General features: G+C 58.5%; 43 protein-coding genes and 2 tRNA genes (1 of these 45 running past the window's edge). 20 read left to right on the top strand and 25 right to left on the bottom strand.

Going from position 1 to position 48,112, the window contains the following annotated elements; all coding sequences use genetic code 11:
- Positions 1 to 782, top strand: a 782-nt coding sequence (locus tag KGB14_RS14125; RefSeq protein ID WP_223487428.1) for a LysR substrate-binding domain-containing protein, incomplete at its 5' end; no start/stop codon positions are given.
- A 407-nt stretch (positions 783 to 1,189) separates the two neighbouring features.
- Here KGB14_RS14125 and KGB14_RS14120 read toward each other — a convergent pair.
- Complete coding sequence (locus KGB14_RS14120) at positions 1,190 to 2,617, bottom strand: ATP-dependent nuclease (RefSeq protein WP_223487427.1); 1,428 nt, start codon at positions 2,615 to 2,617, stop codon at positions 1,190 to 1,192.
- A gap of 662 nt (positions 2,618 to 3,279) precedes the next feature.
- On the opposite strand from KGB14_RS14120, the gene KGB14_RS14115 reads away from it, so the two are divergent.
- On the top strand, positions 3,280 to 6,294 hold the full coding sequence (locus KGB14_RS14115; RefSeq protein WP_223487426.1) for an RNA-directed DNA polymerase: 3,015 nt from the start codon (positions 3,280 to 3,282) through the stop codon (positions 6,292 to 6,294).
- A gap of 181 nt (positions 6,295 to 6,475) precedes the next feature.
- Complete coding sequence (locus tag KGB14_RS14110) at positions 6,476 to 7,705, top strand: abortive infection family protein (RefSeq protein WP_175387906.1); 1,230 nt, start codon at positions 6,476 to 6,478, stop codon at positions 7,703 to 7,705.
- A 131-nt stretch (positions 7,706 to 7,836) separates the two neighbouring features.
- On the opposite strand, the gene KGB14_RS14105 is transcribed toward KGB14_RS14110, so the two are convergent.
- The 9 genes from KGB14_RS14105 to KGB14_RS14065 all read right to left on the bottom strand — a co-directional run bounded on the left by KGB14_RS14105 (position 7,837) and on the right by KGB14_RS14065 (position 15,364).
- A complete protein-coding gene (locus tag KGB14_RS14105) occupies positions 7,837 to 8,190 on the bottom strand; it encodes an HNH endonuclease (RefSeq protein WP_223487425.1) in 354 nt (117 codons plus the stop codon).
- A 257-nt stretch (positions 8,191 to 8,447) separates the two neighbouring features.
- Complete coding sequence (locus KGB14_RS14100) at positions 8,448 to 8,738, bottom strand: hypothetical protein (protein WP_223487424.1); 291 nt, start codon at positions 8,736 to 8,738, stop codon at positions 8,448 to 8,450.
- Positions 8,738 to 11,212 (bottom strand): toprim domain-containing protein, encoded by a 2,475-nt coding sequence (locus KGB14_RS14095; protein ID WP_223487423.1) that lies wholly within the window; start codon positions 11,210 to 11,212, stop codon positions 8,738 to 8,740. The genes KGB14_RS14100 and KGB14_RS14095 overlap by 1 nt, the downstream gene beginning before the upstream one ends.
- 122 nt (positions 11,213 to 11,334) lie before the next feature.
- The gene (locus tag KGB14_RS14090; RefSeq protein ID WP_007899974.1) at positions 11,335 to 11,556 is read right to left on the bottom strand and encodes a helix-turn-helix transcriptional regulator; all 222 of its coding nucleotides are present in this window, start codon (positions 11,554 to 11,556) and stop codon (positions 11,335 to 11,337) included.
- 72 nt (positions 11,557 to 11,628) lie between these two features.
- The gene (locus KGB14_RS14085; RefSeq protein ID WP_223487422.1) at positions 11,629 to 12,294 is read right to left on the bottom strand and encodes a hypothetical protein; all 666 of its coding nucleotides are present in this window, start codon (positions 12,292 to 12,294) and stop codon (positions 11,629 to 11,631) included.
- Positions 12,285 to 13,604: a tyrosine-type recombinase/integrase gene (locus tag KGB14_RS14080; RefSeq protein WP_223487421.1), complete on the bottom strand. Its 1,320-nt coding sequence runs from the start codon at positions 13,602 to 13,604 to the stop codon at positions 12,285 to 12,287. The genes KGB14_RS14085 and KGB14_RS14080 overlap by 10 nt, the downstream gene beginning before the upstream one ends.
- Positions 13,605 to 13,764: 160 nt before the next feature.
- Positions 13,765 to 13,851 (bottom strand) — tRNA-Leu (locus KGB14_RS14075).
- Between the two features lie 194 nt (positions 13,852 to 14,045).
- Positions 14,046 to 14,119, bottom strand: a tRNA-Cys gene (locus KGB14_RS14070).
- A gap of 339 nt (positions 14,120 to 14,458) precedes the next feature.
- Complete coding sequence (locus KGB14_RS14065) at positions 14,459 to 15,364, bottom strand: helix-turn-helix domain-containing protein (protein ID WP_223487420.1); 906 nt, start codon at positions 15,362 to 15,364, stop codon at positions 14,459 to 14,461.
- 324 nt (positions 15,365 to 15,688) lie between these two features.
- Here KGB14_RS14065 and KGB14_RS14060 point away from each other — a divergent pair, with 324 nt between their 5' ends.
- On the top strand, positions 15,689 to 16,999 hold the full coding sequence (locus KGB14_RS14060) for an ABC transporter substrate-binding protein (RefSeq protein ID WP_223487419.1): 1,311 nt from the start codon (positions 15,689 to 15,691) through the stop codon (positions 16,997 to 16,999).
- Positions 17,000 to 17,181: 182 nt separating this feature from the next.
- Positions 17,182 to 17,955, top strand: coding sequence for an L-iditol 2-dehydrogenase (locus KGB14_RS14055; RefSeq protein ID WP_223487418.1), 774 nt, complete (start codon positions 17,182 to 17,184; stop codon positions 17,953 to 17,955).
- A 152-nt stretch (positions 17,956 to 18,107) separates the two neighbouring features.
- Here KGB14_RS14055 and KGB14_RS14050 read toward each other — a convergent pair whose 3' ends face one another.
- Both KGB14_RS14050 and KGB14_RS14045 read right to left on the bottom strand, forming a co-directional pair.
- Positions 18,108 to 18,449 (bottom strand): hypothetical protein, encoded by a 342-nt coding sequence (locus tag KGB14_RS14050; RefSeq protein ID WP_223487417.1) that lies wholly within the window; start codon positions 18,447 to 18,449, stop codon positions 18,108 to 18,110.
- A gap of 81 nt (positions 18,450 to 18,530) precedes the next feature.
- Positions 18,531 to 19,175: an ATPase gene (locus KGB14_RS14045; protein WP_223487416.1), complete on the bottom strand. Its 645-nt coding sequence runs from the start codon at positions 19,173 to 19,175 to the stop codon at positions 18,531 to 18,533.
- Positions 19,176 to 19,342: 167 nt separating this feature from the next.
- Here KGB14_RS14045 and KGB14_RS14040 point away from each other — a divergent pair, with 167 nt between their 5' ends.
- Positions 19,343 to 19,525 (top strand): hypothetical protein, encoded by a 183-nt coding sequence (locus tag KGB14_RS14040; RefSeq protein WP_223487415.1) that lies wholly within the window; start codon positions 19,343 to 19,345, stop codon positions 19,523 to 19,525.
- 42 nt (positions 19,526 to 19,567) lie between these two features.
- Here KGB14_RS14040 and KGB14_RS14035 read toward each other — a convergent pair whose 3' ends face one another.
- From KGB14_RS14035 to nirB, 3 genes are read right to left on the bottom strand one after another with little or no spacing between them, the layout of a single operon-like run.
- Positions 19,568 to 20,008, bottom strand: a complete 441-nt coding sequence (locus tag KGB14_RS14035; RefSeq protein ID WP_223487414.1) for a CBS domain-containing protein — start codon at positions 20,006 to 20,008, stop codon at positions 19,568 to 19,570.
- 31 nt (positions 20,009 to 20,039) lie between these two features.
- Positions 20,040 to 20,426, bottom strand: a complete 387-nt coding sequence (nirD, locus tag KGB14_RS14030; protein WP_223487413.1) for a nitrite reductase small subunit NirD — start codon at positions 20,424 to 20,426, stop codon at positions 20,040 to 20,042.
- A complete protein-coding gene (gene nirB / locus KGB14_RS14025) occupies positions 20,426 to 22,987 on the bottom strand; it encodes a nitrite reductase large subunit NirB (RefSeq protein ID WP_223487412.1) in 2,562 nt (853 codons plus the stop codon). Before nirB ends, nirD begins: the two co-directional genes overlap by 1 nt.
- Positions 22,988 to 23,842: 855 nt before the next feature.
- Between nirB and KGB14_RS14020 the strand changes: the two genes are divergently transcribed.
- Positions 23,843 to 24,208: a DUF6124 family protein gene (locus KGB14_RS14020; protein ID WP_223487411.1), complete on the top strand. Its 366-nt coding sequence runs from the start codon at positions 23,843 to 23,845 to the stop codon at positions 24,206 to 24,208.
- Positions 24,209 to 24,433: 225 nt separating this feature from the next.
- A complete protein-coding gene (locus tag KGB14_RS14015; RefSeq protein ID WP_223487410.1) occupies positions 24,434 to 25,402 on the top strand; it encodes a bifunctional 5,10-methylenetetrahydrofolate dehydrogenase/5,10-methenyltetrahydrofolate cyclohydrolase in 969 nt (322 codons plus the stop codon).
- 70 nt (positions 25,403 to 25,472) lie between these two features.
- Here the strand turns inward: KGB14_RS14015 and KGB14_RS14010 are convergent, their stop codons facing one another.
- Entirely contained in the window at positions 25,473 to 26,390 is a 918-nt protein-coding gene (locus KGB14_RS14010; RefSeq protein ID WP_223487409.1) for an alpha/beta fold hydrolase, read from the bottom strand.
- A gap of 306 nt (positions 26,391 to 26,696) precedes the next feature.
- On the opposite strand from KGB14_RS14010, the gene KGB14_RS14005 reads away from it, so the two are divergent.
- Together KGB14_RS14005 and KGB14_RS14000 are read left to right on the top strand one after the other, a co-directional pair.
- A complete protein-coding gene (locus KGB14_RS14005; protein WP_223487408.1) occupies positions 26,697 to 27,374 on the top strand; it encodes a glutathione S-transferase family protein in 678 nt (225 codons plus the stop codon).
- An 81-nt stretch (positions 27,375 to 27,455) separates the two neighbouring features.
- The gene (locus KGB14_RS14000) at positions 27,456 to 27,644 is read left to right on the top strand and encodes a hypothetical protein (RefSeq protein ID WP_223487407.1); all 189 of its coding nucleotides are present in this window, start codon (positions 27,456 to 27,458) and stop codon (positions 27,642 to 27,644) included.
- Positions 27,645 to 28,230: 586 nt separating this feature from the next.
- On the opposite strand, the gene KGB14_RS13995 is transcribed toward KGB14_RS14000, so the two are convergent.
- From KGB14_RS13995 to KGB14_RS13985, 3 genes are all read right to left on the bottom strand, one after another.
- Positions 28,231 to 28,560: a hypothetical protein gene (locus tag KGB14_RS13995; protein ID WP_223487406.1), complete on the bottom strand. Its 330-nt coding sequence runs from the start codon at positions 28,558 to 28,560 to the stop codon at positions 28,231 to 28,233.
- Between the two features lie 75 nt (positions 28,561 to 28,635).
- Positions 28,636 to 29,313: a phosphoribosyltransferase gene (locus KGB14_RS13990; RefSeq protein WP_223487405.1), complete on the bottom strand. Its 678-nt coding sequence runs from the start codon at positions 29,311 to 29,313 to the stop codon at positions 28,636 to 28,638.
- Positions 29,314 to 29,394: 81 nt separating this feature from the next.
- On the bottom strand, positions 29,395 to 30,282 hold the full coding sequence (locus tag KGB14_RS13985) for a universal stress protein (RefSeq protein WP_223487404.1): 888 nt from the start codon (positions 30,280 to 30,282) through the stop codon (positions 29,395 to 29,397).
- A gap of 354 nt (positions 30,283 to 30,636) precedes the next feature.
- Between KGB14_RS13985 and KGB14_RS13980 the strand changes: the two genes are divergently transcribed.
- Together KGB14_RS13980 and KGB14_RS13975 are read left to right on the top strand one after the other, a co-directional pair.
- A complete protein-coding gene (locus tag KGB14_RS13980; protein WP_223487403.1) occupies positions 30,637 to 31,860 on the top strand; it encodes a DUF3422 domain-containing protein in 1,224 nt (407 codons plus the stop codon).
- Between the two features lie 88 nt (positions 31,861 to 31,948).
- A complete protein-coding gene (locus tag KGB14_RS13975; RefSeq protein WP_223487402.1) occupies positions 31,949 to 32,767 on the top strand; it encodes a DeoR/GlpR family DNA-binding transcription regulator in 819 nt (272 codons plus the stop codon).
- Positions 32,768 to 32,771: 4 nt separating this feature from the next.
- Here the strand turns inward: KGB14_RS13975 and otnI are convergent, their stop codons facing one another.
- From otnI to KGB14_RS13945, 6 genes are all read right to left on the bottom strand, one after another.
- Positions 32,772 to 33,554, bottom strand: coding sequence for a 2-oxo-tetronate isomerase (gene otnI, locus KGB14_RS13970; RefSeq protein ID WP_223487401.1), 783 nt, complete (start codon positions 33,552 to 33,554; stop codon positions 32,772 to 32,774).
- Positions 33,555 to 33,671: 117 nt separating this feature from the next.
- Positions 33,672 to 35,132 carry an SLC13 family permease gene (locus KGB14_RS13965; protein WP_223487400.1) on the bottom strand — a complete coding sequence of 487 codons (1,461 nt, stop codon included), beginning with the start codon at positions 35,130 to 35,132 and terminating at the stop codon, positions 33,672 to 33,674.
- Positions 35,133 to 35,326: 194 nt separating this feature from the next.
- Positions 35,327 to 35,965, bottom strand: a complete 639-nt coding sequence (locus KGB14_RS13960) for an aldolase (protein WP_223487399.1) — start codon at positions 35,963 to 35,965, stop codon at positions 35,327 to 35,329.
- An 8-nt stretch (positions 35,966 to 35,973) separates the two neighbouring features.
- Entirely contained in the window at positions 35,974 to 37,266 is a 1,293-nt protein-coding gene (otnK, locus tag KGB14_RS13955) for a 3-oxo-tetronate kinase (RefSeq protein WP_223487398.1), read from the bottom strand.
- A gap of 10 nt (positions 37,267 to 37,276) precedes the next feature.
- Positions 37,277 to 38,182 (bottom strand): L-threonate dehydrogenase, encoded by a 906-nt coding sequence (gene ltnD, locus KGB14_RS13950; protein ID WP_223487397.1) that lies wholly within the window; start codon positions 38,180 to 38,182, stop codon positions 37,277 to 37,279.
- A gap of 42 nt (positions 38,183 to 38,224) precedes the next feature.
- Positions 38,225 to 38,929, bottom strand: a complete 705-nt coding sequence (locus tag KGB14_RS13945; RefSeq protein WP_223487396.1) for a FadR/GntR family transcriptional regulator — start codon at positions 38,927 to 38,929, stop codon at positions 38,225 to 38,227.
- A 468-nt stretch (positions 38,930 to 39,397) separates the two neighbouring features.
- Here KGB14_RS13945 and KGB14_RS13940 point away from each other — a divergent pair, with 468 nt between their 5' ends.
- The 8 genes in view from KGB14_RS13940 to KGB14_RS13905 are tightly spaced (at most 41 nt apart) and all read left to right on the top strand, a layout consistent with a single transcriptional unit that may run on beyond the window.
- Positions 39,398 to 41,284 (top strand): 3-dehydroquinate synthase, encoded by a 1,887-nt coding sequence (locus KGB14_RS13940; protein ID WP_223487395.1) that lies wholly within the window; start codon positions 39,398 to 39,400, stop codon positions 41,282 to 41,284.
- On the top strand, positions 41,281 to 42,171 hold the full coding sequence (locus tag KGB14_RS13935; RefSeq protein ID WP_223487394.1) for a UbiA family prenyltransferase: 891 nt from the start codon (positions 41,281 to 41,283) through the stop codon (positions 42,169 to 42,171). The genes KGB14_RS13940 and KGB14_RS13935 overlap by 4 nt, the downstream gene beginning before the upstream one ends.
- Entirely contained in the window at positions 42,168 to 42,935 is a 768-nt protein-coding gene (locus KGB14_RS13930; protein WP_223487393.1) for an EboA domain-containing protein, read from the top strand. The genes KGB14_RS13935 and KGB14_RS13930 overlap by 4 nt, the downstream gene beginning before the upstream one ends.
- A gap of 41 nt (positions 42,936 to 42,976) precedes the next feature.
- Positions 42,977 to 43,861 carry a TatD family hydrolase gene (locus KGB14_RS13925; RefSeq protein WP_223487392.1) on the top strand — a complete coding sequence of 295 codons (885 nt, stop codon included), beginning with the start codon at positions 42,977 to 42,979 and terminating at the stop codon, positions 43,859 to 43,861.
- Positions 43,858 to 45,090: a metabolite traffic protein EboE gene (gene eboE, locus KGB14_RS13920; RefSeq protein ID WP_223487391.1), complete on the top strand. Its 1,233-nt coding sequence runs from the start codon at positions 43,858 to 43,860 to the stop codon at positions 45,088 to 45,090. The genes KGB14_RS13925 and eboE overlap by 4 nt, the downstream gene beginning before the upstream one ends.
- Positions 45,080 to 46,525, top strand: a complete 1,446-nt coding sequence (locus KGB14_RS13915; RefSeq protein WP_223487390.1) for an alkaline phosphatase family protein — start codon at positions 45,080 to 45,082, stop codon at positions 46,523 to 46,525. Before eboE ends, KGB14_RS13915 begins: the two co-directional genes overlap by 11 nt.
- Positions 46,504 to 47,643, top strand: coding sequence for a hypothetical protein (locus tag KGB14_RS13910; protein WP_223487389.1), 1,140 nt, complete (start codon positions 46,504 to 46,506; stop codon positions 47,641 to 47,643). Before KGB14_RS13915 ends, KGB14_RS13910 begins: the two co-directional genes overlap by 22 nt.
- Before the next feature lie 10 nt (positions 47,644 to 47,653).
- A protein-coding gene (locus tag KGB14_RS13905) for a hypothetical protein (protein ID WP_223487388.1) crosses the window boundary here: on the top strand, positions 47,654 to 48,112 show its 5' portion. Its footprint extends 1,932 nt past the window's final position; 459 of the gene's 2,391 nt are visible here — the first part of the coding sequence; its start codon is at positions 47,654 to 47,656; the stop codon falls past the right edge of the window.

The following is a 48,112-nucleotide window of genomic DNA, read 5'->3' as shown; positions in this document are numbered from 1 at the left end:
TATTGCACCGCAGCACCCGCAAAGTCAGCCTGACTGCGGAGGGACAGTTGTTCTATGAACGCTGCCGCAAGATCCTCGACGATCTTCAAGATGCCCGGGCGATGCTTTCCCATGCAACACAGGAACCTCGTGGAAAGTTACGCGTCAGCTTGCCCACCATCGGTTATCGCTTTCTCTTGCCCCATATGGCGCGGTTTCGCAAAGCCTACCCGGAGATTGAACTGGAATTGGACTTCAACGACCAATTGGTGGATGTGATCGATGAAGGCTTTGACGTGGTGATTCGCAGCGGTGGGCAGGCCGACTCCAAGCTGATGGCCCGAAAGTTGGGGCCTTTTAAGTTTGTCCTGTGCGCATCGCCTGACTATCTGCGGCGTAAGGGACGGCCCGTCACTATCAGTGACCTCGAGCATCACGAGTGCTTGCGTTACCGATTTGTCACGACGGGTAAAATAATGGACTGGAGTATGTCTTCAGCCCCCCAGTTCACGCAGTTGCGCCTGCCAACCGCTCTGACATTGAACAATATGGAAGCCATGCTGATGGCCGTGGTGGATGGGCACGGTATCGCATTTGTCCCGGACTTCCTGGCGCGCGAAGCTATCGCCCAAGGGCGCCTGGAAACGGTGCTCGACGGTCACAGCGAAGATCAAGGGCAGTTCTGGGCATTGTGGCCGTCCAGTCGCCATCTTTCACCGAAAATCCGCGTATTCGTGGACTTTGCCGCAGAGCATCTGTTTGCCATCCCTTCCGTCGACAGACCAGCTGTAACGCGCTCATGAAGGCGGTAATCGCTGACCGTCCGTTGTGGGTCGATTGCGGGCCTTCGCGACAGGCAGAAATCGGCCGATTGTGTTGAAAAAGTCGATCCTTCCAGACTGCCCACCTACTGACTGCTGAAAACACCTTTTTTTCGCGCAGCTATGCGAAATCTGAGCCCGGAATCCTCTGCTCAAAGTAAAGATTTCAATCTCAAGCGCGTACTTTTCTGCCGTGGAAACCATGGCCGACTTTTTCAACACAATCGGCCAATAGCGGACATTCAAGCTAGAACAGCTTCCGACCGAAAGCTGCTGGGCACAAAGGGTGGGGGTCTATTCGAAACTGGCGACCAACGTCGATAGCAGTCGTCCATAAACACTCTTTAATGCCAGCAACTGTTGCCAGTTTGGACTATCTACGCATCCACCTACCCTATCGAATTACTTGTGGGCCGGGCTAGAAAGTCTAAAACTTGTCCAACGAACATCTGTAGTTCCTGTGGGCAGGTATTGGTATGGAGCGCTTGTAACGCGGCCTGATTCCACTTACTACCTTTGGACAGACCTAAGTTCATCCATGACTCCAATTCACCACATGGAACAACGAACAACCCGAGCGAAGCCAGTCGCGCTATGAGCTCACCTGCCTTGGCTGCATCAGATGGTGTCAAAAGCGAAACGCCGTTCTTCTTGGCCTGATCCCACTTATTCGAGCCAGCTCTTGCGAACGACACTAGACTCTTTCGTGCTCGTCTAAGATCATCACCAACCTGATCGAACCACGCAGTGACGTTAACCTTCAGTTCTTCTATGGATTGCGTCTGACTTTTGGTTTCAATCACAGAAGAGACTTCATCCCGGAGTTGCTTAATATCCTTATCAAGGCAAATGCCCTGAAGTCCCGTAAGGATGTCACTGAGCGTCGCTTCAGAGTTCAGGATGTCGAAGTCGGCAATCACACAGACTGCGGTCCCAGACTCCCTGAGCAGCTTAGCTGGAAATTTTGCTGCATCTTTACCGTTGCTGTGGATGAAGAGGAACTCCTCTCCATGCTGATCCGCATAGAAACGCTGGGCTACCGTCTGATACACAGCTCGATCTGGATCACCCTCACAGATAATCACGCCCCGATGAAACAACGAATCTAAAACGGGCTGACTAGATAGCAGTGGTGATTCAATAAGTCCTGTGGTAACCGCCCGTGGTATTTCATGAAAGCGAGTGGACATTTCGATTCGATTAAGCCGCAGGATTGTTGCGTCTTCACTCCCTGCGATAAGACCGGCCAAAAAGTCCGCACTATGTGTCGCTATTATGACTTGGGCTGGCCGCCTAGAGGCTTGTGCTCCAACCCATCGGCCCAGAACTCGTGCTTGAGCAGGATGAAGGAATGCTTCAGGCTCATCCAGTAGCAACACTCGGTTTGGGTATGTCAGCATCGCGAGTGCCACGCCAGCAAATGATCGAAAACCATCTCCTTGTTTCTCGAGCTCCTGTGCATCCGCCATAAGTGCATCTAGCGCATCACGGCTATCTGGAATAGAGCCAAAGTCATCCGCAACCCGCAAGTACAGTTGTGTCATTGCCGCCCAATCTAGGGCAATGTCCATTTTAAAAGCCGCCTTGAATGCGCTACGAAGCTCAGTCTGCACGCTCATTTCTGACGCAAATAGCGACTGGAGCGCGTTTGATGGGGATTCGACTCTAGGATTGAATGCCGCGCTACTGGTGGTGAGTTTGAAACGTGCTTCAGCTCCCAGATAGGCGATGAGACATGTTCCTAGATGTGGAAGTATTGCACGGTGTTGAGAGTCATCATCGGAAGCCCGCGCATAGACTTGATCAAACCACGACATCGGTTGCCCGATGTTCACTTGCGTTAGCAGATCATCCTTTACGCCCAAAATTGATATGTGATCCGTGGCACTCGGGTGTGGTCGAATGCGTACCGCGTCTCGAAGTTCATACTCTGTAGGCAACGTCACGCTAATTGCGTCAAGAACCACCAAGCGCTCACGCCCCCCCGTGCTGGAGAACTGTCGTATGTCCTTGAGTGTCTGGGACTTCCCGCAGTTATTGGGGCCGACCAAAACTGTCAATTGGCCAAGTTCGATCGGTACGGCGCCTTTGGGTTGGAAGGATTGAATTCGATACGGCAATGCCTAGACCTCAGTCTGTCGGTTTGAGAAGAGAGTTAGCGACGAGCGCGACTCAGCACATTTGGAACTGAGTATGCTGCGTAAGCTAAATCGGATCGAACCTTATTATGCGTGTCGACAGTCCACTCAGGGCTGAAACCGCATCTTGCGAAAGACCGCTTAGGGCCGTTTTCTGCCTATCGCGAAGGGCGGCAACCGGCCAAAAGCGGCCCGTTAAAGCGCCTACTAAACTAGGGGCGGCTCAGTGGTCCAGTCATGACAATCGGTGAGTAGAGATAGAGCGCCTTGCAATGCTTTAGCCCACTCACGCTTGCTTTCGGTAATATCCGGGATATCTCAGGATTGCCGAAGGTTAAGAAATGGACGTCATCCAGATGTCGTTATCGCTGCACGACCTTGGCCTCGCCTATCGCAAGGCCAAGGTTGACCTCTACTACTCAACCAACCCGTCGCTGTTCGACATTGCCAACTATGAAGACGACCTGAGCAAAAACCTCGCTCGCCTGAAAGAGCAGATCGAAGCGATGAACGAGGATTGGGTGAAAGACCCCGCATTTCTCGGCGCTTGGACGCTGGCACCAAAAGAAATCCAGATTGTGAAAGGAAAGCAGGATCAAAGTCTGATCTTCGCCTCACCGGAAGCCGAGTGGCTAAGCGCGACTGAGGTCGGCAACCATCCCACTGCCGTATTCCGCCTCATGGCCCGCTGCAGCATCGACTTTCACGTGCTGTCATCACTATGGATGATGGAAGTCGGCGATCTCTTCGACAGGCAGCTCAGCAGCAACGTCTTTGGCAGCCGCCTACGCCGTAACCGGCACGATGAGATCAACACGTGGGCCCTTGGATCATTCAAGCCCTATCTCAGACCCTTCCGTGAATGGCGCGACGGTGGCATCAAGGCGATGCGCACAGCCCTGAGCGAGAAGAAAAAAGTATTGGCACTCACAGCCGATGTAAGCAGTTTCTATCACGAGCTAAGCCCCGGCTTTATGCTCGATGATAGCTTCCTCAAGTTAGCCAAAATTGAACTGAGCGAATCGCAGTCAAAACTGAACCGCCTGTTCATTTCCGCCTTGTTGGCCTGGGCACAAGAAACGCCACTAGGAAAAGGTTTACCTGTAGGTTTGCCTGCGTCTGCCGTGGTCGCAAACGCGGCGCTAATCAGGCTCGACCAGTTCATCGAGCAACAAGTAGTGCCACTGTATTACGGTCGTTATGTGGACGACATTCTGCTGGTTATGGAAAACGCCAGCGATATCAAAACCACTGAGCAGTTTTGGGAGTGGATCTTCAGTCGTGACGGCGGCAAGGACCTGCTCAAAAAAGATAACGGCAGCATCTTGTTCAAACCTGGATACCTCAAAGAAGACCGCATCGCTTTTGAAAACAGCAAAAACAAGCTGTTCATCCTTGCAGGGTCTGCAGGTACCGCTCTGGTCAACGCCATTTCCGAACAGATCAACCAACGTGCAAGCGAATGGCGCGCGTTACCCGACCTGCCGAATTCGCCCAACACCGTGGCTACGGACTTGCTCAAAGCTACCAACCTTGCCGGAGAGCAAGCAGACAATCTGCGAAAGACCGATGCACTGACGCTGCACCGCGCCGGCTTTGCCCTAAGCCTTCGCAACTACGAAGCCTTCGAACGCGATATCCCCCCGGAGGATTGGCAAGCACACCGCCATGCCTTTTTCGCCGCAGTCATCGAGCATTTGCTCACCCCAGTTAAGTTTTTCGAACTGGCTCAATACCTCCCACGCATCATCCGCATGGCAACCGCCTGTGAAGATTTTGAGTACCTAGACAAAATCATCAATGCACTGGGTGGCCTGATCAATAAAGTAGAGAGCGACTGCACTCTAGCGATCAAAAGCCTGGCTGCTGCCAACGTGCCAGCCGAAGCCCGACATTTATGGAAGCGATCCATCTGGGAAGTGACAGCGCAGAGCATCGTCTCTGCGTTTCCGCCCCGCCTAAGCAAATCGGGGACTACCGCCTGGAAGAACCAAATGACCGGCCATATGGAGAGCCTTGCCTTCTCCATCTGGAATAACTTCCTTGACAGGCCAACGAACATCACCAGCCAGCACATACAGAAGCTGCAAGCTCGGCTGTTCAGCTTCGATCTCGCCCATATCCCCTTGCGCTTTACAGGCCTGCCTCAGGAAATGGTAAGCCAGCGCGGTATTCCACTCCGTAAAAACCTCTCAACTTTTGACGCAGAAGAGCTATTGCCTGACGAGATGACCGACGGCATCGCCACACTGGCGAACTGGCTCAGGCTTAAACGCGGTACCCCGCCTGGACTAACCTTCACCACTCGCCCATTCAGTCTCAATGAGCTCTACCTCATAGCCCCCACCCCTTTTGCCGCCTCCAGCCGCAAGACACTGGGGTTGGTGGTGCAAGCACTGCGCGGTTTTGAGCTGACCGAGCACAAGATGCCCCACCTCGACAAAAAGCAGGTTTTGCATATCCCGGACGGAGAACCCAAAGCAAAACAGACCATCGCTGTGGCCAGTTTGGAAACCAAAGATGAAAGCTTTACCGCCGCCATCATGGGGTGGCCCGATCCGGACGGCCTGCACCGTTACCAACGCATCAATCGCCTGATTAACGAACTGATCTCTCGGCCTGACGGCGCTGGGTACTTGATCCTCCCGGAAGTGTCTTTACCACCCCAATGGTTTATGCGTATCGCCGACAAGCTCAAGGGCCGTGGCATATCTTTGATCACCGGGGTGGAGTACCTCCATGCACCGAGAAAGTATGTGCGCCACCAGGTTTGGGCTTCGCTAACCCACGACGGTCTTGGGTACCCTTCGCTGATGCTCTATCGCCAGGATAAACAGCGTCCAGCATTTCATGAGGAGCAAGAACTCTTTCGCCTAGCAGGCCTGCAGATGCAGCCCACTCAAGAGCAACAGTGGCAAAAGCCTCCAGTCATCCAGCATGGTGATTTCCGCTTTGCCATCATGATCTGCAGCGAGCTGACCAATATTCGTTACCGCGCAGACCTACGCGGCCAGGTCGATGCGCTGTTTGTTCCAGAGTGGAACAGCGACACCGACACATTCAACGCACTGGTGGAGTCTGCCGCCCTGGATATTCATGCCTACATCATCCAATGCAACAATCGCCGCTTCGGTGATAGTCGTATCCGCGCACCTTATAAGGAGCGCTGGAAGCGCGACATATTACGAGTCAAGGGAGGTAACCACGACTACTGCATTACAGGTGAAATCGACGTACTGAGCCTGCGCCAGTTCCAGTCCAGCCACCGCTCGCCAGCCTCAGGTTTCAAGCCCGTGCCAGATGGCTTCAACGAGGACATGGCATCGGATCGGAGAGTATTACCCAAAGGTGCCTAGACCTGACTCGATCAAGCAGGGTTTATTGTTTTTCATCCGTGCTGATCCAGAATCGCGCCTAGTCCGGTTTTGAGTACCTGTCGCGCTCAAAAACGTTTTTACACAGCCTCGGCCGAGCACAGACATCGCTATGCTTGGGTACATAGATTCGCAATCACCAGCAAGGATAGGAGCAGGTGCGATGGAACAGACAGAACAGATACTTGCAACGGTCCACGCGCTCCTACGTGCAGAGGGCATGAGCGAAGCGGCTGCCATCGTACGCGAGTATCCGGCGCATATTGAGCAGACGGGTTACGACAATTGGAATGGTGGTACAAACATCTGTGATGTGCAGTTCAAGCTGCCCGCTCAGGATTACGCCCGGCTAGGAGCGAAACGCAGCCAATTAGAAGAGCAAATTACAGCTCGACTGAGGACTGCTATTGAGCCTGAAACACAGGATTGGTACTCAGCCAAGATCGTGCCGGCAAGAGAACAGCGTACTGACTGGCGATCTGACTCATCAGATCTCCCCCGGCAAGTCCGCGTTAACATCTTGGATGGCCTACGTTTGGAAGATGTGGCTTGGTATGGTCAGCTCGACGACGTCGAGTTCTTGAGTCGTCTCTTCGACCTTCAGCAACTTCCGTCCACAGACAGTAGGTTCAAGGATGCGGCAGGTGATATCTGGCAGCATCGTTATAACAATGATGATTGGGAAAATGACTGGGTCTACACAGATTCTCGCTTTCAGCTGATTGACGGCCCGGTGGAACAGTTCCTACGGTTTCTCTGTGAGGTCGTGCATCCAATTGTCCGTCCCGATCGCGATGAGGCACTTAAATTAGTGCTCCATTTCAACGACCAACTTCGATCTGCTGGTTGGGAGATCTATGAAGAGGAGCGCATTGCCGGTCGACCACGCTTTTCCTTCCGGCAGCGCAGCAGCTCGTCCCGAGCAGTTCTAAGAGCTAAGACCGTCGCAGAGGCCCTCGACGCAGGCTGGATGGCGAAGGAAATCGAGCGCCTGGAACATTCTATTGATCGAGACCCTGCCTTAGCGATTGGTACAGCAAAAGAGCTCATTGAAACATGCTGCAAATCCATTCTGACAAAGCGGGCTATTCCATTTACCAAATCCGAGGATCTCGGCGATCTCACAAAGAAAGTCGCGAAGGAGCTGCAGCTCGTCCCAGAGGGCATTACGGATGCTACGAAGGGGGCGGATAACATTCGTTTGATTCTTCGGAATCTTACCCAACTCACGAACAACCTTGCTCAGTTGCGTGGACTATACGGCACAGGACATGGGAGAGACGGTCAACATCGCGGACTTCAGCCGCGGCATGCTCGGCTTGCTGTAGCTTCCGCGGTTGCCTTCATCGACTTTGTATCGGAAACCTTCCGCCATAGAGAAGGCTTGAACTGAATCGCCACTAATTTCGTAGACGCATCGGAATGACTGCTTTTGGCCGATTTCTGTCGGTCATCACCATAGCTTTGGGTCGGGTGATCGGCTCCCGATAGACGCGCTCCAGAGCAGCAAGGCCACCTTGGTGATCAGAACAAATAGGTACCTGCTGGGAGCGGATGCCAGCCACCTTTGCTCAGCCGCTTTTCCACTAGAGCCTTGTACTCCTGCGGCTCAGGCGCGTCCTTGCGCTTATGACGGCGCTGATTGCACAGTAGGCAGGCGGCAGCAATATTGGACTGGGTATTTCTTCCGCCATCCTGCCTGGCTACTAGATGCTCGGCTGTGCACTGGAAGTGCCTAGCCTGCCGAAGGGAAAGGCCATGGCGGCTGGCGAAGGCCTCAGGAGTATCGCGCCACATCTGGAAGCCGCAGTAATAGCAGCGGCCACCTTGGCGATCGAACGCAGCGAAACGATGTTTGATAACAGATTTATGGGCCATGGCGGCCTCCTGTATGAAAATGGAGGTCCGCTGCGCCTAATAAGGCAAGAAACGGTACCAGTCGAGTCACTCGAACCGGCCCAACATCGCCCCCTTAAGGGAACGACAAGAGGAAATCTATGCCAAAACAAAAGCAGTGATCAAGTAGTCTGGAGGCAACCTGAACTGGTCAAGTATCCCCGGATACCCATGCAGGCGAAATCATCACCAATCAACTGTGTAAAAGTATAAAGCCCGGTAGTTATCCGGGCTAAACGTCACTCTATCTTCGCGTTAGGCCATCGCGTTCGGGCTTCAACCAAGGCTTCGGTATGAGTCATCGGCTCGCCGATCATTGTGAAGGAGCAGTACCCTGTCACGACCACTGTCCAGTGACTGCGGCGGGCCTCACCATCGTTGGCCGCAATTTCGACCATCAGCTCCAAACGGTGCAACTTGATATAGCGGCGCTCCTCCTGAGTCAGCCTGCTAGATGGTGAGACGCTTAAGCGGTTGCCCGCCACCTTGGCACTGAACCCACGATCATGGAGATAGTCGATAACCCTCATCAGAAGGCCTCCGCGTCGGATTCATCGAAGGCCATGTCCGGCAAAGTACTGGTGGTGTCGGGGGATAGTTGCCGACTCGAAGTCCTGCAAGTCCCAATGTCCTGCTCGGGGTGATCGTCTGGCAGGACATCAGGACTTGCAGGACATTGCTTCGATAACTTTCTCCCGATACCCCATTTCACCGTCCCCCCAGATTTACCCAGAGACTTGCACTCGATGCCTATCTGCCGAAGAGCGGGAGCAGCACGTCGCAGGGCGTCCCCTAGCCCCTTAGCGGAACGGGGCCACGAATCGCAGCCGGTTGGACGGTACTGTTCCAGGGTACGCAGAATATCCTTTGCCGGGGCGGTCACGTCGTGCGGACGCGCCTCGACCAGTTCCACTACGGCGGCAGCTACCGGGCTAGCGTCAATGGTGCGAGCCAGACTTTCCTGCCGACTGGCGTTGAACTCGCGCAGGAAGTCCTTGGGCTCATGTCCTGCTGCGGCGGCGACAGCCATACCGAGGCGAGCGAACTCAACCAGACGCGGACGCTCGTCGGCGGGGATGTGCATCTGCGGCAATAACTCCAGCGCCTTGGCGAAAATATCCAGCAGCGCCCCCAGCAAACACGGACACTTGGCTTCGTACTCCCGCCAAAGGTCTGTAACTTCTAGCCGTTCGCTGATAACCGGAGTCTCGATGGTGATCGTTCTGTCCACCAAATCTTGCGCCGTGACTGCTGCAGATATGCCGTTGAGCATGACCGGACGCTTCACGCTGATAACGCTTTCGTCGGCATCAGAGTACAACTTGCGCTTGGCAAAGCCGCCTCCGGTTGCCAATACACACATGGCATCCTGAGTTGCTGCGGGCAAGTGCGAGACGTTCTCCAGGCTCACTACCGCACACACACCAGCAGAAACGAATAGGTCCTCCGGCGACTTCGGTGCACTGCGCAATGGGCAGGAATTCGGATCAATGAGCTGGCGCAGCGCTGTTTGTGTCGTGCTCTTCGCACTACCCTGCTCGCCCAGCAGCTCCAGCACTGGATAAGGCGTATCAGGACGCAGGCATTCGATCAGCCAAGACAGGGCCAGCAGACGGGAGCCGTGCGGGATGTTCGCCACGTGCCAAAGTTGCTCGATCGATCCACCTGGAACTGGAGCTGGAATCGGCTGCATGGATTCAGGTCGAACGAACATGGCCTCGGGTGACTCGGCGATCTCCCACTTACCCGGCCGAATGCGAACCGCTCGGCTACTGCCTGGTACAGCCAGGTCGAGAAAGTAATCACCAGCGGCACCAGCAGTGCGCAGGTGTACCTCCTGACAGTCTCCATGGAATCGGCCGAGGCCGCTCAGGGTGCCCAGCGCCTCCCGGACCGATTGATCTCGGGGCGCCTTTCCACTGTCCGAGTAAAATCCGGCGACCAGTGCATCTCGGAACTGGCGTGCGGCTAGATTACGCACTTCGCCCGTCGTACGATCCCGGGCGAAGACGTCCTTGTTTTCATCGTGGAACAGCTCGAAGCGTTGCTCCACGAACTTCACCAGTAGAGACGCCTGGCTCTGCTTTTCCTCGGCATCATCACCGGGCTCGAAGTGCTCCTCGACTGGCTGCTGATCGTCGTCTTCGAACTGGTGATTGCAGGGAGCATCCACCATTTTCAGCAGTTGCTCGACGGTGCCGCCCGCGTCCAGCCAGTCGGATACGTCGCCCTTCGGCAGCAGCCCTGGGAGGCTCAGTACGCGAACTTCTGCCTCGGCCTGACTCAGTGCCCGACAAACCTTGTCGGCGTGTTGACGTCCCGGCTCGTCGTTATCCGCCAGAATCACTACGTGGCGGCGCGCGAAATGTTTGTTGAGCGCATTAGGCCACTTGCCAGCGCCGCCGGCGTTGCAGGTTGCGACCAACCCCAGTGACTCCAGGCGCAATACGTCCTTCTCGCCCTCCACGACAAACACTGGCGTATCCCACGGCGTGTCCAGCAATTGCGGCAGACGGTAGGGAACCTGACGCACCCCCTTCACTGACCACATCCAGCCGCCTTTTCCGTCCGGGCGGCGCTGGCGAAAGGCCTTTGGTTCGTAGCGGACAACTTGAAACAGATCGTTGCCGTCTTCGTCTGTGTAGTCATACCAAGCCGACATGCGACGGCTGGCCGGTAGGACATCAGGACTTCCAGGACATGGTGCCGGCTGCTTTTCTTTTAAGCCTTGCTGCTCAAGCCAGCCCATTTGCTCGGCCCGACTTGTGATGCCGGTTTGCCAGGCTATCAAATCCAATACGCCTCCACCGCGCCCGTCTTCGTGCGAGTGCCATACCCCCTTTTCCAGATCAACGGATAAAGAGCCATGCGCTCCGAATCGAAGCTCGGTCGGCTTGCTCATTGCGGGATTTGGCTCGCCAAGAAGGTACCGGGCTACTGGCCCAATCATGGATTTCAGCCAAGCCGATCCCGTCGGCGCATTGGCGCCGTTTTGACTTTTCATGGGTTACACCCCGAGCTGCTTGGCTTTGCGCCAGGACCAGAGAGAAGAAGACTGGGAGGAATCAGCGTGCAGGGCGGCCATTACGCGAAACTTCCAGGACGCTGTAAGCGATGATGAATGGCTCATACTGCATCCCTCGCTTCGATCTTGGCGCGCAGCCATGCATCCACCTCAGCCACGACGTAATACGCAGCAGCCTGGCGGGTGTCGCCGTCTTTGATCGGCTTCGGGAAGGTCGGGTCTTTCTTGCGGAGTTTGTCTAGGCCGGAGCGGGACAGGTCCAGCCATTGACAGAGCGCTGGCTGACGGATAAGAGCTTTCGGGGGAATTGTTACTGGTTGCATTTGTGCGCCTCCGTATCGGTACGGAGCCATTTTTGTTGAACCCCCGATTGCTGTCGCAGTGCTCAAAAGAGATTAGTTAGAGGCTTTTTTCCCCCCTTTTTTTGCACGTCGGATCAATTTTTCATATTCAACAACGTCCTCTGGCACCTCGACTCCTGCGGCAACGAGAAGCTCTCGGGCGAGCGCCGCAGCTCTGCGTTTGGTCATCTTCACTAAGGACGACTGCCGCAGCTTGTCCGCGGTATCAGCCAAAAAATCATCTCGCGGATACTTCGGCTTCACGCCACGAATAGTTGGAGCCTGCTCCAGTTTTTGCTCGGTAATGCTCAGAGCATCGGATACCGCGGCGGCCTTCGTCGTAAAGTCAGAAAGTAAACCGCCGCTGAAAAAGCACCCATGGTTACGCCAGCAGGCATCGTTGATGTAACCCTCGGCGAAAGGAGGGAGACTGTTTAGCCACCGGACCGCTTCCTGAAGATAAATTTGCGCCTGCTGTACATGTCGAATTTCTTCGTGGCGCGCCGGTCCTTTTTCCGTTTCGCTGATGACCGCTCTGTAGGACCCAAGCCTTTGCTTGAACCATTCCTGAAGATCGACGTCGTGATGTTCGGCCAAGTCAGCGATAATTGCCTGCGCAGCATCAGACAGGCTTTCATCGACCAAATCACCTGTACCCCACTCGGGTTTATTGTCGAATACTGGAAGTGCCTTTGATCGCTTGCCCCTTTTTATTGCCATGCTTGTAGCCCCCTCTCGACGCTCACCACATCGGTGTTCTGGTGCGCAAAATCATAGGGCGTGATGTGCTTTTTCCGGTTGGCGTCCAAGTAGTCAGCCCACCACGTCATCATCCGTCGGCGCTCTTCCAAGTGCTCAGCCTTGTGGATGTAGGCCGCGCGCACACCGTTGCGCTCTTGGTGGCTCATTTGCCGCTCAACCGCGTCACGCGACCATAGGCCGGACTCGACCAACGCGGAACAGGCCATAGTGCGGAAACCGTGCCCGCAAACCTCTATCTTGGTGTCGTATCCCATGCGGCGCAGTGACTTGTTTACGGTGTTCTCCGACATTGGCCGCCAGTGGTAGTGATCTCCTGGCAGCACCAGCTCAAAACGACCGCTCAGCCGACGTATCTGTTCCAGCACCTCAAGCGTCTGGCGTGACAACGGGACAAGGTGCGGAGTCCCCATCTTGGCTCCTCGGTGCGACCTCTTGACACCCTCGATTGGTGCCCGTTCGCCGGGAATCGTCCACATGCTCCGGGTAAAGTCGAACTCAGACCAGCGGGCAAAGCGCAGCTCACTAGATCGAATGAACACCAGTAGAGCGAGGCTTACAGCAAGACAGGTAAGCGGTCGTCCGGTGTCAGCCTCGCAGCGTTGCAACAACTCCGGCAACCGCTCAAGGGGCAAGGCCGGGCGGTGTTTGGTCTTGCGGGTGGCAGTCCCCCCCACCAGATCAAGCGCCGGGTTGTATTCGATGAATTCGCGCTGAACGGCGATTCGCATGATTCCGGCGATGCGCTGGCGCAGTCGCCCAACCACATCAAGCGCGCCGCGCTTCTCTACCGCCTTCAGACAGGCCAGCAGGTCGCGGGTTTTCAAGTCGGATACGGGGCGTTTGCCCAGCATGGGGAAAAGATCGACCTCGATCTCTTTCAACACCCTGACCGCGTGATCCTTCGACCATTTTCCGGACATGCTGGCGTGCCATTCCAGGGCCAGCACCTCAAAGGTGTTCCCCGCCTCATTGGCCGCCTCGATCTTTGCTTGCTTAGCGCTCTCGATGGGGTCTTGGCCATGCGCCAGCAACTCGAGTGCATCGGCTCGACGCGCGCGGGCGGCTTTCAGGGTGAGGGCCGGGTAGTTGCCGAACGTAGCCAGACCGGGTTTACCACTTGACTTTTTATACTTGAAGCGCCAGACCTTGGTGCCGGTAGCCCTTACAAGCAAAAAAAGCCCTTGCCCGTCGAACAGGGTGTAGTCCTTTGCGCGGGGCTTGGCGGCCTCGCATTTGGGGTCGGTAAGGGGGGTTACGGTGCGCGCCATAGGTATACGCCTCGATATCGAACCGATATATACCTAAACGTATACCTAAATCTTGGGGCTGTACAGGAACATACGGGGATATTCAGACACAAAAAAACCGGCTATAAGGCCGGTTTCTCTAGGTTTCAGGTGTTTACGGGAACATCTGAAATCATACTATTGGTGCCCGAAGCCGGAATCGAACCGGCACGCCCTTACGAGCGGGGGATTTTAAGTCCCATGCGTCTACCAGTTTCGCCATTCGGGCGGTAGCGCGGTAAGCAGTCTGAAGACTAACCAATAACGATCTGGCAGTTCTGACGCTTGTGCAACAGAGGTGGAAATATATACATCCCGCCCCGGTGAAGCAAGTTCGCAAAGATCCTTTTCAAGACTAAATCTTGCAGGACTGCGAAAATAAAAAAGCTCCGTAGATCATGGATCTACGGAGCTCGTTTAAAGTGGAGGCCGAAGTCGGAATCGAACCGGCGTAGGTGGATTTGCAATCCACTGCATAACCATTTTGCTATTCGGCCTCAAACATCTGATGTTCAGTAGTGCAACACCAAACGTGTAAACTTGCATCTGGAAACAAGATTCTAGTCTAGCTTCCAACCCTTTGAAATCTAAGGGGTTTTCGTCTTCCTGAATCAGGAATGGACGCAATTCTGGACTGGATCGAAAGGCATGTCAAGAACTGGAGAAAAATAATTCAAGGTCGCCAAAGTTCTGCCAGCTCACGCCTGGCGCAACAAGATCAAAAGATCGCAGCCTTCGGCAGTTTCTACAGATTCGATGTACGCCGCAATATCGCGGATCGAACACAATCCGGGGTAGGAGCTGCCGAAGGCTGCGATCTTTTGATCTTGTACCCTTTAATGACTGGCCACCACCGCCCGTTGCAACCGCTGTCGATACTGGCTGGGTGTCTCTTGCATCTCATGGCGGAAATGCCGATTGAAATTCGACAGGTTGGCATAACCCACTTCAAAGCAGATATCCGCAACGCTGAAGCTGCTTTGCGCCAGTAAACGGCAGGCGCGCTGGACGCGCAATTTGCGCGTCAGGTCGACGAAAGTATGGCCAGTGGCGCGTTTGAAGAATTTCGAGAAAGCCGGTTCGTTCATGTCCAGGCGCTGGGCGATGACGGACATCCGCAACTCATCTGCGAGGTCGTTGAGGATGTAGTCGAAGACGATACTCATGCGCTGGGCCGTCAACGCGTCGAGCATCGGCGCATATTGCAGGCTGGCCAGTGTCTGCCTTTCACTTTCGGGGGCCGATGCCAGCAACTGCAGCAATGACAGAAACAAGCACAGCCGCTGCAACCCGTGACACTGGCCCATGTCTTCCAGCAGTCGGGCCGCTTTCTTGCGGGTAACGCCGTGAAATTCGATGCCCTGCGCCGCCTGGCGAAACAGGCTTTGCAACTCGCTGAGTTCAGGGACCTTGTCGCGCAACTGCATCAGCATCTGACCATCGAATTGCAACACGACGTCACGACCCGCAATCACCTCCCCTTTGCCCAGATCACTGATCCAGTCGTGAGGCAGACCAGGGCCGATCAGGGCGACGTGACCGGCCTCGAACAGGCCGATGTAGTCACCGGCCAACAGCCGTCCGCTGCCTTCACGGATCAGGTGGATCTCGAATTCCGGGTGATGGTTCCAGCGCGCAAGGTCGAAGGGATAGTCATGCTCATACCAACGAAAGCTGTGCTGGGGCTCGTTCAGAATGACTTCAAGCGCTGGCGACTTGTCTGCGGTTACGTGATGGTTCATCACCCTGGCGATTCCATTTTTGTTGGTTTTATCAAGGCTACCGCGAAGCCCGGGACGAGTCGAAGCTGATTCGAAACTCCACGGCGCGGTCATCAGATTCACATTAAGCAGGCAGCAAGCCTAGCGCGCTCTATGGCGGCCACTGATACTTTTTTTCCATGGTCCTGCGTGGTTAAAAAAGTATCAGTGGCGCGTATGCCGTTCATTTGTTCAGCGCTTGAGTTGCTGTAATCCTGTGGTCATCCCGTTGCGGCTATGACTCGCACCGTGGACTACAACAACAATAAGAGCTTCTGCCGCCCAAGGCGCAGAGCGGAGAACACGATGAAGATCATTCCAAGCGCGCTTTTTCTGTCCGCCGGCCTGTCCTCTGCCCTGCTCTGCCAGGCTGCCGAAACGGTGACCATCGCCACCGTGAACAACAGCGACATGATCCGCATGCAGCGGCTGTCCAAAACGTTCGAACAGCAGCACCCGGACCTGAAACTCAACTGGGTGGTACTCGAAGAGAACGTGTTGCGTCAGCGCCTGACCACCGACATTGCCACTCAGGGCGGCCAATTCGATGTGCTGACCATCGGCACCTACGAAACTCCATTGTGGGGCGCCAAGCATTGGCTGGAGCCGATGAAAGACCTGCCCGCCAGCTATGACCTTGAGGATATTTTCCCCTCGGTTCGTCAGGGACTGTCAGTCAACGACACCCTCTACGCCCTGCCGTTTTATGGCGAAAGCACAATCACCTATTACCGTACCGACCTGTTCAAGAACGCCGGCCTGACCATGCCCGAGCACCCGACCTGGACGCAGCTCGGCGAGTTCGCCGGCAAGCTGCATCAGCCGGACAAAGAGCAGTATGGAATGTGCCTGCGTGGCAAGGCCGGCTGGGGTGAAAACATGGCCCTGCTGACCACCATGTCCAACGCTTTTGGCGCACGCTGGTTCGACGAACAGTGGCAGCCGCAACTCACCGGACCGCAATGGACTGCCGCCGCCAACTTCTACGTCAACACCCTCAAGCAGTACGGCCCGCCGGGTGTTTCAAGCAATGGCTTCAACGAGACGCTGGCCCTGTTCAACAGCGGCAAATGCGCGATCTGGGTCGATGCCAGCGTCGCCGGTTCCTTCATCACCGACAAAGCGCAAAGCAAAGTGGCCGACAGCGTCGGCTTCGTCGCCGCGCCCACGCAAGTCACTGACAAGGGCTCGTCCTGGCTCTATGCCTGGTCGCTGGCCATCCCCGCGACGTCCAAACACAAGGACGCCGCCAAAGCCTTTGTGACTTGGGCGACCTCCAAGGAATACATCCAATTGGTCACCGAGAAGGATGGCATCACCAACGTACCGCCAGGCACCCGTATGTCCACCTACAGCGACGCCTACTTGCAGGCCGCGCCCTTCGCCAGTGTCACGCTGAAAATGATGCAGCACGCCAACCCTGCGCAGCCGTCTGTCCAACCCGTGCCTTACGTCGGTATCCAGTACGTGACCATTCCTGAGTTTCAGGCCATCGGCACCTCGGTCGGCAAGCTGTTGTCCGCGGCGCTCACCGGGCAGATGCCGGTGGAGCAGGCCCTGGCCTCCGCCCAGCAAACCACCGAGCGCGAGATGAAACGCGCTGGTTATCCCAAATAGCTGCAGAACCTGTAGGAGCGAGGCTTGCCCGCGAAGAGGGCGGCACATTCAACATCCATGTCGCCTGACATACCGCTTTCGCGGGCAAGCCTCGCTCCTACAGGGAATCTTCGCAGTCTTACGACCGTTTTTAATGCCCTCGATGGGGGCGTCTCTATAGCTCTTACGAATGGATGGGAAAAATGAAACGTCTGGAAGGAAAAAGCGCGCTTATCACCGGCTCTGCCAGAGGCATCGGGAGAACCTTCGCGCAAGCTTATATCCGCGAAGGCGCTACGGTCGCGATCGCAGACATCAACCTGGAACGGGCGCAAGTCACCGCGGCCGAGCTGGGGCCGAATGCCTATGCGGTCGAGATGGACGTGACCGATCAACAATCCATCGACGGTGCTATCGCGGCGGTCATCGCCACCGCAGGCACGCTCGATATCCTGATCAACAACGCGGCCCTGTTTGATCTCGCACCGATCACGGAGATTTCTCGCGACAGCTACGAACGGCTGTTCTCGATCAACGTGTCCGGCACTCTGTTCACACTGCAGGCCGCGGCCGAACAGATGATCCGTCAGGGCCACGGCGGCAAGATCATCAATATGGCCAGTCAGGCCGGTCGCCGGGGTGAAGCGCTTGTCGCGGTGTATTGCGCGACCAAAGCGGCGGTAATCAGCCTGACGCAATCGGCCGGCCTCAATCTCATTCCCCATAAGATCAACGTGAATGCCATCGCGCCGGGCGTGGTGGATGGTGAGCATTGGGATGGCGTCGACGCGCTGTTCGCCAACTATGAAAACCGACCGATCGGGGAAAAGAAAAGGCTGGCGGGCCAGGAAGTGCCGTACGGACGCATGGGCACGGCAGACGATCTTGTCGGCATGGCGATCTTCCTGGCATCAAACGAGAGCGATTACATCGTGGCGCAGACCTACAACGTCGATGGCGGCAACTGGATGAGCTGACGGCCCTGGAAACAGGGCCAGACAATGCCTCTGTCGCGTTAGATCTTGTCATTCGGACGGTTCAGCTTAAAAAAAACCCCGCAACCGAAACCGGTGCGGGGCAAGGAATTGGTTGGTTGCGGCCAACCAAAGGAGCGCGGTGTAAAACGGCCTTACAGGCATTCCTGTGCGGCACGTTCGAAACTCGATGGCATGAAACTGGAGGTCAGCAAGCGGCGCTCATACACAAACACGTTGCCTCCGTTCGGGGCCTTGTAGGCTTCCAGCACGTTATCGGCGGCGACTTTGCTCGGCACGACGATCCGGTAGCTGCGCTGGGTCTGCGAAACGGTCGGATTGAGGGCGCTGTGCTGCAGCTTTGGCACCACGCAGTCGGCGTATTCGGCCGGTGTTTTTTTCGTCTGCATCGTCAGCGTCGGGTCATTCGGTGCGTGGGCGCAACCGGCCAACAGCAAGGAGGCGAACGTCATTGCAGGCACAAATAAAGGACGCATCGGTGAAATCCTGAAATAAAGGTCGGTTCGTTGTGCAACAGCCCGGCGTCACGGCGCCGCCGTTGCAGTCTCTTTAAGTGTTCAGCCAGCAGCCACCAGGGCCTTGAGCGAGTTGTCGAACTGCTTCAGGGCGCTGAGTTGCAGGTCACGTTGCTGCTCAATCTGCGCGGCAATCTCCGGCGCTGGCTGGTTGTGTACCCAGACCGAAGGCATTTGCTTCTCCACCGCACCCTCGGCCTTGCCGATGTATTGCAAGTCGGCGTCGTAGAACCGGGCGGCGAAACGCGCCTCGACCTGGCTGTTGCGCTGAGTCAGCAAGCGGTTGTGGGTGTCGAGCATCACCACCACGTCCGGGCGGGCCTGCACCAGTTCATCCAGGCTGTTGTAGACGGTCACGGCAAGAAACTGCTGTTGCAGCGAACTCATCAGCCAGTCGATGGCCAGTTCCGGGTCGGAGCTGTTGACGAAGGCGTCGCGAATCCGTCCGTCGAGCGCATCCTTCGCGACATTCAGGGCCACGTCGTGGTAGCGCTCAAGGTATTGCAGGTTGTCCAGGGTGTTTTCGCTGAACAGCACACCGACAGTCTGCGAGTGCTGCAATCCGGCGCTGCTGCCGGCGATGGGCAGAAAGTGGCACGACTGGGTGGCGTCCGCGTAGGCCGGTGCAGCGGTAGCAACTCCGCCCATCAGCAGGGCGACCAGGGCCAGTCGGGTCAATCTGTTCATCGCGCAAGTTCCTTGAGCTGCGTCTTCGATGGAGGCGATTTTCCGTCTTTGCACGCCAAAGCAGAACTTGCGATTCTTGATGGTCACTATCACTTGAAGCGATAGTTGTGACGCGTGCAGACTGCTCCACACTCAACCGCAACCCATCAGATGAATAAGGATGCTCTGTGCGAACCTTTGACTTGATCCGCGATGCCGTCCTGCCCGAGTTCCGTGACCGGGTGGCCGAATACCTGGTGCAATACGAAACCGAGCTGCGCGGCTACCTGCGTGGCCTGAACACCACCCGAGTGTTGGGCATGGCCGATTGGGAGGAACTGGATCGGCGCATCACGGAGTCGTGGCTCTGAGCGTTGAAGGCGCCCTGCCCCGGCGCTCCCACGCCGATTGTTTCAATGCCCGCGAATGTAGTGCTCCAGTTGCCGAATCAAATCGGCTTGCTCGACGATGGCTTCCTTGACCAGATCGCCGATCGACAGCAGCCCGATCAGTTCGCCGCTCTCCAGCACGGGCAGATGGCGCAAATGACTGTCGGTCATGACCGCCATGCAGCGCTCGATGCTCTGCTGACTGTCGGCAGTCACTACCGGTGCGCTCATGATCTCGCGCACCGGCGTGCCGACCGAAGAACGCCCCTGTAGAACCACCTTGCGCGCATAGTCGCGTTCGCTGATGACGCCCACCACCTGCCCATCTTCGATGACAGGCAATGCGCCGACGTTCTTCTCGGCCATCATTTTCAGGGCATCGAGGACCATCTGATCCGGCGCAATGCTATGCACCTGCTGGTTTTGCACGATTTTCAGTTTCAGCAACTGTGCGGCTGTCTTCATCAACGTTCTCCGATACGGTTCAGGGCGCCAGTCAAGCCGCCGCGACTTCCACGACGCCGGCGTTCAAGCGCACCGGCCAGACCCGCAGGCGCTGCTCCGGGTACTCCAGGCAACTGCCGTCTTCGAGACGGAAATGCTGCTTGTAGATCGGCGACGCCACCACCAGATCACCCTTGAGGCTGCCGATCAATCCGCGGCCAATGACGTTCGCGCCGGATTGCGGATCATGATTGTCGATGGCGTAAAGCGTGCAGCCTTCGGCCTGCGGCAGGTAGAACAGCGCCACTTGGGCGCCGTCGAGCCAGACGACGACGCCGGAGTTGCTGACCAGATCCTGCTGGCTGCACACCGCCTGCCAGGCTTGAGCATTGGCGGCCGTGGCATGGGCGTTGACACGCTGGGTATTGGACTGACTCATCAGGCATTCTCCTCGGTGACAGGGATAAGGTTGAGTTCGGCGGCCATGATTGGCCGGCGTTGACCGCGTTCCTGAACAAAATGGATGTCCGGGTCGGGGCGTTGATCGTTGACGAAGGTGCGGAAGCGCTTGAGTTTTTCCGGGTCCTTGAGGGCATTGGCCCATTCGCATTCGTAGCGGTTGACCACCAGTTGCATCTGCGATTCGAGTTCTGCGCCGAGCCCCAGGCTGTCGTTGATGACCACGTCCTTGAGGTAATCCAGGCCACCCTCCAGGCTTTCACGCCAGACCGAGGTGCGCTGCAATTTGTCGGCGGTGCGGATGTAGAACATCAGGAACCGGTCGATGTAACGGATCAGGGTTTCATCGTCCAGGTCGGTGGCGAACAGCTCGGCGTGACGCGGGCGCATGCCGCCGTTACCGGCCACGTAGAGGTTCCAGCCGTTCTCGGTGGCAATCACGCCCACGTCTTTGCTCTGCGCTTCGGCACATTCACGGGTGCAGCCGGAGACTGCGAATTTGAGTTTGTGCGGCGAGCGCAGGCCTTTGTAGCGGTCTTCGAGGGTCAGGGCCATTTTCACGCTGTCCTGCACGCCATAGCGGCACCAGGTGCTGCCCACACAAGACTTCACCGTGCGGGTCGATTTGCCGTAGGCGTGTCCGGTTTCGAAACCCGCCTCAATCAACTCGGACCAGATGTCCGGCAACTGATGCAACTGCGCGCCGAACAGGTCGATCCGCTGGCCGCCGGTGATTTTGGTGTAGAGGTCGTATTTCTTCGCCACCACGCCGATCGCGATCAGCTTGTCGGCCGTGATCTCGCCCCCGGCGATGCGCGGCACCACCGAATAGGTGCCGTTTTTCTGCATGTTGGCCATGAAGGTGTCGTTGGTGTCCTGCAACGGCACCAGCGAGGCGTCCATGATCGGCTGGTTCCAGCACGAGGCGAGGATCGAGCCCACCGCCGGTTTGCACACGTCACAACCGGTGTGGCCACGGCCGTGCTTGGCCAGCAGTTCTTCGAAGGTGATCACCCCTTCTACCCGCACCAGCGCATAGAGCTCCTGACGGGTGTAGGCGAAGTGTTCGCACAGGCTCTTGTCGACACTGACGCCGCGAGCAATCAATTCATGCTCGAACACTTGCTTGAGCAGCCCGGCGCAACCGCCGCAACCGGTGCACGCCTTGGTCTGCGACTTGAGCAGGCCCAAGTCGGTGCAGCCGCCGTCGATGGCCGAGCAGATCGAGCCCTTGGTGACGTTATGGCACGAACACACCGTCGCCGACTCAGGCAATGCGCCCGGGCCCAGGGTTGGCGCGCCGCTGGACGAAGGCAGGATCAGGCTGGCGGGTTCCGACGGCAAGGCAATGCCGTTCTGCATGTATTGCAGCAGGGTGTCGTAATAGCTGTTGTCGCCGACCAGCACCGCGCCGAGCACGCGCTTGCTGTCCGCATCCACCACCAGGCGACGGTAGCTGGCCGTGGCTTCATCGATGAACTGATAACTGCGTGCACCCGGCGTGTGGGCGTGAGCATCACCGATGGAACCGACATCGACGCCGAGCAGTTTGAGCTTGGTCGACATGTCGGCGCCCTGGAACGGCTCTGCGACTTGATTGCACAGCAGCGACGCAACGCCACGGGCCATCTGGTAACCGGGGGCGACCAGACCGAAAAGGCTGCCATTCCAGGCGGCACACTCGCCAATGGCATAGATGTTCGGATCGCTGGTCAGGCACTGATCGTCGATCACCACGCCGCCACGGGGACCGATGTCCAGCGCACATTGGCGGGCCAGCGCATCTTGCGCGCGAATCCCGGCGGAGAACACGATCAGGTCGGCTTCAAGAAACTCGTCATTGGCAAAATTCATCCGGTAGCGATATTGCTCGCCGGCACTGATCGACTGCGTGCCACGGGACAGGTGCACACCCACGCCAAGCCGCTCGATTTGCGCCTTCAGCGCCAGGCCACCCTGCTCGTCCAGTTGCACCGGCATCAGGCGCGGGGCAAATTCCACCACATGCGCTTCCAGCCCCAGGCTTTTCAGGGCGTTGGCCGCTTCCAGACCGAGCAGGCCACCGCCGACCACCACGCCACGCCGGGCATTGGCCGCCGCGGCACGAATCGCGTCGAGGTCTTCCAGGGTGCGATAGACCAGGCGCGAGTCGCCTTCTGCGCCTTCAATAGGCGGGACGAAGGGGTAAGAGCCGGTGGCCAGAACCAGTTTGTCGTAAGCGACGCAACCTTGCGCGGTGATCACCTGACGACGGGCGCGGTCGATTTCCAGCACCGGCACGCCCAGATGCAAGGTGACGCCCGGCGTCTGGTACAGAGAGGCTTCGCACAGGGCCAGCGACTCGGCATCGCGACCGCTGAAATATTCGGACAGATGCACACGGTCGTAGGCACGCATCGGCTCTTCGCTGAAAACATGCAGCCGATAGTGGTCGAGGGCGCCGCGCTCGATGAGCTGCTCGACACAATGATGTCCGACCATGCCATTGCCGATCACGATCAGTGTTTGCAGTTTGTTCAACGCGGCAACATTGGAATTCATAGTAAGCACCCAGCCAAAGCCAAATCACGGTTAAAAAAGCAAAAAAAAACGCCTGAAACCTCTCGGTTTCAGGCGTCTTTGCCTGTTCTTCGCGGTGTTCGACCTGGCGCCTTCGCCGGATCCACCGATGTTGCCCACGACCTGCTCGGCCGGTCGATCTTCGTTGATCGAGTGGGCTGCCCATCTGTTTTCAATGGACCTGAGGGGATCAATGCAGCCTTTGTGCCAGCCAGCGGCTTGATACTTCACCCGTACTGAAACCTAACGGCTGAACAATCGGCGAATAGGCTTGGCGACCGTGGGATAGGCCTGTTCTGGCGGGGGGAGGACGGTCTTTCAGAAGTGGTTGCGCGGATCGCTGGGGGCACTGGCAGAGGAGAAAACCCGGTGCACCGCTCGCGGCGGGTGCACGTTTTTATGGCATCGCGCTTTATAAAAGTGCATGTAGCGTTTTTTTCGAGGCTTTCACCGTTTGTAGGAAGTGCGCGCCAGATCATTAAACATCGGTTGAAGGCATCTGTTTAAGCGCTATCAAGGTTACTTCCTGCAAGCTACAAGATCTTGCGCCATTGCCTACGCTTACGCCAGAATCCGCCGGCTTGTACGCCTTGCTCCTGGCCTCTATTGTTTCCGTGCCACTGCCCATCAGTGGTCGGGTTTAGTCGCCCGTGTTAACTCGGTTGTGCGTGCATCTGTCATGCAGGTTTTTTATTACCTGTACTTGATGGTGGCTGTACGTAGGGCGCCCTCGGGCGCGCCGGATTGCTGAGTTTCCCGGTCGACTAACCTGCGTGCAGTTGCCTCCCCTTTCGTTTAGTCGCAAGAGGGGTGGCACATCATTAGGAAACTCAGCAAATGATAAAGCCTTCACCAAACCCACCGGACACCGATCCGGTCTCCCCGTACGAACCCGATTCAAAGAAACTCAACGAGGCCGCCGAACGGGCCCTCGACTTCCACTTCCCGTCGAATGCCGACATCAAAGCCACTGCGCGTAAACCCAGCAAGCTGTTTGCCGTGGACCCAGAGGCGACGACCGAAACCCTGGCGGTTTTCTTGGTCGAGACGCTGGCCTCGGTCGATGTGATGGTCCATCAGTTGGTGGATCATCTGGAGGGTGAGTCGCGTCACGCCCTGCTGGGCATTTCAAACAGCATCATGGTGGCGGAGATCACGGCGAACCGGGTGCTGGATCAAATCGATCAGCCTGAGCAGGCATGATCTGCAAGTGAGCGGGTCTTGTTACGTTGGCTATGCAGCGATCCTTTTTTGGGGCCGCTGCGTGGCCCAACGGAAGCAAGCGCCTTCGCCACAGGTTTTCATCGATTGAACACCTACCCGTCTGATCTTCCGGTGCTCGGGTGGTGTTCGCCTGCCCTCAACTGGTAGCCTTAGCGCCCTTGCCTGCATGTCTCTGATGGATCATCGGCGCGAGAAGACGCCTTGATGATCACTTCATTCCTTTCAATCAAGACAACGGTGGCTCTTTTGATCAGCAGCACCCCTGCACTTGCCCGCGATATCGACGGCAAAGCCATTTCTGCCCAGGTTCTCGACGAGGTCCGGGAAGAGGTTCTGGTCCTGGCCGGCCAGCAGATCTATCCCGCCCTGGCGGTCCTGTTGGTCGGCGACGACCCGGCCAGCCACGTTTATGTGCGTAATAAACTGCTGCGCGCCAAGGAAGTCGGCATCCGCTCCCTTGAATACCGCCTGCCGGAAACCGCCAGCCAGGCCCAGGTACTGGAACTGATTGCGCAGCTCAATGCCGACCCCACGGTGAATGGCATCCTGGTGCAACTGCCCTTGCCGGATGCTATCGATGAACAAGCAGTGATTCATGCCATCGACCCGATCAAGGACGTGGATGGTTTTCATCGGGAAAACGTCGGCGGGCTGGTGCAAGGCTTCGAGGTTCTGACCCCATGCACGCCCAGCGGCTGCATGCGCCTATTGTACGAAACCTGCGGTGCTGACTTGAGCGGTTTGCACGCGGTGGTTATCGGCCGTTCGAACATTGTCGGCAAACCCATGGCGACCTTGCTGTTGCAGGCCAACTGTTCGGTCAGCGTGGTGCATTCGCGCAGCGTCGATGCCCCGGCATTGTGCCGGTTGGCAGATATCGTGGTCGCGGCGGTGGGCCGACCACAGTTGATCGACGCCAGTTGGCTCAAGCCTGGTGCGGTGGTGATCGACGTTGGCATCAACCGCATCGCCAGTGAGTCCGGTGACCGTCTGGTAGGCGATGTCGATTACGCCAGCGCCCGCACCGTCGCCCGTGCGATTACCCCGGTACCCGGCGGCGTCGGGCCGATGACCATTGCCTACCTGCTGAAAAACACCCTGGTCGCCTGCCAGTTGCAGCGCTCCGCGCAGGCCCGCGGGCAGCAGCCTGTGGACGACCTGGCGTTGAACTGACACACAACGCACAGTCAGCTAAGGCGCGGAACCTGTGGGAGCGGCGGATCAGATCGAGTTGTTGCGTCAGTCAAAGCCGCACCCAGTTAGCTGACCGAAGGGGGGGAATCACTGACGATTTGCTACTGAACGCCAAGTCACGGGGCTGGCTCGGTATTTTGGCGACCGGTTGCAGAAAGCCCAGCAAGGCCTGCTGGGTATCATGCCAGGCCGTCGGGTGCTCCATATCGAGGAAGTGCCCGGCGTTCTTGATGGTCTGGAACTGAGCGTGACCGGAATGAGCGGCGAAAAGACGGGCGTCTTCCACCGAGGTGTATTCATCCCATTCGCCGTTGATAAACAGCAGCGGAACTTCGATGGCATCGGCGCAGGAAACGTAGCAGTGAGTGTCCTGGGTCAGCACCTCATTGACGTGAAAATGCATCTGCCGGTATTCGTGTTCGTCCAGGCTGCTGACATGGCGCTCATTGAAACGCTTGAACAGCGACGGAAGATGTTTGCCGATAGTGCTGTTGATCAAGCGCCCGACATTGCGCCGATCGCAGGCCTGAAGAAAATGCCGGCCGCTCTCCAGATAATCGCGCATCGGTGTGTTGATCCGCGCGGCGAATGAACTGATCACTGCCTTTTCGATTCGTCGCGGATGCTGCGCCAGCGCCAGCAAGGTCGCCGCCCCGCCCCAGGAAAAGGACATCACATGCTGCGCGCGAAAGTGCTCGATCAACTCCAACAGGATTGCGGCCTCGTCTTCCTTGCGGATCGGCTGGTCATGCTGGTTGTGTTGTTTCGATTGCCCGGCGTAGGGCTGATCGTAGAGGACCACATTGAAACGTGGCCGCAGGTAACGCACCGTTTGAGCAAAAGATGCGGTCGTTGCCAGCGAGCCATTGACCAGAATAATGGTCTTTTCGGCGGCGGAGTTGAGATAGTGCTCGGTATAAACCTTGTACTTCTTACCGATCTCGACGATGGCAGTCTTCAGCATCATTTCATTCTCTTCCTTGAACAAATTGGATCGACACACAGCGTGATTGACTATCCGGCTTCCTCCGGGCAAGCCTGACAGCAAGAACCAGCGACAACGGTACAAGGGCGCTGAGATGAACACCATGACCAACAAGTCACAAACCGACCAGTGGCTCACAGTTAAGCAGGGATTTTTCCATCTGCAAGTACGAAAGCTTGAAAGTGGCGGCCCTGACGCATTGCCAACATCCGCCTATGATTATTTATTGCCCCCACCTTCATCAGTTCCAGGGCTCTCGCCCCCTCACGTCAAATGAGGAGTTGAAAGATGTCGCTGACGCTTTACTACCATCCACTGGCGTCGTTCTGTCACAAAGTACTCATCGCGCTCTACGAAAACGGCACCGAATTCGAAAGAAGGATCATCGATCTCGCGGACGCTGCCGACAGCGCAGAACTTCAGGCTTTGTGGCCAATCGGAAAGTTCCCGATAATTCGCGACCATGCTCACCAGCGGAATCTGCCGGAGTCCAGCATCATCATCGAGTACCTGGATCGACTGTATCCAGGTGAGCACCGCCTGGTTCCAGACGATTGGGATAGCGCGCTGGAAGTCCGGTTATGGGATCGTTTCTTCGACCATTATGTACAAGTGCCGATGCAACAGATTGTCAGTGATCGACTACACGCGACCAACGGTGATCTGACCAGAGAACGTTCCACGCTGAAGACGGCGTACGCCATGCTCGAGCGCCGGATGGCAGCCAGAATCTGGGTCGCCGGCCCGGCGTTCAGCATGGCCGATTGCGCCGCCGCCCCGGCGCTCTTCTATGCCAGCACACTCGTGCCGTTCCCCGACGACTACCAGCACTTGAGCGCCTACTTCGACAGACTGGTGCAGAGACCGTCATTTCAGCGGGTGATCGACGAAGCCAGGCCCTGGTTTTCGTTCTACCCGTTTGCGGATGCCATCGAGCAACGGTTTCTGGCGCCGGATAACACATGAGCGGCGCTCACTGCCTTCGCGCCTGATGCCGGTCGGTTCGAAGCGCGAAGGGACAGTTGCCGGTTTGTCGATCTATCGAAAATGAACACCTGCCCGCAACACGATTCCCTTCGCGCGCGCCGTATCGATCTGGCCATCGTGCATAACCCCGTAGGAGCTGGCGAAGCCTGCGATCTTTTGATCGTCGGCAGTTTCAAAAACGGCAAAGCGCAAAATCAACAGATCGCAGCCTGCGGCAGCTCCTACATGAGCGGGTACATCCGCCATTGATCGGCGGTACTCATTCCCGGTAGGAGCTGGCGAAGCCTGCGATCTTTTGATCTTCGGCAGTTTCAAAAACGGCAAAGAGCAAGATCAACAGATCGCAGCCTGCGGCAGCTCCTACATGAGCGGGTACATCCGCCATTGATCGGCGGTACTCATTCCCGGTAGGAGCTGGCGAAGCCTGCGATCTTTTGATCTTCGGCAGTTTCAAAAACGGCAAAGAGCAAGATCAACAGATCGCAGCCTGCGGCAGCTCCTACATGAGCGGGTACATCCGCCATTGATCGGCGGTACTCATTCCCGGTAGGAGCTGGCGAAGCCTGCGATCTTTTGATCTTCGGCAGTTTCAAAAACGGCAAAGAGCAAGATCAAAAGATCGCAGCCTGCGGCAGCTCCTACATGAGCGGGTACATCCGCCATTGATCGGCGGTACTCATTCCCGGTAGGAGCTGGCGAAGCCTGCGATCTTTTGATCTTCGGCAATTTCAAAAACGGCAAAGAGCAAGATCAAAAGATCGCAGCCTGCGGCAGCTCCTACATGAGTGGGTACATCCGCCATTGATCGGCGGTACGCCGTAGGAGCTGGCGAAGGCTACCGTCGCGCCAACTCATGCCGGATGCATTGCTCGTAATATGTTTGCTTGATACCAGCAGGCTTGAGACGCGAGGGGCTGTTATAGGTTTGTTCGGTAATGCCCATGGCCGTCATGCGCATCCAGGGCCGGGGAAACTTGCGCGATTGCAGCTTCTTGCGTGCGCCGTAAAGCGTGAATCCGGAAAGCTTCGACGCTTGCGCGTCTGCAGCTATGTCCGAGCCCCAACTGCATATAAAACGATCATTCTTGCCCAGTTCCCTGGCCTGAGCCTCAAGCGAGATCGCCGCCAGGACAAACAATGCAGCAATCGATGCCAAAGTCCGCATATCGCCAATGCCTAACTTTTTGAAAAGAAAGCAAGTTTGACAACGAAGCGATGTTTGAGGGGCCAGCAGTTTGACTCATTTCATCGCTGACTCTCTCTGCCAGGCCCGGTGCAGAAGATCGATGACTTCGTCGTCCGAGGTTTGCGAAAAGTCCTTGTACCAATGCCCGATCGAGATCATCCAATCAGGGATGAGCGGGCAAATCAGTTCATCTACTTCGTCGCGAAGTGCCTCTGCCGTCTCAAGCGGAGCCACCGGCACGGCAACCACGATGCGCGACGGCGCTTGCAAGCGCACGGCCTGTATCGCGGCCATCATCGTAGCCCCGGTCGCCAGGCCGTCATCGACCAGAATCACCACCTGATCCTTGAGTGCCACAGGCGCACGCGACGCCCTGTATACACGCTCGCGACGCAACAATTCCTGGGCTTCCCGTGCAACCACGCCATCGAGTGTGCGTTGATCAATCCCGTGAGCCCGCAGTACGTCGTCATTCACAATTCGTATGTCGCCACTGGCAATGGCGCCCATGGCGAGTTCCTGATGGGACGGCACTCCCAGCTTGCGCACCAGCATCAGGTCCAGGCGAACCTCCAGCGCCGTGGCAATTTCATAGGCCACCGGAACGCCGCCACGGGGCAAGGCGAGGACGATGACATCGGCTCTTTTAGCGTATTTAAGCAACGGATCCACCAGGCCTCGGCCGGCATCAACCCGGTCACGCAAGATGGTTTGCAATGAAGGAATAGTCATTTGAAAACCTCCCTGGGGCTGAAACCCCAAAAACGGGCATTCCATTGACGGCAATCATCGCGCCAGTAAGGGCGCCTGCTCCTAAACTGCCAGAATGCTGCAAGGCACCTGATACAAAATATGTTCGGTCGTGCTGCCAAGAAGTTTCTCCAGGCCACTGTACTGAGCTCTGCCCATCACGATGACATCCACCTGATGCTCGTGGGCGAACTCACTCAATACCGAAACAGGTTGCCCCATGATGAAATGCCGACAGTCCGAAGGCACACCGAACCGACCGGCCAACTTGAGAAACGACTTTTCCAGGTCTTGGCGCAACTCCCTGGTAAGGTCCGCGAGCGTCAGACCGCCGCCCATCTCCGCCAGGAATGCTGCCGAAATGTCACACGCATGCAACAGATGCAACTCGGCATTGCACTGTATCGCGAGGCTGGAGGCCTGCAGGATGATCCGGTCATTGAGCTCGCTGTTCGAAGGTTCGGTCTCGGCCACGTCAACCGCGGCCACCACCTTCTGCGGCAAGGCATGGCTTTCGGCACCCACCAGATAAACCGGCACCGGACAATGGCGCAACAGGCGCCAATCCAGCGGCGTGAAGAACGCGCGCTTGAGCATGGGCTCATGCTGCACTTGCTTGATCAGCAGATCCGGCTGCATTTCCGTGACGTGATCAAGGATGTCTTGCCGCATGTCGTCGGCCCACGCAACTTCGGTGGTCACCTCGATCCCCCTGCCCTGCATCTTTCTCGCCTGGTCCTTGAGCCAGTCGCGATGCTCCTGCAGGTAGCTCGCCCGAGCTTTTTTCCGGTCGCCCTCTTCGAGCAACGACAGAATGCTCAATGAAGGAATCAGCGCGGCAATGTGCAAGCTCGCCCCGCTGGCCTTGGCCAGAGCAGCGCCATGGTTTATCGCGGGGGAATGGCGCAACAGCGGGTTGATGATCAGTAATAACTTTTGATACTGGCTCATGAGCTGACTCCAGACGGGTTGATCCTCGACGCCGGCTCGAGAATCCAGCATCAGGCCCAGACTCCTCCAAAGTCTCTTAGGCTTTGATTTATTTCAATTCCTTGAATGAGGCGTCGAAGGACCACTTGAAAAAGAATAGTTCACAACGGTGCTGTGCATCTCGTGCCGAACTCATCCGCGATGGCCGTTCGCCTGAAAATCGGCAATCTGTTGCCACATCGCGATCGGGTTGGAATAGAGGGGGAAATGCCCGCGATGCGCTTGGCTGACGGGGCGATCGCCAGGTTTTGTTTGTGACTCGCGAATTCGTCCTCCAGTCCCAAGAACAAACAACTCCAACATGGCCCAAACAGCATGCACCCGCAAAGACTGATCCTGCACAACGAGTTGCACGCGCGCCCGTCCCTGTATTTCGACGAGCCTGCCCACGTGTTTCATCTGGCGTTTCTGGCGAATGACGGGCAATGCGAGACCCTGCTGAGTCGTTGCTGCCCCGGCCCTGTCGACCCGGATGCGGCCCAGGGCATCACCGAGCTGGAGGGCCATGCCTTGAAGTGGGAACGGCACGCGGAGTTCCTGACGCTGACCCTGGTGGTGCCCTCCTCCAGTCCTGCGCCTGACTGGAGCCAGCCACCTGAAGCCTTGATGGACCGGGTCGAACCCTTCATGCCGCACATGATCAACGCCGTGCAGATTGTGGTCCGCAACGACGTGTCCTTTTCCGGCGATCTGTCCGTTTATGGATTCAAAGACCCTTGCGGCTCTTGCATTGGCGGGGGCGATGCGACGGTCTGGAGCGACTTTCGCCTGAGCGAGGACGGCACCAACCGTTTCCTGTTCGTCAACAAGCGCCTGAATGCGTATCGCCAGGGACGGATGATCCGCCGCCTGCTGGAAATCGAAACCTATCGAATGATGGCTTCGCTTTCCCTCACTACCGCCAAGGCCTTGAGCACTCAGCTGAACGTCTTCGACAAGACCCTGGTGAACCTCTCGGAGCGTAACGCCGGCCCCGATAGCGGAAATGCGAAAGCGTTGCTGACCGACATCGCCAACCTGTCGGCGCAAGTGGTCAGCAGCACCGCAAAAACCCGACATCGCTTCAGCGCCACCCAAGCGTATGCGCAGCTGGTTTTCGAACGCCTGGGCGAACTCCGGGAAAGCCACGTGGGCGATTGCCAGCGACTGGGCATCTTCATCGAAAGACGCTTTAAACCCACTGTCAGGTATTGTGACGTCACCGAACAACGCCTGGAGCAACTGGCCGAAAGCGTGGCCAACCTTGGGGACTTATTGCAGGCCCGTGTACAGGTTGAAATGGAGGAGCAGAACTCGGAAATCCTGAAGAGCCTGAACGCCCGCGCCGATACTCAAATCAAAATCCAGCGCGCCGTTGAAGGCTTGTCGATCATTGCCATCACCTATTATTTGTTGAGCCTGTTCAAGCTGTTCTACTCAGGGCTGCACGTCATGGGCGCGGACATTTCCGCCAGGGATGCCATGCTGGCCATGACCCCGCTCGCGCTTTGCATCCTGCTGTTTATTCTGATCAGAATCAGGAAAGCCAAAGAGCACTGATCCGCAACACCTCGTCCCTTCAGCGTAGATTCGCTACTATGTTTGCCCCGCTTTCCTTGCCGGCGGATTTCTTCATTCTGGAGCCCGAATGCCTAGTCAAAAGGACATCGCCGCCGAAAGCGGCGCACCGATGATCCCTGAACAGCGCCGTGAATTGATGCTGCGCCAGTTGCGCAAGCATCAGGTGCTGAGTGTTCATCAGTTGATGGACATGTTCGACTGTTCGCACATGACCATCCGCCGCGATATCGCGCTGCTTGAGCAGGAAGGCCGTGCTTATTCGGTAACCGGTGGCGTGCGAATCGCCAGCCAGCTCCACAGCGAGCCCAGCCATCAGATCAAGGCGGTGGTCGAGTTGCCGCAGAAGCAGGCGATGGCAAAACTGGCCGCACGATTACTGCATGCCGATATGACGGTGTATCTGGATGCGGGGACGAGCACCCTGGAAATCGTCCCGTACATCAAGGCGCTGTCCGGCATGACCGTGGTGACCAACGACTTCGGGATTGTCCAGGCGCTGATCGATGCGCCCCATGTCACGGTGATTCACACTGGCGGGCAGCTGGATCATTCCAATCAATCGTGCGTGGGCGGTCTGGCGGTGGCCACCTTGCGCCAGATCGTCACCGACATCGCCTTCATCTCCACCAGCTCCTGGGATTTGCGTCGCGGCCTCACCACCCCTTCGGCGCTGAAGGTGGAGGTCAAGCAAGTCGCGATGCAATCGGCCTCGCAAGTGGTGCTGGTGGCAAGCAGTTCGAAGTACGGCACATTCAGCATGTACAGGATCGCCGGGCTCGAGCAGTTCGACATCATCCTCAGCGACGACGCGCTGACCCCTGCCGCGGCCGATAGCATCCGCAAGCAGGGTGTCGAACTGTTGTTGCCTTCCGATAGCCGCGTGTAGGGCGTTAGCGCGCCTTCCAGTCACGCAACCATTGCAAGCCGGCCGAGGTGTTGCCACGCGGCCGGTATTCGCACCCTACCCAGCCGTCATAACCCAACTGGTCGATCAACTCGAACAGATACGGGTAATTGATCTCTCCCAGGTCCGGCTCATGTCGATCCGGCACGCCGGCGATCTGGATATGGCCGATGCCGGCGAAGTCCCGACGCAGTTTAGTGGCCAGGTCACCTTCGACGATCTGGCAGTGGTAGCAATCGAACTGAACCTTCAGGTTACTGGCGCCCACTTCCTTGCAGATGGCCTGGGCCTGATCCTGGCGATTGAGGAAAAAGCCCGGCATGTCCCGCGTGTTGATCGGCTCCAGCAGCACCGTGATGCCGGCCTTGGCGGCCTGCGCGGTGGCGTAAGCCAGGTTCTCCAGGTACACGCCGTGGTGCCGCGGGCGATCGCTTTCCGACGGCAGCAGCCCGGCCATCACATGGATGCGTGAGTTGCCCAGCACCGCGGCGTATTCCAGCGCGCGATCGAAGCCGCTACGAAATTCACTCTCCCGCCCCGGCAACGACACCGTGCCCCGCTCGCCCGCCGCCCAATCGCCGGGCGGTGCGTTGAACAGCGCCTGTACCAGGCCGTTGTCGCTCAAGCGCTGTTTGAGTTCCTGAGCGCTGTAGTCGTAGGGAAACAGGTATTCCACGGCTTCGAAACCATCGGCGGCAGCGGCGGCGAAGCGGTCCAGAAACTCATGTTCCGGGTAGAGCATGCTGAGGTTGGCGGCAAAACGAGGCATGGTAACTCCTATGTATGTTCTTTGTAGGAGCCGGGCTTGCCGGCGAAGGCGCTCTCAAGGACGCCTTCGCCGGCAAGCCGTGCTCCTACAGGTGTTCGATCGCGTCGACAATTTCCGTTAGACAAACGGCCAGATCAACAAGGTAATACCGAAACCCAACGTACCGAGCAAGGTGGTCAACACCGTCCAGGTGCGCAAGCCGTCGGCCACGTTCAGCCCGGACAGTTTGGTGAAGATCCAGTAACCGGCATCATTGATATGGGACATGGCCAACCCGCCACCGCCCATGGCCAGGCACAACAGCGCCATATGGTTCGCCGTGAGATTGAGGGTAGCGATCAATGGGCTGATGATGCCGGCGGTGGTCACCAGCGCCACCGTGGTCGACCCCTGAACCGCACGCAACAGCATGGTCAGCGCAAAGCCCAGCGCGAGCACCGGCAGACCGGTGGAGCGCAGCATATCGGACACCACCGCGCCGATTCCGGTATCTACCAACACCTTGCCGAACACCCCACCGGCACCGGCAATCAGAATCACCATGGCCACGCCAGGCAACGCCGAGCCGATCACGTCAGACACCTGAGTACGACTCCAGCCCCGACGCGAGCCCAGCAACCAGGCACACAGCAAGGTATCGATCAGCAGCGCCACCAGTGGCGCGCCGAGCACGGTCATGATGCCGCGCAGGACCGAGTCGGCCGGCAGCAACGAGGTGGACAGCGTCCCCAGCAGAATCAGAATGATCGGCAACACGATCAGGCTGACGATCAAACCAAAACCCGGAGCGGGCGCCGGCGGCAACTTGGATACGATGCTGCTGGTGGCCTCTTCCAGGCCCATGTGCGACACGGCCACAGCCGCTCGCTCAGCGCTCTTGCCGTTGCCATTGGACCAGGCGGCCAGGTCCTCGTTGGTGACATGCGGGCCGTAAACCTCGGCACGAATATCGTCCGTCATCGGGTACACCCGTCGGGTCATGCGCCCGGCCACGCGGTAACCGACATAACAGAGGAACGCGGTGATCGGCAGACCGAACATCAGCACGCGGCCGAGGTCAGCGCCCAACTGGCTGGCAGCGGCCACTGCACCCGGGTGTGGCGGCAAGAAGGCGTGTACGGTCAGCAACGCAGCACACATCGGCAGCGCGAACACCAACAGCGGCTTGCGCGCACTGCGAGCGACGCCATAGGCCAGCGGCATCAGGATGATTACGCCGACCTCGAAGAACACCGGCACCCCGACCATGAACCCGGCAATCGTCAGCGCCAGCGGTGTGCGTCGGTTGCCGAAGCGGCTAATCAGCGTTTTGGCCAGCGCCTCGGCACCACCGGAGAGTTCGATGATCCGCCCGATCATCGCGCCCAGGGCAATGATGATCGCGATATGGCCCAGGGTCTTGCCCATGCCGCCTTCGATGGTGGCGACCAGATCGGCCGGTTTCACCCCGGCCACCAGCGCCACCAGAATGCTCACCAGCATCAAGGCCACGAAGGGCTGGAACTTGTACTTGAGCACCAGAAACAACAACAGAGCGATCCCTAGCCCCGCGGTCACCATCAAGATTAACGGGCTCATTTCAGAAGCCCTCCACACCGGGTGAGCGAAAGGGATCTTCTGAAAATGCAGCAGTGAAGATGAGTCATGCCTGGATGTCCTCTTGTTATTGTATTTTTCAGGCCAGCCGGGGTCGTTGAGAGTCGCTGAGCGTCTCCCGATCAGGGCCTGCGTTATCGGTCTGTCGTGTTCTATCGGGTTAAAAAACCAGAGCTCTACCAGTGCGCGCCGAAGGTCTCTCGCAGCTCGTCCAGTGCTGCCTGATCGAGCGGTTCGGGCTTGGGATTGCTCATCAGCCACAGTCGCGCGGTTTCTTCGAGTTCTTCCAGGGCGTAGCTGGCCCTGGAGACCGAACTCTCCCAGACCACCGGCCCCAGCCGTTCAAGCATCACGCCGCGGACACTGTTGGCCAGCTGCGCGACCTGTTCGGCCACCTTCGGCGAGCCGGGACGCTGGTAGCCGATCAACGGGATATGCCCGACTTTCATCACCTGATACGGCGTCAGTGGCGGCAGGATGTCGTCCGGCTGCCAGACGCCGGCCAGCGTCAACGCCACCAGATGGGTGGAGTGGGTATGCACCACGCCACCAACACTCGGATTGCGGTCATAGACCTGGCGATGCAGCGCCAATGTCTTCGAAGGCTTGTCACCAGACACCCATTCGCCCGCCAGATTGACCTTGGCGATGGTCGCCGGATCGAGGCGGCCGAGGCAGACGTCGGTCGGTGTGATCAGCCAACCGTCATCCAGGCGCGCGCTGATATTGCCCGCGCTGCCGACGGTGTAACGGCGCTCATAAAGGCTGCGGCCCACCTGGCAGATTTCTTCGCGCAGGGCATTTTCATTACTCACTGTGCAGCTCATTGCACGTCTCCGGCCAGTTGCTTCAGCGCTTTGCTGAAGAAATCCCGAGCACCGAAGTTGCCCGATTTGAGCGCCAAGGCCAGTGGCTCATCCGTGCTGCTGACCGTCGCGGGCACACCCGGATCGATCTGCGCGCCGATCTGCAACAGTTGCACGCCCAACGCCTGAACCACGGCGCCCGAGGTTTCACCGCCGGCAATCACGAAGCGCCGTACGCCGTTCTGGCGCAGGCCCTCGGCAATTTCGCCAAAAGCGCTTTCCACCAGACTGCCAGCCTGTTCGACGCCCAGCTGCTGTTGCACCGCCTTGACTTCATCCGGCGAACTGGTGGCGTAGATCAATACGGTTTGTTCATTGTCCTTGGCGAACGCCAAGGCCTGGGCAACCACCGGTTCCCCGGCAGCCAAAGCCAACGGATCAATCCGCAGCGCCGGCCGACCGGCTTCGAGCCAGGCCGACACTTGTCCGTTGGTGGCGATCGAAGCGCTACCGGCCAACACCACTTCACCGCCCGAGACTGCCGGGAGTTTCGAAGCGTCGAGGTCGCGCAATTTGCCGGTGCGACGGAAGTTTTCCGGCAAGCCCAGGGCCAGCCCCGAACCGCCGGTCAGCAGCGGCAGGTCGGCGCAGGCGGTGCCGAGGGTGTACAAATCTTTGTCCGACAAGGCATCGGCAATCGCCATGCCGACACCTTGCGCGCGCAGCTCTTTGATTCGCTCACGCACCTGCTCGGCCCCTTGGGCGATGGTGTCGTAGCGCAACAGGCCAACGTTCAAGGCAGTCTGCGATTGCAGCACCCGCACCAGATTGGCGTCGGTCATCGGCGTCAGTGGGTGGTGCTGCATGCCCGATTCGCTGAGCAGTTGATCCTGCACAAACAAATGGCCGCGAAAGATCGTCCGGCCATTCTCCGGGAACGCCGGGCACGCCAGGGTAAAGTCGCTGCCCAGCGCCGCCAGCAGTGCTTCGCTGACCTGGCCGATGTTGCCGGCCGCTGTGGAGTCGAACGTCGAGCAGTACTTGAAAAAGATCTGCTCGCAGCCTTGCTCACGCAACCAGGCCAACGCGGCGAGGGACTGTTCGACGGCTTCGGCGACGGGAATGGTGCGTGACTTCAGCGCGATGACAATCGCATCGGCGTCGAGCCCGGCCGCCACTTCGCTGCTCGGAATGCCGATGCTTTGCACGGTGCGCATACCGCCGCGCACCAGCATATTGGCAAGGTCCGTGGCACCGGTGAAATCGTCGGCGATGCAGCCCAGCAATGGGCGTGCGGTGGTTGTGTTCATTGGGCGTTCCTCAAACCGGCTCGGTCTTGGCAGTCGGCAGTTCGATGCCGGGGAAAATCTTGATCACCGCCGAGTCGTCCTCACGGCCGAAACCTGCACTGGATGCCTGCATGAACATCTGGTGAGCGGTGGCCGACAACGGCAGCGGGAATTTGCTGGCCCGCGCGGTATCCAGCACCAGGCCCAGGTCTTTGACGAAAATATCCACCGCGGACAACGGTGTGTAATCGGCCTTGAGAATGTGCGGCACACGGTTTTCGAACATCCAGGAATTACCGGCGCTATGGGTGATCACTTCGTAAAGCGCATCGGCGTCGACCCCTTCACGCAGTCCCAGCGCCATGGCTTCGGCAGACGCAGCGATGTGCACCCCGGCCAGCAACTGGTTGATGATCTTGACCTTCGAGCCCAGGCCATGGGTGTCACCCAGGCGATAGACCTTGCCGGCCATGCCCGCAAGGACCGCTTCGGCCTTGGCGTAGGTGTCGGCCGGGCCCGACGTCATCATGGTCATTTCACCGGCAGCCGCCTTGGCCGCGCCGCCGGAAATCGGCGCATCCAGATACAGCAAGCCTTGCGCGGTCAGACGCTGACCCAGGTCCACGGCGTAGGTTGGCGCCACGGTGGCACAACCGATCACCAGGCTGCCCGGACGCAACGCGGCCACGGCACCCCCTTCGCCAAACAATACGGTTTCGGTCTGCTCGGCATTCACCACCACGGTAATGATCACGTCGCACTCAGCGGCCATGTGCGCCGGCGAAGAACACGCCACGCCGCCCTCGCTGGCGAACTGTTCCGTCACCGCCGCACGCACATCACAGGCATGCACATTAAAGCCGCTGCGCAACAGTGAGCGGGCAATGCCCAGGCCCATTGCGCCCAGACCGACAACACCGACATTCTTGTTATTCATGGGGGGACTCCTTAGCTACCGGTTTATGAGGAAAACAGCGGCTTATTCCACGCCGGCAAGGCGCAGACGGCGAGCCGCGTTGTAGATATGGGCACGGGCGGCATGCCCGGCGGCGAGCGGATCGCCCAGCCGAATGGCCGCCACGATCGCTTGATGTTCTTCGTGTACCTGCCGGGAGAAATCCGCCCGGCCCGCTTCATTGGTGCGGGTGATGCGAGTCGCGGCCTCCAGGTACTGACTGACGAATTCCAGGGTCTTGAGAAAGTAGGGATTGCCCGTGGCTTGAGCGATGGCACGATGAAAAGCCACGTCGGCGCGAACACCGTCGTGCCCTTCATCGACCTCTTCATCGATACGCGCCAGTGCCTCGTCGATCAGCATCAGATCGACTTCGCTGCGATTGAGCGCCGCCTCGCAAGCGATTTCCGCCTCGATGGCACGTCGCAGCGCCAACAGGTGAAAGACACTGCCGGGCAGATGGGCTTCGGCGTAATCGATACGCAGCGGGCGGATATTGGCGTTGGCCGTGACGAAGATGCCGCGCCCTTGTTGGGGCTGCAGCACGCCTTCGTTTTTCAGGCGGGAAATGGCTTCGCGGACCACGGTGCGACTGACACCGAAGGCTTCTGAAAGCATGGCTTCACTGGGCAGCTTGCTGCCGGTGCCAAATACACCGGTCTCAATCTTGTCCAGCAGCTGCTGAGCGACGCTGTCGCTCAGCACGTGAACGGGGACCTTGTCGAACATCGAGGCCATCCTGTTTTGTCTTGTTATCAGGTTGTCATACAGGTTGAGCAGATAATCCTCCAATGAACGGATTATGTGAAGTATTTTTTAAAATAACATTTTTTAACATGCGAACTGCGCGAAACCTGTGGGAGCGGGCTTGCCCGCAAAGGCGCCAGCACAATCAGCATTGATGTCGCCTGATACACCGCTTTCGCGAGCAAGCCCGCTCCCACATGGATCGCGCTCGACTGACAGGCATTACCCGAATACATGTGCTTTCAGAGGGCATCGCGGAAAAGATCAAATTGCCATCAGGCGAGCTTGCAAAAACACCGCGACCGTCTAAGTTCAAGACTATCTTCACAAGCGCAATCAACCGTACCTAACCAGCCCCTCAGGCGAGAGAGTCTATTGACCTGAAAAAAACCAGACGCTGCTTTTAATTGCTGACACGGAATCAGTCATAAAAATTAAGAGGGATGCTTGATGAAGCGCAGCCATGGGTATCGTGCGTTCTCGCAAAAAGGGCCCGCCGAACATTTTTGGGTGTCATTGCTTTGCTTCTGCGTTCTGGTGATCGTCAGCTTTCTGTTGTTCGAACAACAGATCCAGGACTTCCTGACCCATCTCAACCTGTACCTGCCCTCGACACCCGCCCAGAAATTCAACCTGGCGTTGCTGCTGATCGCCCTGCTGGCGCTGGACGTGGTGTTGCCGGTGCCTTCGAGCATGGTGGCGCTGCTGGCCGTGGCCATGCTCGGCAGTCTCGGTGGTTACCTGACGATTTTCATTGGCCTGTGCCTGGGTGCCGGGCTGGGTTATGTGCTGGGGGCCGGCTACTTTCGTCTGTTGTCCAGCCGCCTGCGCCTGCATCAGCGCCAACCGGGGCAAATGGCGTATCGGTTGAACACACTGTCGTTGATTTGCCTGCGCGGCGTGCCGGTACTGGCGGAAACCTCGGTGGTGGCCGCCGGTATGCAACGTTATCCGCTGCGCACATTTGTGCTGGTCACCACCCTGGCCAATGCCGGCCTGGCACTGGCCTACAGCGCCATCGGCACCTTCCTCGTCGAACAGAACGCGCTGCTGGTGACTATCCTCGCCAGCATGGTATTGCCCGGGGTGTTTATCGCCGGGTACAGCCTGTTCAAGGCCTTGCGCAGGCACGACGCGGAGCAACCACTGCACGGGCGCTTCGAGGTCAGTTACGACTACCCGGTGGTGTTCACCGATCACTTGTTCGAGTTGTCCAATTCCTGCCTGCATCGCCAGCTCACCGCACGACTCACCCCACAGCACAGGGGCCCGGTGACGGTGCTGGTGTTTGCCGATGAACAACTGTTGCAGAGCGCCCCACAGCTACTGGAACAGATCGATGCCTACTTTGTCGCCCATGCGGCGGATCTGCATTTGCAGGCCGCGCCGATTGCGGTTCCGGCTGGCGAACTGAGCAAGGGTTCACAGGTGTTGCAGCAGCTGTACACCGACATGCTGCACCATGGGCTGGACCGGCATTGCTATGTCCTGGCTCTGGGGGGTGGCGCGGTGCTGGATGCGGTGGGCTACGCCTGCGCCACCTTCCATCGCGGCATTCGTCTGATCCGCATTCCGAGCACGGTGCTGGCCCAGAACGACGCCGGCATCGGTGTGAAAAACGGCATCAATGCCTTCGGCCAGAAAAACCTGTTGGGGACCTTCTACCCCGCCACCGCCGTGATCAACGACTTTCAGCTGCTGACCAGCCTGACTCACCGCGACCAGATCGCCGGGCTGGCCGAAGCAGTCAAGGTGGCGCTGATCAAGGACGAGGCATTTTTCCAATGGATGGAGCTACAGGCCGACGCCCTCGCCCACTTCGATCACCCGGCCAGCCGCTATGCCATCCGCCGCTGCGCCGAACTGCACCTGGAGCACATCACCCGTTCCGGTGACCCCTTCGAACGCGGTAACGGGCGACCACTGGATTACGGGCACTGGGCCGCGCACAAACTGGAAAATCTCAGCCACCACCGGCTGCGCCATGGTGAAGCCGTGGCGGTGGGCATGGCCCTGGATGGACTCTATGCCAATGCCCTCGGACTGTTGAGCGATGCAGACACCGAACGTGTTCTGTCCCTGCTGCTCAAGCTCGGCTTCAATCTGTGCCCGCCGGAACTGTCCTTGAAAGATGCGCAGGGGCGTTCACAGGTTTTGCTCGGGTTGGAGGAATTTCGCCAGCACTTGGGCGGGCAGCTCTCCATCCCCATGCTCAGCCGGATCGGCGAGTCGATGGATTTGCACGAAATCGACGACGAACGGATGGAGCTGGCGCTGCAGCGGCTGTCCGCCCGCCTCGCCCCGGCGCTCACCCTGATCGAAGGCTGCGCGCAATGAGCCAGACATCGCCGAACCTGAAGACCTGGATGACCCTGGGCCGGGTGTCCAACCTGCCCACGGTATGGACCAACACCCTGGCTGCCGCCCTGCTGGCCAGTAGCGCCGGTGCCCTGGCGCCGCCGTCGACCCTGGCGTGGATTCTGCTGCTGGCCGCATTGTCGCTGTTGTATCTGGCCGGCATGCTGTTGAACGACTTCCTGGACGCTGACTGGGACCAACAACATCATAACCCTCGCCCCATTACCCTGGGCCTGGTCAGCCGGCAGCAGGTGGGCCTGGCCACGGCGCTGTTGCTGATGCTGGCCGCGGCGTCGGTGCTGGGCCTGAGCCGGTTGATCGACCAGCCGCACTGGTTGCTGGGCAGCGCCACTGTGCTGGTGGGCTGCATCCTCGGCTACAACCTGCTGCACAAGAAATACGCCCACAGCGTCTGGCTGATGGGCGCCTGCCGCTCGGCCCTTTACCTCACGGCGGCGGCCAGCCTGGCGGTGCCACCGGAACCGATCTGGCTTTGCGCCATTTTGCTGGGCGTCTACATCAGCGGCCTGACCTACCTGGCCCGCCAGGAACACCGCAATCAATTGCTCAGTCGCCTCCCCCTGATCCTGATGCTGAGCCCGTTGGCCCTGGCGATCTATGCCGACAATGTCTGGTTTTGGCCAGTGTTGCTGCTCTGGCTTGGCTGGCTGGGCTGGCACTACTGGCGCCACCTGGCCAACCCACGGCAACGCCAGGTCCGCGCCTTTATCGGCGCCGGCCTGGCGGCCCTGCCGCTGTTCGATGCCCTGGTGCTGGCGGTGGCCAACCAGCCGCTGGGCAGCCTGTTATGTGTTCTGGTGTTTTTCCTGCTTCCACACTTCCAGCGCTGGATCAAACCGACATGAACATGGACGTCACCGCGTCGCCATCAGCAGCCCTCGAAATGCGTCACGACTGCCTCGCCGACCAACGCCAGGCGCTCACCCAACAGCTCGATGATGTCGAGTTGCAGTGGTGGCGTCAGGCACAGGAGCGGCTTGACCAACGCCCGGACGCCAACACTGCCGCGCTCTTGAGCAGCCAGTGCAAGCGCAGCCTCAAGGAGCATGCGCTGCCCGACAATTGCGGCTGGAGCAACGTCCAACTGGCGCGGGCGTTGTTGCTGGCTCAGGTCCTGGAGCAACAACCGCTCACCGGACAACTGCCCTTACTGCGCCAGTTGTTTCTGTGGGGCGACGATCAGGAAAAAATCGCCACCCTGAAGGCCCTCGACTGGCTCGATAGCGATGGGCTCTGCGTGGAGTTGGCGTTGCAGGCCGGGCGTACCAGTAACAGCCAGGTGTTTGCCGCCCTCGCCCTGGACACCCTCTACCCATCGCGTCACTACAGTGAACGGGCCTTCCATCAACTGGTGCTGAAGGCACTGGGCATGGGGCTCGACGTACGACGCCTGCTTGGCCTGACGCAACGACAAAGCGTCACCCTCAACCAACTGGCCCTCGACCTGCTGGACGAACAGCTCGCTGCCGAACGAACGGTGTCCGCCGGGCTGTCCCGGGTGATTGACTTCAACCTGCTCAGCCCGGCGCAACACCAGCGTCTGGTCGGCCTGAGTCAGCAGCACCGCTTGCCGCCGCAATGGCGTGAGCACCTGACCGCACCTCTCTGAACCGATGCTCAACGGTTCCCTCCCCTTGACGAGGATTCACCATGCTCAAGTACTTCGACCCGCATATTCATATGGTCAGCCGCACCACCGATGACTACCAGAACATGGCCGCTGCCGGCATCACCGGGGTTATCGAACCGGCCTTCTGGCAGGGCCAGGCCAGGACCAGTGTCGGCAGTTTCATCGATTACTTCGATACCCTGTTGGGCTGGGAGCGCTTTCGCGCCAGCATGTTCGGCATCCATCACTTCTGCACCATCGGCCTCAACCCCAAGGAGGCCAATGACCTGTCGGTGGCCAATGAAGTGCTGGAGATTCTGCCGCGCTATCTGGTGAAAGACGGCGTCGTGGCGGTCGGCGAAATCGGCTACGACGACATCACCCCGGAGGAGGATCGCTTTCTCGCCGCTCAGCTGGAACTGGCCAAGCAATTCAATTTGCCGGTACTGGTACACACCCCGCACCGCGACAAGATCGGTGGCACCAAACGCACCCTGGCGGTGATTCGTGAAGTGGGGATTGCCGAGCACCTGGTGATCATCGACCACCTCAACGAACTGACCCTGCCCCTGGTGCTGGACAGCGACTGTTGGCGCGGCCATTCCATCTACCCCAACACCAAGATGTCGGAACAGCGCATGGTCGCCCTGTTGCAGGAATACGGCACCGAAAAAATGGTGGTCAACAGCGCCGCCGACTGGGGGATCAGCGATCCGCTCAAGGTGCCCAAAACGGGCCAGGCAATGCTGGCTGCCGGCTTCACCGAAGCCCAGGTCGAACAGGTGCTATTCCACAACCCGGTGGACTTTTTTGCCCAAAGCGGCCAACTGGACAAAGCCCTCGTCAGCACCCCGCTGCCCATCGACCAGCGTCGGCAGTGGCAGGACAACTCCGCTCTGCGCGGCCAGGAACCGGTGATCAAATGAGTGCCGGCACGGGTTGGGCTGCCGCGCAGGTCGGTTATTGCAGCAATGTGCACCCGACCCGTGACCTGGCGGGACTACGGTCATCCATCGAACAGCATTTTCAGGGCGTGCGAACCCTGCGCGGGCTGACCGAGCAGGACAGTGGCCTGTGGATCAGCGCTCTCGCCGCGGCCGAATTACAACAGGCGTCGGCTCGCACGGAGTTCCTGAGCCTGCTGCAACGTTGCGGGCTACGCCTGACCTCGCTTAACGGCTTTCCCTACGGCCAGTTTCATCAGGGCGCCGTGAAAGCCGAGGTCTATTTGCCCAGTTGGGCTGATCCGAAACGGCTGGCGTACAGCCTGAATCTGGCGCGGATTCTCGCGGCTGCCTTGCCGCCGGACTGTAAACAGGGCGTGATATCCACTGTGCCGCTGGGTTATGCCGCCAGTTGGAGCCCGGCCTTACAGCGGCGTGCCGAGTATCAACTGCGCCAGCTCACCGCCTCACTGGCCAGGCTGCATTTGGAGACGGGCAAGAAGATCGTGTTCTGCCTGGAGATGGAGCCCGACTGCGTGCTGGAAAACACCGACCAGGCGATCGCCTTTTTCCACCGCTGCCAAGCCACGGACCCGAACCATGACTATTTGGCGCTGTGTTTTGATGTCTGCCACCAGGCCGTGGTCTTCGAACATTGTTATCGGTCACTGGAAAAGCTGCGTCAGGCCCGGGTGCCCGTGGGCAAGATTCAGCTGTCCAACGCCCTGATCTGTCGCCTGCCCTCTCAAGACAATGATCGGCGCGAACACGTCCTCAAGACCTTGAGCGACTTCGCCGAAACCACCTACCTGCATCAAGTGAAAGCCCGTGATGCGCAGGACCGGTTATTGGCCTGGGCCGACCTTCCCGCCGCGCTCGACGATTGCGCAAATATTCCGGGGCAATACCCCGAGCTGAGGATTCATTTCCACATTCCGCTGTTCAGCGAACACTTGCTGCTGCCCGAGCTCAGTGGCAGTCAGATCGCCCTGTCGCAGACCTTCGACTTCCTGGCAGACCATCCGGATTTTCGTCCCGTGCTGGAAGTGGAAACCTACAGCTGGGGCGTCCTGCCCGCCCAGCTGCGGCCCACGACCGAGCACGCCCAACTCCAGGGGATCGCCGCCGAACTGCGCTGGGTCGAAGACCAATTGCGCCAGCGACAATTGCTGCAATCCCAGACGCGGGAGGCGTACGCCGATGCCCTCTGATCACTCGCGTCAACCGCTGCTGCTGATCAACGTGGTTGCGCTGACACCGGCGCTGTTGGGGGCGGCGACGCCTCACATCAATGCCCTGTTGAAAACGGCAAAAATGGCCAGCCTGCAACCGGTGTTTCCGGCCGTCACGTCTACGGTGCAAGCCTCGATCCTCACCGGTCTGCCACCGTCCGAGCACGGCATCGTGGGCAATGGCTGGTATTTTCGCGACCAGGCCGAAGTACGTTTCTGGCTGCAACCCAACGCACTGATCCAGGGTGAAAAAGTCTGGCAGCAGCTCAAGCGTGAGCTCCCCGGGTTTCGCTGCAGCCAGCTGTTCTGGTGGTACAACATGTATGCGGACGTGGATGCCGCCATCACCCCACGCCCGCACTACCCGGCCGATGGCCGCAAAATGTTCGGTCTGTATTCGTCCCCGGCCTCGTTGCATGAACGTATCGAGCAGCAGATCGGCGAGTTCCCCTTTCCAAGCTTCTGGGGCCCGGCAGCCGGCATCGCGTCGAGCCGCTGGATCGTCGACTGCGCCATCGCCGAATTCCAGCTCGACCGACCCGACCTGCAATTGGTTTACCTGCCGCATCTCGACTACAGCCTGCAGCGTCTGGGCCCCGATCATCCGTCGATTGCCGACGAGGTGCGGGCCATCGACAGTGAAGTGGGTCGCCTGCTGACCTTTGCCCAGGAGCAAGGCGCGGCGGTAATGCTGTTATCCGAGTATGGGATCGAAGCCGTGCAGCAATCTGTTTCCATCAACCGGCTGTTGCGCTCGGAAGGCTTGTTGCAGGTGCGCCAATCGCTCACCTGGGAATTGCTTGACCCTGGCGCCAGCGCAGCCTTTGCCGTGGTCGATCATCAGATCGCGCATGTCTACGTGAAGCAGGCGCAAGACATACCTCGCGTCAAAGCGCTGTTGCAGCGCCAGCCCGGCATCGAGCAGGTTTTGGATAAAGCCGAACAACGGGCCTGCCAGCTGGACCATCCCCGCAGCGGCGAGCTGGTGACCGTGGCGGCGCCGGGCTACTGGTTCGATTACTACTACTGGTTTGACGATCGCAAGGCACCCGACTTTGCCCGTACCGTGGACATCCATCGCAAGCCCGGCTACGACCCGCTGGAGCTGTTCATCGACCCGGCCATTCGCTTCCCCAAATTGAAAGTGGCGCGCCGCCTGCTGCAGAAAAAGCTTGGCTTTCGCTACTACATGGACCTGATTCCGCTGGACACCCGTCTGGTCCGCGGCAGCCATGGCCGCCTGCCCGGCAGCGAGAAGACCGGCCCGCTGCTCATCACCAATTGTGATCTGCCGTTGCCGCAGCACCTTGCGGCCACGGCGGTGAAACAACTGCTCCTACAGCATTTCCTGGGGCACCCACACACCGACCTGGCCAATGCCAAGGAGCTTCCATGCGGCGCGCCATTTCTATAACAGTTCTGAGTGCACTGGCCGGTTTGGCTCAGGCTCAGACCCCGAGTACCTTCGACTGCAGCAACTTCCTGCAGTTTGGAGGAAACGTCGACAAGACCCGAACCGAGTTTGCCCAGAGTCCCGAGACCCTGGCCTGGAACTGGTTCGTCTGCCTGAACCAGCCCGCCGCGGCGGGAAGCCCCAACCTCGAGTGGGAGTCCATGAAACCCTCCGACCAGGTCTACCTGATCAATGGCGCCAAACCCGCCCCTTATGGCACACCCGTGCCGCCCCCGGACGCGGTGCTGACTCAAGCCAAGGCGCAGGGAATGGACCTGTCCCGAATCTTCCATAACCTCAACGCCACGCAACAGGTCGATGGCATGATTCTGGAAATGGGCGGTGCGGTGCCGGCGCCAGAAACAGGCAAACCCGTGCGCTTTCAGCTGCTGATGGGCGAAGGCACTTTCGATTACATCGTGCAACGCCAGGTCTACAACATGAACGGCCAGGCGGCCTTGACCAGTAACCTGGAGTTCCCCTCCACCGCCTGGGAGTTGAAATCCGCCTGGCTGTGGATCGGCTCCGACGCGACTTACAAACAGACCCTGGAAAACGACGGTTACTACATCGCCCAGGCCTATTACCTGCAAGACGGTAAATACCAGGTCGGCTATGCAGCGCTGAGCGGCTTGCATGTCATCAACAAACTGAATCCCGGCTGGGTCTGGACCACTTTCGAAAACATTAACAACAGCAAGTACACCGTCACCAACGCCATCCCACCCACTCCGATGACCAACAGCACCGGGCCGATAGCCGCTGCCAAGCCCGTCAATAGCCAATTCCAGGCTCAATATCCCGGGTTGTCGCAGTACGAACTGATCGCAGTCCAGTCCAAGACCAACCCGACCTTGCTGGCCAACTCTCAGCTGGAGTCAGCTTTTCAGAGCCAGTCGTCGTGCTTTGCCTGCCACGACACCGCCGCATATTCGGCGAAAAAGGGCTATTTCAACTTCGCCATGAAAGAACAGGGCGGCATCGTCTACCCCACCGCCCTCCTGCCGGAATCGGCCTTCGTCGGTTACAACAAACTGGACTTTGTCTGGTCGCTCAAACGCGCCCAGTGGCAACGCTAAGGAGCATGACATGAGCGTATTGAATTTCCCCCGCATCTACCTCAACGGCCATATGTTCTGGAACCCGCCAACGGCCAATAACAACGACGTACTTCCGCTCTACGACGCGGTCAAGATGCAGATGAACTGGCGGTTTCTCGCTGAATACGGCATCGATCCCGAGAATGCCGCCAGCACCTTGATGCCCTGGACCATCGCCCCCCTGGCGATGAGCGATGTACCTGCTTATGTTCTGCAAGTGCCGGGCAATGCCAACCCGCAAAGCTACCCGATGATTCCCGCCGAATGGGACCTGTTCGGCGACAACGCCTGCGGCACCGTCAGCTATGACCAGACCCGGTCCGTGATCATTGGCGGCGAGCTTCCTGGCGGTGGTTACGTCGACCAGGATCCGCTGATCGACAAGGCTTACCAACTGTTCGGCAACCCCCTTGGCAGCACGAATCCCACCCCCGCCCGATTCGTCGAC

Source organism: Pseudomonas sp. A-RE-19 (assembly GCF_019956555.1).
Lineage (GTDB): Bacteria > Pseudomonadota > Gammaproteobacteria > Pseudomonadales > Pseudomonadaceae > Aquipseudomonas.
This window is presented reverse-complemented; position numbering and strand designations above follow the sequence as displayed.

Excerpts from the sequence above, each read along its gene's own strand:
- KGB14_RS14120 (WP_223487427.1), bottom strand. The coding sequence starts at position 2,617 with ATGTCGTGGTTTGATCAAGTCTATGCGCGGGCTTCCGATGATGACTCT.
- KGB14_RS14115 (WP_223487426.1), top strand. The coding sequence starts at position 3,280 with ATGGACGTCATCCAGATGTCGTTATCGCTGCACGACCTTGGCCTCGCC.
- KGB14_RS14110 (WP_175387906.1), top strand. The coding sequence starts at position 6,476 with ATGGAACAGACAGAACAGATACTTGCAACGGTCCACGCGCTCCTACGT.
- KGB14_RS14105 (WP_223487425.1), bottom strand. The coding sequence starts at position 8,190 with ATGGCCCATAAATCTGTTATCAAACATCGTTTCGCTGCGTTCGATCGC.
- KGB14_RS14100 (WP_223487424.1), bottom strand. The coding sequence starts at position 8,738 with ATGAGGGTTATCGACTATCTCCATGATCGTGGGTTCAGTGCCAAGGTG.
- KGB14_RS14095 (WP_223487423.1), bottom strand. The coding sequence starts at position 11,212 with ATGAAAAGTCAAAACGGCGCCAATGCGCCGACGGGATCGGCTTGGCTG.
- KGB14_RS14090 (WP_007899974.1), bottom strand. The coding sequence starts at position 11,556 with ATGCAACCAGTAACAATTCCCCCGAAAGCTCTTATCCGTCAGCCAGCG.
- KGB14_RS14085 (WP_223487422.1), bottom strand. The coding sequence starts at position 12,294 with ATGGCAATAAAAAGGGGCAAGCGATCAAAGGCACTTCCAGTATTCGAC.
- KGB14_RS14080 (WP_223487421.1), bottom strand. The coding sequence starts at position 13,604 with ATGGCGCGCACCGTAACCCCCCTTACCGACCCCAAATGCGAGGCCGCC.
- KGB14_RS14065 (WP_223487420.1), bottom strand. The coding sequence starts at position 15,364 with ATGAACCATCACGTAACCGCAGACAAGTCGCCAGCGCTTGAAGTCATT.
- KGB14_RS14060 (WP_223487419.1), top strand. The coding sequence starts at position 15,689 with ATGAAGATCATTCCAAGCGCGCTTTTTCTGTCCGCCGGCCTGTCCTCT.
- KGB14_RS14055 (WP_223487418.1), top strand. The coding sequence starts at position 17,182 with ATGAAACGTCTGGAAGGAAAAAGCGCGCTTATCACCGGCTCTGCCAGA.
- KGB14_RS14050 (WP_223487417.1), bottom strand. The coding sequence starts at position 18,449 with ATGCGTCCTTTATTTGTGCCTGCAATGACGTTCGCCTCCTTGCTGTTG.
- KGB14_RS14045 (WP_223487416.1), bottom strand. The coding sequence starts at position 19,175 with ATGAACAGATTGACCCGACTGGCCCTGGTCGCCCTGCTGATGGGCGGA.
- KGB14_RS14035 (WP_223487414.1), bottom strand. The coding sequence starts at position 20,008 with ATGAAGACAGCCGCACAGTTGCTGAAACTGAAAATCGTGCAAAACCAG.
- nirD (WP_223487413.1), bottom strand. The coding sequence starts at position 20,426 with ATGAGTCAGTCCAATACCCAGCGTGTCAACGCCCATGCCACGGCCGCC.
- nirB (WP_223487412.1), bottom strand. The coding sequence starts at position 22,987 with ATGAATTCCAATGTTGCCGCGTTGAACAAACTGCAAACACTGATCGTG.
- KGB14_RS14020 (WP_223487411.1), top strand. The coding sequence starts at position 23,843 with ATGATAAAGCCTTCACCAAACCCACCGGACACCGATCCGGTCTCCCCG.
- KGB14_RS14015 (WP_223487410.1), top strand. The coding sequence starts at position 24,434 with ATGATCACTTCATTCCTTTCAATCAAGACAACGGTGGCTCTTTTGATC.
- KGB14_RS14010 (WP_223487409.1), bottom strand. The coding sequence starts at position 26,390 with ATGATGCTGAAGACTGCCATCGTCGAGATCGGTAAGAAGTACAAGGTT.
- KGB14_RS14005 (WP_223487408.1), top strand. The coding sequence starts at position 26,697 with ATGTCGCTGACGCTTTACTACCATCCACTGGCGTCGTTCTGTCACAAA.
- KGB14_RS14000 (WP_223487407.1), top strand. The coding sequence starts at position 27,456 with ATGAACACCTGCCCGCAACACGATTCCCTTCGCGCGCGCCGTATCGAT.
- KGB14_RS13995 (WP_223487406.1), bottom strand. The coding sequence starts at position 28,560 with ATGCGGACTTTGGCATCGATTGCTGCATTGTTTGTCCTGGCGGCGATC.
- KGB14_RS13990 (WP_223487405.1), bottom strand. The coding sequence starts at position 29,313 with ATGACTATTCCTTCATTGCAAACCATCTTGCGTGACCGGGTTGATGCC.
- KGB14_RS13985 (WP_223487404.1), bottom strand. The coding sequence starts at position 30,282 with ATGAGCCAGTATCAAAAGTTATTACTGATCATCAACCCGCTGTTGCGC.
- KGB14_RS13980 (WP_223487403.1), top strand. The coding sequence starts at position 30,637 with ATGCACCCGCAAAGACTGATCCTGCACAACGAGTTGCACGCGCGCCCG.
- KGB14_RS13975 (WP_223487402.1), top strand. The coding sequence starts at position 31,949 with ATGCCTAGTCAAAAGGACATCGCCGCCGAAAGCGGCGCACCGATGATC.
- otnI (WP_223487401.1), bottom strand. The coding sequence starts at position 33,554 with ATGCCTCGTTTTGCCGCCAACCTCAGCATGCTCTACCCGGAACATGAG.
- KGB14_RS13965 (WP_223487400.1), bottom strand. The coding sequence starts at position 35,132 with ATGAGCCCGTTAATCTTGATGGTGACCGCGGGGCTAGGGATCGCTCTG.
- otnK (WP_223487398.1), bottom strand. The coding sequence starts at position 37,266 with ATGAACACAACCACCGCACGCCCATTGCTGGGCTGCATCGCCGACGAT.
- ltnD (WP_223487397.1), bottom strand. The coding sequence starts at position 38,182 with ATGAATAACAAGAATGTCGGTGTTGTCGGTCTGGGCGCAATGGGCCTG.
- KGB14_RS13945 (WP_223487396.1), bottom strand. The coding sequence starts at position 38,929 with ATGTTCGACAAGGTCCCCGTTCACGTGCTGAGCGACAGCGTCGCTCAG.
- KGB14_RS13940 (WP_223487395.1), top strand. The coding sequence starts at position 39,398 with ATGAAGCGCAGCCATGGGTATCGTGCGTTCTCGCAAAAAGGGCCCGCC.
- KGB14_RS13935 (WP_223487394.1), top strand. The coding sequence starts at position 41,281 with ATGAGCCAGACATCGCCGAACCTGAAGACCTGGATGACCCTGGGCCGG.
- KGB14_RS13930 (WP_223487393.1), top strand. The coding sequence starts at position 42,168 with ATGAACATGGACGTCACCGCGTCGCCATCAGCAGCCCTCGAAATGCGT.
- KGB14_RS13925 (WP_223487392.1), top strand. The coding sequence starts at position 42,977 with ATGCTCAAGTACTTCGACCCGCATATTCATATGGTCAGCCGCACCACC.
- eboE (WP_223487391.1), top strand. The coding sequence starts at position 43,858 with ATGAGTGCCGGCACGGGTTGGGCTGCCGCGCAGGTCGGTTATTGCAGC.
- KGB14_RS13915 (WP_223487390.1), top strand. The coding sequence starts at position 45,080 with ATGCCCTCTGATCACTCGCGTCAACCGCTGCTGCTGATCAACGTGGTT.
- KGB14_RS13910 (WP_223487389.1), top strand. The coding sequence starts at position 46,504 with ATGCGGCGCGCCATTTCTATAACAGTTCTGAGTGCACTGGCCGGTTTG.